This window comes from Fictibacillus phosphorivorans (assembly GCF_023715845.1).
GTDB lineage: Bacteria > Bacillota > Bacilli > Bacillales > Fictibacillaceae > Fictibacillus > Fictibacillus phosphorivorans_D.
On the sequence record NZ_JAMBOR010000013.1, the window covers coordinates 57,672 to 115,188 of the forward strand.

Sequence of the window (57,517 nt, forward strand, 5' to 3'; positions counted from 1 at the left end):
TTTTGCTCAATCATGGTTTCATTTTGTTTTCTGAATTTCGCCATATCAAACAAAAAAACAAGTAAGATGATTAAAATAAAAAATTCCATAACCCACTCCTCTCTAGGGTTTCATTTTAACATATTTATACAATTGAATTTCTTTGATTAGGTGATAATTACCTCTTCCCTTTTTCTATATCTACCCGTTATTGTAAGAGATAGAGAAAATATCTGGATGGAGCTGAACGAAACATGGAGAGGATTTATCATTTGCTTGAAAAAGAGCTAGTGATCGCTTTAGGATGTACGGAACCTGTTGCTATCGCATTAGCTACGGCTACAGCAAAAGAATATACCAAAGAGAACGTCACTTCGATCTCTGTTTCAGCGAGCGGAAATGTAATAAAAAATGCCCTGTCTGTTGGTATTCCCGGCATGAGCTTTACGGGGATTGATTTCACAGCTGCTCTTGGCGTTATCGCGGGAGATCCTTCTAAAGGGCTTCGAGTTTTAGAAGGTGTTACAAAAATAGATGAACAGGCTGCTATGCAACTCGTTCATGAAGGCAAGGTACACGTACAGACAGCCGTTACCCCTGAAAAACTGTATATTGAGGTTCATCTAGTGACCGCTTCCGATAATATCAACGTAATCATTTCAGGTGACCATACGAATGTAAGTTACATCTCTGTAAACGGTAATGTCATTCTGGATCAATCCGATACGACGAAATCCACACCGGAAAAACGAGAAAAATTCCCTGAACTTACAGTTGATGACCTTTATACGTTTATAACTGAAGTACCTGTAAATCGATTGGAACTTGTTAAGAGAAGTGTGGAGCTGAATCGTGCCATTTGTGAAGAAGGTCTTACTAATGAATATGGTCTAAAGGTGGGTAAAACCCTCTACGATCAAACCAAATCAGGCATGCTTACAAATGATCTTGCGACTTACAGTATGGCTCTTTCAGCGGCTGGTTCAGATGCCAGGATGGCTGGATCAACCATGCCTGTCATGGCTAATTCCGGAAGTGGAAATCAAGGGATCGCTGTTACGATGCCGGTTGTAGCTGCTGCGGAAAAGATCGGCACCACTGAAGAAAAAATGCTGAGAGCTGTAACGTTGAGCCACTTGCTCTCGATCTATATGAAGTCAAAGTTTGGCCGTTTATCGGCGTTATGCGGTGTGACGGTTGCGGGTGCCAGCGCTTCTGCTGCGATCACCTACCTCTTAAGTGACGATCTGAAAAAAATCAAATCAGCTATTCAAAACACATTAGGGAATGTCAGCGGAATGGTGTGTGATGGTGCAAAAGCAGGCTGTGCCATGAAGGTTGCTACTTGTTCGAGCGCTGCCGTGCAATCAGCTATTCTTGCCTCACAAGGATTATGCATTCCTTCCACGAACGGTTTTATTGAAGAAGATGTTGAACAAACGATCGAAAACTTCTGCCGTCTCGGGAATGAAACATCGAGCACAACAGATACCGTCCTCTTGGATATGATGGTGAATAAAAAAATCTCTGCAAAAAGCTAACTTATCTGATGAGTTAGCTTTTCTTTTTGTGTTAAAATTATCCATATGATTATGAAACCTTATAGCTCTTTAAAACGTTATTAATAAAATATTTATCGAAAAAAATGGAGGCTTACGTGTATGATTTACGAAATGACCGTTCAAGTTCGTGTTTCTGATATAATAGAAGGCCAGCGATTTTATGAGACGCTGCTTCAACGAAAGCCAGATTTTATTCCTCATGAAGGATTTGCGGAATGGGAGTTGATCCCGAACTGTTGGCTGCAAGTCGCTGAAGGTATACCAACAGAAGGTTCAGGTCCGATCCGACTTGGTGTTGAAGATCTTGGTGCAGAGAGAAAACGTTTGATGGATCTTTTAAACGTGGAGGCATTTGAAATTCATGAACGTCAAGAGGTCCCGGTGAAATGGGCTACCTTTTCAGACCCATGGGGTAATCAGCTAGGTTTGTTTGAATACAAAGATGAAAAGAATAAGAAAGAGAAACTTGAACTTATAGTTAGGAGATAGTCATGAGATTTATTATCGCATCTGTTATATCCGTTCTATTCGGAGCTCTTGTGTTTTTCGCACTTCCAGGCGGCGGGAACTTATCTGAGCTAAATTGGCAAGGTGTTGTATTCGGTCTATTTTTCGGCATTATTACAACCCTTCCATTTTTCTTGTTCTGCACGCTCCCGACTGCTTTTATTGTGGAAGGGCTCACAACAAAGTACTGGATTAGGCTTAGAATACGCGCTCTTTTATACATTCTTTTAACGGCATTATTTATCATTATCTATCGATTCACACTATTTTATTGGATGGACTTTGCTGAATCCAATCTCTTTGCGGTGTTTGGGTACAGCCTCGCTTGTTCCATTGCTTTTTGTTACATTTATACCCTTTTAAAAAGAAAACGAAGAATTGAGCCCGAACCAGAATTAGAACCAGAACCGAAAAAAACAAGAGGCTCCAGAAGATATAGGGGCTCTCATTAAATAAGAAAAAAATAGTAGCCCAAACCACGGTGATGGTTTGGGCTACTATTTTTTTGTGGAGGTATTAGTTTGTTAGACCCATTCAAATTCTTTTTTTCTTAAAGCCGACAATTCACTCTTTTTTGAAGGAAAGTCCTCTTTCTGAGAGGGCCGCCTTTAACTTAGCCATGGCATTTGGCCCCATGCCATGAAGAGCGGATACGGTTTTTTCACTTTTTTTCGCCAATTCTTGATAACTCGCAATACCAGCACCAGCTAATGCGCGCTGTGCCGGTTTGGCTATTTTCGGAGGAAACTGCTCCTCAGATTTCTGTGCCAACTTCCTCATCCTTTCAAAATTTAATGGTTATGTACTTTTTTCTTTATACCTTATCCGTTTCCTTTATTATCCCCAACACCATATAAAAGAAAGGACTAAATGCTTTTTGGACAGGTGGCTGACCAACGTCAGCCTTCCTTTTTGGGTCAAAAGAGATTTTACGGTACGTGTTCTTTTAATCTGTTACACGTTCGCGCAAGATGACCCACTTTTCGCTCAAAAACCTCGAGTTACGCTCAGAATCGCCGAGCTACGCTCAAAATTTCTTATCTTCGCTCAGAATGGGTGGACTTTCGATCAAACCTGCTGATTCGAGCCTATCTTACTACGACAAACAGCATGATAAACAAATAATTTTAGCTTGGAAGCTGACAAAGTCATTCTCTTATCTCGTTTTGATTCATCAAAACTTCCTTTTTCTCTCGTTTCAAATTAAAAAAGAGGCTTGAACTCAAAGTTTTCACACTTTAAGCCTGCCCCTTTGTACATGATCGTTATTGAATAGCCTTTTTAACTTTTAGAACGTTTTCTCTGATTTCACTCAATGTTCCTTTTGTCATTCCACCGCCAAGACCAATCGCTACTGCTCCTGCGTCTAGCCAATCTTTCGCATTTTGATCGGATATACCGCCAGTTGGAATAAAATTGATATCTGGAAATGGATCACGCAGTCCTTTTAAATAAGATGGCCCAAATTGACTCGCTGGGAACAGTTTCAAGAGAGTAAGTCCTTGATTATAGGCTTTGGTGACTTCACTAGGTGTCAACACGCCTGGAATGTACAGGACGTTTCGTTCTTGTGCATAGTGTACGAGTTCATCTACATATCCGGGACTAATGAGAAATTGTGCTCCAGCAGCCACCGCTAGCTGAGCCTGCTGAATATTCATCACCGTACCTGCCCCTACAATTAGATTCTCGTAAGTGGAAAAGTGACGAATCACCTTTTCAGCCTCTGGGATCGTAAACGTTAACTCCAGGCAGCTAATTCCTGATTCAACGAGTGCTTCTCCCTTTTCTATCGCTTCGTTTACTGAAGAAGCTCGTAATACAGCGATCAGCTTCGTTTGTTTCAATAAGTCCTGTTGCTGTTGATGTTCTAACTCTTTAAACGCTAATGTCGCCATCATTTCACTCCCTATTCTAGATTACTGTGACGAAGAAAGGCAGATCCGTTATCTTCAGATTGCTTTTTTGCGATATTTAAACACACGGCGTCACACAAAATATGAACACATTGATCAAACAATGACCCCAGCGGCTGAATACTTGCCGCTTCATTCTCACCTCTAAACTTTGTAGCTGCAGGAACATGCGCGATTAATGTAGCGTGTTCCGCAAGTTCTGAGCTTACGTTTGTGGTTATTGCAACGACAGGACATTGGATTTCCTTTGCCTTTTTCGCTGTATGGACAACACTCTTTGTCGTTCCTGATCCGGAAACGGCTACTAGTACATCACCGGTTTTTATAGCAGGAGTTATTGTTTCACCTACCACGTATACGTGAAGACCTAAGTGCATGAGACGCATGGCGAACGATTTGGCCATAAACCCCGATCGTCCTTCTCCAATGACAAAAATACGTTTTTCTGATAAAAGTTGATCGGAAACCTGGTTGATCACCGTTGGATCAGCTTTACTTAGTACTCCTTTGATCTCTTCAAGAATGATATTTACTTGATTCATAAGTTCAACCCCTTGACTCTAGCGTTTTCTGAAAAAAACTTCGCTGCCTTTTCAGGATCTTCCGCCTTCGTTATTCCTGACCCTATGATGACAACATGAGGATTTAATTTCATGATTTCCGAAAAGGAATCAGGTGAGATCCCGCCAGCAACAGCCCACATCACATTTTCATTGGAAGTTAGCGGTAAGGTCCATCCTGTTTTTCCGCCGTGTTCTTGCTCATCTTTGCTAATATGTGCGCATAATACCAAGTCTTCATATTCGCTTAGATAAGCGAATTGCTCATCAGTTGTATTTAAAAGGTCGATCATTACCTGTTTGTTGTAACGCTTTGCAACATCACGGCACGCCTCGATCGATACCTTTGGTGCAGCTCCCATAACGGTTGCCACATCCGCACCGTTTTTAAAGCAGAGTTCAAACTCATAGATCGCATTATCAAACGTCTTTATATCAGCCACGATGGTTTTATCTGGAAAAGCGCTTTTCATTTTCCGTACACTATCCATACCAAACTCTTTAATTAACGATGTGCCTACTTCGATCCAGTCGATGTGATGTTCAACTTTTCTAGTCACATTTATGGCTTCTTCAATCGATAGGCGGTCTAAAGCGAGTTGAATCATCATAATGCTTTCGTCTCCACTTTTTTAATAGGTTGCGCTTCCGCTGTTGGTTTAACAAGCAGCGTGAAGATGACAGCAAGAACCAAAGAACCTGCCATGAAAATGTAAGATGCGCTTGGTCCGCCAGTTACACCATTTAAATAGCCTACAAAATAGGCACCTGCAAAGGACCCTAATGCTCCCATACTGTTAATCAAGGCCATTGCTCCACCTGACACATTTCTTGGCAGGATTTCAGGAATGATGGCAAAGAAAGGTCCATACGGCGCATACATCGCACCACCAGCGATCACTAGTAAAACAAATGACAGCCAGAAGTTCGAATCTCCGATAGCATAAGATCCATAAAACGCGATCGCTCCAATTAGTAATGAGACCCATACGAAACTTTTACGGTTCAACGTTTTGTCTGAGTAATGGGAAACTAAGAGCATACCAACCACAGCAAGTACATATGGTGCAGCAGATAACCATCCCGTTGCTACGATGTCCATCTTAGACGCATTAGAGAGAATCGATGGCAGCCACATAACGAAACCATACACACCGATACTCCAAAAGAAATATTGGAAGCAAAGCAGGATGACTTTTTTCGACTTAAACGCTTCCCGGTAGTTCTTCACAGGCTTCATGCCCGTTTGTTCCTTTTCCAATTCGTTTTCGAGATTTTTCTTCTGTTCATCTGTAAGCCATTTCGCATTTTTGGGTCTGTCGTTTACAAGTTTCCACCAGATGAATGCCCATAGGATGGCTGGGACACCTTCAATAATGAACATCCAGCGCCAATCGAACGCTTTTAGCAGATAACCAGAAAGAATAGACATCCAAAGAACGGTTACTGGATTTCCTAATATTAAAAACGTATTAGCCCGGGAACGTTCTGCTTTTAAGAACCAACCACTCAAGAAAACGAGCATCGCTGGCATGACAGCGCTTTCCACAACCCCTAAAAAGAACCGGATGGGATAAAGCCAGGCTACATTCGTTGCAAGTCCGGTAGCCGTCGCAAGACCACCCCATAAAATCAATGACCAGAAGACCAGTACTTTCGCGCTCTTCTTTTCCGCATAGATCGCCCCTGGAATCTGGAAAAAGAAGTAACCTAGAAAGAACAACGCTGCCAAGAAAGATGAAACGGATGCGGTAATGCCAAGATCTTCTCCCATCCCTCCTGCAACGCCGAAACCATAGTTCGCACGATCCAGATAAGCCAAACTATACGTAATAAAAGCAATTGGAATTAATCTCAGCCAGCGTTTTCGTGTTGCTAAAGGATCTATCGTTTTCCTCATTGTAAACACTCCCTTTTAGCTATAAATGTTTGTAATGTTTCAAGATCTGGCAAACCATCACTGTCTCCAGGCGATTGAACCTGCATAGCTCCAATCGCATTTCCTCTTGTAACCGAATCAGGAATGGATGATTGATCAAGCAGTCCACTGATCAGTCCTACTGCGAATCCATCACCAGCCCCTACTGTATCTACAACTTCTCTGACAGGGAACCCAGGCACTAGTCCACTCGTTCCACCGTTTGTTTTAAAATACGCCCCTTCTTCTCCTAGCTTAATTACGACTAGTTTCACCCCCTTATTTAAATAAAAGTCAGCGATTTCTTCTGGTTTTCTAAACCCTGTTAATATTTCGCCTTCTTCTATTCCAGGCAGTACCCAATCGGCTTTGAATGCTAGTTTATTAATCTCTCTGGTCATCTCATCTTGTGATCCCCAAAGGTTCGGACGAAGATTCGGATCAAACGAAACGGTTTTTCCGTGTTCCTTCATGGTATCGATTATATAATGAGCAAACTCTCTTGCCGTCTCTGAAAGGGCAGGTGGAATGCCTGTTAAATGAAGGTGTTTCGATTTTTCAAACTCATAGTGATGAAAGTCTTGCACAGACATGGTACTAGCCGCTGAATTCTTACGGAAATAATGGACAGACGGATCACCGCTTGTAACTTTCGACTTTAACTGAAAGCCAGTAGGATGAGAATCTACTATTCTAACCGCATCCGTATCGATCTTTTCCTTTTGAAGCGAATCAAGAATATACTGGCCAAACGGATCATTGCCAACTTTACTTAAAAAACAAACCTTGTAACCTAGTCTCGCAAGACCGATTGCCACGTTAGTTTCAGCCCCTGCTAAACTTCTCGTAAAATGAGGAACCTCATGCAGCTCTCCCACTTGATCGGCGATAAACATTGTCATCGCTTCGCCGAACGTTATGATATCCATGTTTTTCATTGATGTATCTCCTCTCAACCTGATCTTTTAGAAAAACGAGTATTCTATGCTTCTTTTAAAAGTGCCGTATAGTATGAAGTGATATGTAATAGATCAGCACCTCTTAATGGGAATTCAATCGCCCTTGGAACATTTTGATCCAATGAATGTAGAATGTTCCGCCATTCAGCATGCTCTTCTTCTGGCAACGGAATCGTGACGAGCCCTTTCTCCGTCTCTTCTACTTGTTTGAAGTGAATATATTTAACGTAATCTGCAAGTTTTTCAGATGCTTTCTCTACATCTTCACCTGTGAACTTCCAATTCCCAACATCAAAGGTCATGGCGATCGGTACCTGTTGTTTTGAAGCCTCCTTCAAAAATTGTTGGATGCGCTCTAAGTTTCCGCCATGGGAGGTCTGATCGTTTTCGATTAAAACTTGCAATCTATTTTCCTCAACTTTTAAGGCGCGAAGAACTGATGTAAGCTCTTGTATTTCAGTTTGTTTCGGATCGAAATGACCGAGAGAAAATTTCACAAATCTAGAGCCGAGTGTAATCGCTTCCAAAATTACTTGTTTAATAGAATCATGATCTAAAAGGTTATCCTGCTTATAGAGTTCAACTGGTGCAGAATAGACCGAGAACAACTTCAACTGTTCGAGTGACTCACGAAGACCTTTAAGTGCTGATCGATCACAATCTGCAAATAGTTCTCTTCGTATTTCGGCTCCCCTTGCACCAGACTGTGCTATCAACGGTAAATACGCATCTTGCCCTCTTTTTACTACTTCTTCAATATCAAAAGAGTTTAATGTAACGATTATGTCTCTCATTTTGCACTCCTTACCTCCAATGGAACCGGTTTCGTTTTAATTTAAAAATTTATGGAACAGTCTTATGGGAACGGTTCCATTTTCTTTTTCAATAGAAGATCTTCAATTGATGAAGATCTTCTTACTTTTGGGTAGAGCCTCTGATGTTTAACTTTGCTGTGAATGCAATGGTTTGCGGCAGCATGTTACTTCCTTTTACTTTAGACAGAATCTTTTCCATTGCCGCAACACCAATCTCATAGGTAGGTTGAGCAATGGCCGAAATGCCTGTGCCAACGGCAATCGCCCATTCGGGATCATCAAAGCCCAAAAGCGCAATATCATCAGGAATCGATAATTTAAGATTTTGGATTGCGACCACGATTTGAAGGAGTACCACTCCATTGGCTGCGAAAATGGCTTTTGATTGATTTTTTGAGCTTTCTAGGAAGTGAGACAACTTAGTCATCAGCTCATCTTCTTTGGCGAGGTCCACTTCATAAATCTCTTCCCAGCTTGCGTGATTGTGTTTTCTCAACGATTGTTCAAACGCTGCTGATCTTTCTTTTCTTGAACTTACTCCTTCAATTGGTTCTGTAAAAAATGCAATCCTCTCAAAGTCCTGGTCGATCAGATGATGCATGGCTTCCTTAACAGCACTGTGATTATCAACACCGATCATGTCAAAATCCAGCCCTTTAACCTTTCTGTCTACCAAGACTACCGGGATATTTTCAAGCGCCAAACTTTTGAGTGCCTCATTATTTCGGCCTGTCGTATTAATGATTAACCCATCAATACGGTGTGCTTGGAGCATCGAAATATAATCGCTTTCTTTTTGCGGGTCATTATCCGTATTACACACCAGCAAGTTGTATCCGTTTTGATTACAAATATCTTCGGCACCCCGTATGATTGCAGTGGTGTAAGGATTTGTGATATCAGCGACAACCATACCGATTAAATGACTAGTATTTCTTTTTAGTCCTCTCGCCATCACATTCGGTCGGTAATTTAAAGCGGCAATCGTATCCTCGATCCTTTTTTTAGTTTTAGGAGCGAGTTCATTATAATTCCCCGCTAGATACCTTGAGACGGTTGTTTTGGATACCCCTGCCTGCAACGCTACATCTTTAATCGTTACACGTGGGATCTGTGATTTACTCATTCTAAAACTACCTGCTTTTCTAAACCTCTCAATGGAACCGGTTTCATTTTTTTATCATTGTAACAACAACCATTCAATTAAGCAAACATAATTTCAGGTTTTTTTGAAACTTTTTGAGTTTTACGTGAAAGAATACGCGACGGCAGGCAGTGCCGTCCAATAAATTCAGAGGTAAGAATAGAATAATGGGTGTTGTGTCTTTTTGCCTAAGTCCCCTTATTTTCTTAGTTTCCATGATGATTTCTAAAAGGGTGGCTGACAAACGTCAGCCTTCTTCTTTAATCTCAATAAAGTTTTCACGGTACGTGTTTTTTTATTCTGTTACACGTTCGCTCAATATGACCCACTTTTCGCTCAAAAACTTCGAGTATCGCTCCGAATCGCCGAGCTACACTCAACATTCCATAGCTTCGCTCAGAAAGGATAGACTTTCGCGCAAAGTACTTTATTCAGGCTAACTTAGCACTAAAGAAGCTTGATGAGCAGCCATTTTTGCTTGGAGTCTAACAAAGTGAGTACTTAATCTCGTTTTGATTCATCAAAACGCTCATTTTCTCATGTTTGATATAAAAAAGGGCTTGAACTCAAAAGCCTTTACACATTGAGTCAGCCCTCTTAACTATCTTATCTACCTATCTCGAACAGATGCACCTTCTATGAGACTAACATTGATCCGTTCGTGTTCATGCTGTTTTTTACTGATTAAGTTTAATAGTAATTCTGACGCTAAAGATCCCCATTTATGCTTCGAGTAATTGATAGTGGCCAGTCTAGGGTGAATATACTGTGACACTTCAATATTATCAAACCCGATCACATGAACGTCTTCTCCAATTTGCAGGTTGGTACGGCTAAAATAGTTGTATACTCCGATTGCCATTTCATCGTTTAAGCAAAATACGCCGACGGGTTCTGAGTACTCCTGGTGGATCTGTTTAGCAGCGATCTCTCCGGAAGCTTTGTTAAAGTTACCGTCGATTTCAACGTATTCGATCTGCGAGTACCGTTGAACTGCTTTTTGCACTGCCTCTAATCGCTGACGCGCATCAAACGAGATCTCAGGACCTTTCACAACATAGATTTTTCGATGACCTTTTTCTGCAAGATGATCGATAGCAAGTGTTGCACCTGCTTTATTGTCGAGAAGAACTTGCGAGATATTCGGATGATCCATTCGCCGGTCCATCACAACAAGCTTATGGCCACGCTCAGCATGACTGAGCAATTCCTCTGTCTCATACGTCGCATCGAGAATAATGGCACCGTCGATCATACGCTCCGGCAAGAAACGGTGCGATTCTTTCCCGCTGCAGACGATCAGTTCGTAGCCGTTTTTGCTGAGCGTCTCCATCATCCCTTGAAGAAGCTCCCCGTAAAATGCACCGCTGTAGTTTGTCAGATAGATTCCGATAATCTTGGTTTCTCTCTTTTTCAAAGAACGTGCCGCGGCACTTGGGATATAATTTAATTCTTTTGCGATTGCCTGTATGCGTTCAGATGTTTCCTTTGTTACTTTCGGACTTCCGTTTAAGGCATAGGAGACCGTGGATATGGAAACACCTGCTTTTTTCGCAATGTCTTTTATACTTACCAACGAAATTCTCTCCTATCTCTTTCTGTAAACGTTTTCCTTCATTATACCGAATGATTATAAATAAATCTCCACCGTATTCTCATCTTCTGCCAATTCTTTAACGAACTCGGAGCGATTCAATATAAATCCGCCATCTCGGTAAAGGTTTTGATACGATTCAGCTTTTATCTCTTTACCGTTAACAACAAGACGACTTTTTTCCATATCATTACGGTAAATAAACGTTACGGGCTTTTCATCAAGCATGTAGTTAAATTGCAATCCATCCATGTCTTTTGGAAGAACAGGGTCAATAATGAGTTGTTCGCCATGCGGACGAATTCCTAAACAATTGGATATCAGCTGGTTCATATAGATTCCAGGGCCTGATGAATAAATTCGCCATCCGCCTTTTACTTTCTCCTTGCCTTCTTTCAGTTCACCGAAACGCTCTTGTGCTTCATAACGCGTTTTAAAATCACCGTCCGAACTGCTGAAGTAGGCATTGCTTTGGCGTCTTTCTGGGTTGGGAACTGCATCTTGAATCATGACTGGATTGATCTTTTCTAGACCGCTCCAGACCTCGCCTGTTTTTCCGAGTTTCGCCATCGCTTCAACAAAACGAATGTGGGCGTGAACGTATTGAAGCCCGATCTCGCGTCCAAAGTTTGAAGCTTGTTCAGCACGTTTAAAGTGTGTGCTGACACCGCCTTTGTAGTGAGCTGGCTTATCCATTAATCTCACACCATCTGGACAATAAAACTTATCCATGATCACATCAAGATGCTGCGCTGCTTGTTCTGGTGTTAATAGTTCTGCGATCATACTGCGTGTCATTGGCAGCAAGCGATAGTTGATTCCAGTTGTGTTATCACTAGGGTGAAGCATGAGCTTAGGCTCGTCCGCATTCTCCATATACACAAATCCAGGAATCACATCGTGACTCAGCATATATTTTTGATAATCTGACTTAATGTTTTCTGCTAATTTCGCTAGTTCTTGAGACTTTTCTTCGTTCACATGGTTCACCTGTTGTGAGAACTGTGTCATCACTTGATACGTCAGCGCGACGGTCCATGAACTAACCATGAACTTTTTCAGTTGCGGGTTAGCCGGCTGAAGCGTATCATCCCAGTCTCCGTCACCATAAGACGAAAGGTGTGTATCGTGCAAGAAGTTCGCTTTCATATAGTCGATCTGCTTTTGAATATGAGCCATTAATGTCGCTTTTTCTTCGGTAAAGCCGAATGAACTACTTGTATAAGGAATCTCTTCGTTTAAGATTGAAAAATCATTTGTAGCTGCAAGATAATCCGTAACAGCTTTTAACGGCCAAACGATGATATCTCCATGTGATTCTCCCTGCTGAATCTTAAAGTATTGATCGAACATGAACCATTGCGGCCAGTTGCCAGTTTCTTCGTACTGATGAGAGTAAACCGTAAGTAAGATTTCTTTTACAGCATCATAATGCTGTGTCGCTAAGAAATATTCAGTTGGCCCCTGACATACATCACGTGTACCCCAAGCTGCACCGCCGTATTGCTCTAAACCATGCGGAACTGAGTAATGGATCAGCATGTTATGTGTGTACCAGTGTGCTAAAGCATTCATTTTTTGAAGCTCAGCTGTCTCTTTTCCGTCTTTTGATAAATGGAAGCCGCGATTGGTGTTTCGGATAAATGCACGGTAACGCTCGATCTCTTGATCTGCTTCTTTTTCTGTAAAAGGAATAGCTTTCCCATCGATAAGACCTTGAACGGTAACTGTCCATTCGCTCGTTGGAGCTAGATCAAGGACTACGAGTGAAGCTGACAAAGGATTCAGGTTATCACCGAAGATCGTCTCATCCTTCACGTGCATATCTGTTCCATTTACTTTCATTCGATACGTTAAGTTTTCATATGTTTTGGCACTGTCTGAATTCGAATCCGCTGTGAACGTAAGAATATTTTCTTCCTTTACCAGGTTAAACGGCACTTCGTATTCCTGATTGTTCATCGATATTTGATTCGTTACGACGAAGCGGTACTTCTTTCCGCTCTGTGTCTTCACTTGAAGCTCCACTTCAGGCGAATCAACCGTTGTGAAGTTTGTGATAATAAACGTTTCATCATTCGTTTTATAGAACCAGCGTGTGTAGTTGAAGCCCACCTCAAATAGAGAAGGCATCGTCAACAACTGAAGGTTGCCGTCGAGTTCCACGTAAATGCGCTGACCGGAAGTCTTCATTACATTTAGTGCATTTCGTGCATTCGTCATCATCTTATGAAACGAAGTATTCCCCACGACCAGCTGAGAGTTGAAGATTCCATACATGTAGGAAGTGGTTGTGATCGTATCTTCTTTTAGATGAACGTTGTCTCCTGTTACTAGAATGTGACCGTGCGGACGCTCAACGATTCTTTCTTTTTCTTTTAAAACGATATGTTCATATGTCGGTGTGAAGAAAGACAGCAATGTGTCTCCTTCATATTCTTCTAAAATTCTTTCCGGGAACAATTGGTCAACTTCTTCGGTCGACAGATTTGACGTTTGTAATGTCCCTGCAAACTCTTCTCTTTTGCTTACCTTCGAAAGAGAGATCGCGTCATTTGTATGAAGAGCCTGCACGTCTTTCCAAGCATCCAGCACTTCAGACGTATATTCAACAGAAGTGATCGCTTCAGGATGATCCTCTTTGAAACAGCCGTAGAACACAAACTGCTCTTTCCCATCCAGTTCTATCAATTCTGATTGAAGCGCAATGTAAGCAAATTCATATTGATAGACTTCATTTGGAAGATTCTTTTCATAAAGGGCTTCAGGTACATCCGTCTCTTTGTAAGAGCGGCCAAAGAATTGGAAACCATCCGTCGCATACCCCGTTGCTTTAGTCAGTGAACCTTGCTGCAGGTACGGAAATGCAGTACCGTTCGGCTGGTTCTGACGTGAACAAACGACATATCCTAATGTTTCTTTTTCAAAAACACGATGGTCCACATATTGAGCAATGAACGCTTCATTTGTGCGAACAGTTCCTCGATGAGCGAGTCCAACATCCTGTCCATATAGGATATCTGTCTTTACATCTGACCCCTCTAACTCTACATCCCAGAACCAGATGCCTTTTTCTGATAACGTGAAAGTTACGGTGTAAGAAACACCCTCAAAAGATCCTTTCCAAAACACTTGTGAGTCTGTATGAGAAACCGTGCTGTTGGAATGAATGCCTAATAACGGCGTTACTTTCATGCCTTCTTCTTGAAAAAGACGCAGATATAAGTTGTTTAATGCGCCGTCTACCGAATTGCTCATCCATTGATTGATCATCGTGTCATGATGAGAAACTTCATAAATATCACCGGATGGTAAAAAAGTAAAACGAATATCTCCAGCTTTAATCTCAAAGTTTCCCGTAGTCATCGTTTTCATCGATATCCCTCTATTCTCTAATTGGTAACTTCTACGAGCTTATTTCCTACCTAATCACTTGAATCATATACCGCATTATCGAAACGTTTCTATTTAATTCAAGGCGATTATACGCTTATTCTTGGAAGAGTGTCAATTTATGACTCACCTGCCACGTTCGACCTAAAATGCTTAAAACCCTAATGTTCTCAACAAAAATTGGAAGTTTTTCAACTTTTAAAAATTCTGTGTTGAAAACGATTACAAGTTGAATTATAATGTGCTTATCGAAACGTTTCAACAGTAAATTCAAAAAAATTCAGGGTATATTAAAAATGAATTGCTTACCTCTAAGTTGGTTCAATCCATCTAGATAAGCAAAATTTAGGGGGAACAAACATGAAAAAACGTTGGTTTAAGAAGTCAATGGTTACATCAATGGTTGGAGCATTAGTACTCTCTGGCGTACTTGCAGGCTGCTCAAACGATTCAAGCGGAGATAAAACAACTCTAACGGTCTGGGGTATGGGAGAAGAAGCTAAATCTCTTCCTAAGATCGCAGAAGAATTTGAAAAAGAAAATCCAAAGATCGATGTAAAAGTACAAGCTCTTCCATGGGATCAAGCACATGATAAACTGTTAACAGCTGTTGCATCTAAAAAAGGTCCCGACGTTCTTCAGATGGGAACAACATGGATTCCTGAATTCGCTTCAGCAGGAGCTTTAAAAGACTTAACACCTCACGTAAAAGATTATCCTGAACTAGACCCGAAAAACTTCTTTGAAGGTTCTGTTGAAACGACAAAATTTGAAGATAAAATGGTCGGTGTACCTTGGTATGTTGACACACGTGTACTTTACTACCGAACAGATCTCTTAAAAGAAGCTGGTTTCGATGAAGCGCCAAAGACTTGGGACGAGCTGAAAGAAGTTGCTGATAAGCTTGCTGACCGTGGTAAAGGAAAATACGGTATCTCTATCGATGCTAAGGAACAAAGTCTAGGCTTCATGTTCGCTCGCCAAAACGGAGCTGAACTTTTAGATGAAAACAACAATCCTAAATTCAACGATCCTAAGTTTGTTGAAGCGATCGATTATTTGAACAGCTTCTTCGAAAGTGGAGCTACACCTAAAGATGAACTTGGCATGGACATTATCCAAGGTTTCCGTGGTGACGGGATTCTTCCGATGTTCATCAGTGGACCATGGATGATCAAACTGATCAACGACCAGGCACCTGATCTTGAAGGAAAATGGGCAACAGCAGTACTACCCGCTAAAGAAAACAACACCTCATCTTTAGGTGGGTCTAACCTTTCTATCTTTGAACATACGAAGCATGAGAAAGAAGCATTGAAATTCGCAGCGTTCATGAGTAAACCTGAAACACAATTGAAGTGGATGGAAATGACGAACTCTCTTCCTGCAGCACAAAAATCTTGGGAAGATAACGCGCTTACTGACAACGAATATTACAAAACTTTCGGTGAACAAATGAAAAATGCACAACCGATGCCTGTTATTAAACAATGGGAAGAAATCGCTCAAACGTATTTGAAGAGCTTTGAGAAAATCTACCGTGGCGGAGCAGACGTTCAAAAAGAAATGGATGCTTTCAACAAGAAATCTGAAGAGATTTTAAAGAAATAAGTCCGGTTTAACAGAGGTATAACGAGCAGCTAATCCTGCTCGTTACCTTTTTATTGTTAGACTTTAGGAATTTTGAAGGATGTGAAAAACATGAAAAGCTATTCAAAAACAACTCCTTATCTCTTTATTGGACCGGCTCTGATTTTATTGGCCTTATTTTCTCTATTTCCGATTGTTCTTGCATTGGTGATTAGTTTTACTGATATCGACCTGGCTGGTTTAGCTGATTATGCAAACATCAGCTTTATAGGACTTGAAAATTACGTAAACATATTTAAGGACCCGATCTTCTTAAAATCCATCGGTAACACCCTCTTTTATGTTGTGTTCGGTGTTCCGCTTGTAATAGCTTGTTCTCTCGGAATTGCATTATTGATCAATTTTGGTACAGCACGCATCTTTAAAGCGTTTCGACTCGTTTTTTATATGCCTTCCATTACGAACGTTGTCGCTGTAGCTGTTGTTTGGACATACCTCTACAACCCTCAATTCGGTTTATTTAATTATTTATTGGGGCTTGTCGGTATCCCGGCTATTCCTTGGCTGCAGGATCCAACGATCGCAAAAGGTTCTTTGATCGCCCTTGCTGTTTGGCGCGCCATTGGGGTTAACATGATCATCTTCCTTGCTGCGTTACAAGGGATTCCGAAGACGTATTATGAAGCAGCACAGCTTGATGGAGCGAACAACTGGAAACAGCTTACGAAGATCACGATTCCGTTACTCCGTTATGCGATTTTCTTCGTATCCATTACGACGATGATCGGCTGGATTCAATTTTTCGAAGAACCATTTGTTATGACAAAAGGCGGACCATTAGACAGTACGACTTCAGTTGCACTATTCATCTACCGTAACGGGTTCCAGCTAAGCAACTTTGGCTATGCCGCTGCCGGATCGTTTGTCTTATTTATCGCTATTATCATCATCACGATGATTCAGTTCAGATTGCAAAAGAAAGATACCGACTTTTAAGATGTGAGGTGAGAACATGAAAACAAAAGTATCTGATGCTAAAAAAGCTTACAGAACTCAGCAATGGATCGCCGGAATCGTTTTAACACTCGGTGGATTGCTGGTTGCCATTCCGTTTATCTGGATGGTCCTTTCCGCATTCAAACCTGAAAGTGAAGTCCTTCAGCTCACTCCAACTTTGTGGCCTGAGACATTTACGACGGAAAACTTCGTTTATCTGTTTGAAAACATGAACTTTGGTGTTTATTTAAAAAATACAATCATTATTGTCCTCTGTTCTTTCGTCGGCCTTTTCTTTAATGCGATGGCTGGATATGCTTTTGCAAAATACAAATTCAAAGGCAGAGACAAACTTTTCTATCTCGTACTTGCAACCATGATGATTCCTGGACAGGTTACGATGATTCCTGTCTATTTGATACTTAACCAGATGGGATTAACGAACACGATGACAGGTGTAGTGTTGCCCGGCTTAGTCGGCGCATTCAGCATCTTCTTATTCAGACAGTTTATGTCTACAATCCCAGACGAACTGCTTGAGGCTGCTCGTCTGGATGGAGCAAGTGAGTTCCGCGTATTCATACAGCTCATCCTTCCGATCTCAAAACCAATCATGGCGGTACAGGGAATCTTAACGTTCATCGCTGGATGGAACAGCTTCCTATGGCCATTGATCATCGCGAACGATGAAAGTCTATACACGCTTTCCGTTGGCTTGAATCTACTGAAGGGACAGTACGGTGGAAACTTCGCCTTGCAGATGGCGGGTTCAACCTTCATGGTCGTTCCGATCGTAATCATCTTCATCATTTTCCAAAAGCACATTATCGAAGGCTATACCATTTCAGGGATGAAATAAGAAAGAGGCTGATGCTGATCAGCCTCTTTTTTAATCCTAAATATTTGTTTTGTACAGTCAGTCCCCTTTTTTGTAAGGTTAAGGTTATTTTTTGTACAGTCCGCTCGTTTTCTTCACTCAACCAGTACTCTTTTTCAATTCATCAAGTGCAATCTGTTGATATTCTTTAAAAAACGAGTCAGAGAACGCATCCCACTCTTCAGCTGCCATAATAGATTCCTCTGAAATTTCACCGCATACAGGTTTCTGCAACAAATCTGTTAATCTTTCCGCGTAGTGTTCTACTTTTTCCTGTGGAGCTCCACTCAGTACACTTCCGACAAACTCAATCGGAGAGTACCAATCTGCCACTCTTTGAATGTCCCGGTAAATCTGCGTTAATAAAAGGTTTCTTGGCCCTTCCCACTGTTCGTTCACAACAACATCACGGAAGATACGCGGCAATGATGAGAACTCCTCCATTACACCGTGTCCTCCAAAAATAGAAATCGCATCCCGTAGCACTTCTGCCCCTTCATTTGTGGCACAGATCTTTTGTAACAAAACGAGTTCCCTTAAGTTGAACAGCTGTTTTCTTAACTCAAGCGGCTGATCCTTAGGTATGCCTGGATTTAATGGACGGTCCAGCCTCAGGAATAGATCGTATATTTTAAAAGCTCCTGCTGTCGTCCGTTCAGCAGCATTCTCGATTCGTTTCAACGTCCTTGCCGAAAGTGGATAATCCTTTACCTTCTTACCAAAAACCGTTCTGAAATCGCTATATAACTTCGTTTCTCGTGCTGCCCGAAGCATGAAACCTGCACATGCGATTCCAATTTCAAGTCTCGATAGAGTAAGAACAATGCCAACTGCTACGGCAATTCCTTTACCTACTGGCCCTATCGGGTAAGCCAAAGCCCCATCGTATTGGATCTCCCCTGTCGGAAGCTCTGCTGTTCCCATCTTCCATTTGATCCGGTTAATTTGATAGCCGTTTCTTTTTTCACTCTCTTTATCACCAGGCATCCAGGATGGAACAATAAACGTTGAAACTTTATCTGAACCCGTGATCTTAGCCGTAACCACCGAATAATCCGCATGAGCCACTGAACAAAAAAACTTGTTTCCGTACAGGCGATAATTCTTTCCGTCAGGCACTGCCTCTAGAACGTTAGCTGGGAGATCGGAACCTCCCTGCATCTCACTCATGAACTGAGCACCGATCGCATAATCTCCTTCTAATCCCTCTTTTGTGTGCTGTAAAATCTCTTGAAGCTCAGGATGGTTCTCATCTGGATATTCCTCAAGTAGGGCAATTAGTCCAATCGTACAAGTCAGCGGACAAGCTACTCCCGCTTCTCCGAGCTGATGGATCAGCATTCTTTTCACGAAGCTTTCCCAAGGTCTCATTTTATTAGAAAAAAGTCCTTCACCAAATACTTCTTTTTCAAGCTGTTGCATTTCCATTGGACGTACAATCCGATCGATCCGATTATTGAATGCATCATAATGAACCATATAAGGACGAACTTCTGGCCTGGCGTTCTGCTCAGCCAATCGGTTCCATCGTGAAGAAACTTTAGGTGAAAATGAGAGAACTGCACGATGCAAAGATATGAATTCCGATCCTGTAAAGTGTTTCACAGCTTGCTGCAAGAACAACTCATCCCGGTACCAATCGAGATTTTTTCGTTTTTCTACAAACTCTTCAAATGTATAAGAATTCTTCCCTTTTGTTGTTGGTTCGTGTGAGGTTGTGTTCATAAAAGTCACTCCTTTTTCACAAGTAGGATTTATAACTTAGTTCGCTTAAATGACCTTAATCCCTGTTGCTTACGGTACGTGATCTTTTATTTATTACACGTTCGCTCAAACTTTCCGACCTACGCTCAGAATCATGAACCTACGCTCAGAAGTAGTCTCGTTTCGCTCAAAATGACTCACGTACGCTCAAAACATATCCCTTTTCGCTCAAACCCTAAAAAAAGGAAAATACATCCAACACGTCAAGTGGGTTTAAAATGAAAAAGCACCCTCTTCCATCCTGGAATGGGGTGCTCTCTATTTATTGAATCGAAAACACTTCTTTTTCAAGCAAGCCTTCAGGTTTTTTACCGATTGGATCTTGGTGGAAGTAATCACGGATTACGCCATCTTTTAAATAGTTAGCGATCGAAACCATGATCATCCCTTGATCCAATGCAAGGTAGGCTTTCGCGATCTCACCCGTTTCTACATTTACTGAATCGTAAAAACCATAGGTGCTGTATGTGTTTAATTCTTTTAGTGCTTTGATGTTTTTACGAACGGCTTCCGGATCATAATCGAGTGCTAGAAAAGAAGCATGAGCCGTTACAGTCGCACCATCTTTGTATCCTGACGTACCAAGCGGTGTTGCTGCGAATTCACTGTATCCGTCAGGTGTTGCTGAAGGCGAGAAGCCCCATGCCGGATATCCTTTTTCCTTTGCATACGCTTGCTGAAGTTCAACGTGGCGTGCATTGTTCAAACCTAGAGCGTTCTTCCCTAAGTCTTTTTCTTTTAAAACGATTCCAGGCATCAAGCTTTCGAACATGCTTCCGCCCCAACTCGGTACAAATTTTACTCCGTTGTATTCATAATTCCCTTCAAAAACCGTGACTCCATCATATACTTCTTCATGTCCATCTGGTATTTGAGCCTGCCAATCCCACTCTTTTGGCATCGTACGGTACATCTTCCACCAGTGTTCGCTTGGAACATCCCCTTTTCCGATAGAGATATAGCTCGCAACACGAGGCTCGGTATTGAACAATCCGTAATGATGATCCGTCAATTTCCCTTCAGCCGCATCATATCCTCCGCGGAACTGCCCTACTTCTGGGTCATATAGCGTTGTGTAGTTCATGTTCTCAACCAGTTTGCTCGTTTGAGGATTAAGTTCATCATAGGCTTGTCCGGCAACAATTAATCCAGCTGATAGCCAGCCGTTATCGACTTGAGAGATGAACTGTCCCCAGTCTGTTTTTAACGATCCGTCTTTCGTGTTGTACCAGTTATAGTATAGCCCATTCCATTTCTCCAGTTTTTCAACCGTATTTAACGTTTTTTGGATTCTTTTCACTGCCTCACTCTTCGTAATGATTCCTAACTGCTGAGCAGATACCGTACTCATCATATACATCCCTATATTTGTTGGAGATGTGTGAGTCGCATTTTTCTTACCCTCTGCTGTATAACGTGTTTCATCATACGTCAATCCAGTAACCGGATCAGTATGGTCTTGATAGTACTTATACGTTTTCTTTGCAATCGCTTTCAATTCTGCCTTAAAAGCAAGGTCGTTCCCCACATCAGCCGCTGTGGCTTTCGGTGTAACTAACAAACCTGCAAAAAGACTAAACACTAAAAGAAAACTTATAACCTTTTGGGGTTTCATAAAGTGCTGCTCCTTTCTCTCTTTAAAATCACAATCGAAACGTTTCACCAATATTTTATCACTTACAGAGAGACAAGATAAGTAGTTAACCCAAGAATCGGCCATTTGGGTTATATGAATGATAGGATTAGAGGTAAAAAAGAATGATTTAAATGGAAATATAAGAAAAAATCTTTCACAATCATCTAACTAAAGGAAAATAAAGAATTTTTATAGAAGAGGGTTTAACCAACGACCAAAAGCGCTTTAAAAATTAGGTAGCTAAATGGATGTTCCAAAAACGAATGGGGACAACCGATTGTAGATGAATTCTACTAGAAAGGAGATTACCTATGCATTTTAAAATCAACGAAGCGATCGAGCTATTAGAACGCACACCTAAAACACTTTCCTCCCTCTTAACCGGCCTCTCTCCTGAATGGCTAACTTGCAGCGAAGGTGAGGACACATGGAATACTATCGAGGTTGTCGCTCATCTGATAGAAGGAGAAAAGGTGAACTGGTTCCCGCGTATGAATATGATCCTAACGCAAGGGGACGATTATACCTTTCCATCCTTCGATCGTTTTGCACATCTCACCAGAAATGAAACCAACATTGAGCAGCTATTGCTAGAGTTTAAACACTGCCGGGAAGAAAGTCTTGATAAACTACGAAACCAGCTTAAGGGCTTGAAAGATTTTGAACAAACGGCGAGACACCCAGAGTTCGGACCTGTTCGGTTAAGGGAATTACTCTCAACGTGGGTCGTTCATGACTTAACCCATCTCTCTCAGATTACAAGAGTCATGGCAAAACGGTATAAAGATGACGTTGGTCCGTGGAAAAATTATTTAGGAATACTGAGATGAAAAACACCCCTTTTCGTTCTAAAAAGATAAAGCCAGTTTCGGTAAATAAAATGACTCGCGAACAATTCGAGTATATTATGAAGACGGTGACGGATCACTAAATTGATGGACTTCATGTGTAGCCTTTCGTGCTCAAGCGGTGGATGGCACAATCATCGAGATCTTTGAGTGGGAATCCGGGCAGGCAAAAGATGCCCTCACGTATCTCCAGTGGTTATGAAAGTTTGGAATAAGATTAAGGAAGTTGCTGAGATCAAAAGGATCTCCTCTTTAGAAGAATTCAATCATCCTTTCCCAAATTTTCACCCTTATTCTTTATAAAAAAATGAAAAAAAGGGCATCCTCATGATGACCTTTTTTTCATGCTTCATCCGGTTAGATGTGATCCTCTTTCCTATCCTCAAACACGCCACCTTTGTCTTACAAATCCCTTATCTAAATAAAACAAAGGAATGTGTTCTGCTCTAGTGGAATAAATAGAATATAAAAGGAGTGATTTTTTGCTCAGTGAAGCTGATTTAAACATTATTTTCTATATTATATTCTTACTGTCAGGACTGCCTCTCAGCTACAAATATGCAGTGTTTATGGTAAAGCATACGGGTATGGTTATCCCCCACTTTTTTATAAGCTTGATGATGAACCTATGTGTTGGAACTCTTGGCATCATTGGATGGATTTTTTACGCACCGAAGATCAGCCTCTATTTTACTCTCGGCGGCATTTATCTTGGTGCTTGGATAACGGCGATCAGCTTGATCCTCTTATTCACTGTGCTGTTAGTTAAAAGAAAAGCCTTATTAAAAAGCTTTGAACACTGAATCTCTACGTAAGAAAACACCTTCCCTATATTTCATGGGAAGGTGTTCGTTCGTTAGGCATTAACTTTTTCTTTTTCTAGATCACTAGCAGGTCCAAAGAATTCAAAATGAATTTGTTCCTTCTTTATGTTCAATTCTTGAAGTGCATGATAAATCGCCTTCATAAATGGAACCGGGCCGCAAAAGTAATATTCCGCTTCTTTTTCTAATGGCAGAACTTTACAAAGCCATGCAACATCAATATATCCTGTCTGGTCATACCCAAAATCTTCTTCTAATGGTTTTTCATAAACAAAGTAAGTTGAGATATTCTTAGCATCTTCTGCTACTTTCTTTACTTCATTCTTTAATGCATGCGTCTTACCGTTAATTGCTGCATGAATGAATGTCACTTCACGCTCAGGCTGTTTTTCTGCTGCTGTTTTCAACATACTCACCAGTGGAGTCAAACCAACACCGCCACTGATCAACACCGCTGGCTTCTCACTTTCAGTGTCTAAGTAAAAATCTCCTGCAGGTGCACTTAGATAGAGTACATCTCCTGCTTTAACCCCTTCATGCAGGTACACAGATACGATGCCATCTGGTGAATCTGTGCCTTTTTCTTTTTTAACAGAGATTCTGTAATGCTCTTTTCCTGGTGCATCAGATAGACTGTACTGGCGGATATGTGTATTTGTTTCACCCGGGATTTCCAATCTTACACTTACATATTGGCCAGGTTTAAATTCTGCGATTGGTCCACCATCTTGTGGTTTTAAGTAGAATGAAGTGATCACACTGCTCTCTTCCACTTTGTCTGCAACAACAAATGCTCTGAATCCATCCCAACCGCCTTTTTGTTGTTCTGCTGCTTCATACATGTCACGCTCTACACCGATAAATACATCAGCGATCACGCCGTATGCTTCGGCCCACGCATTAATAATGTCATCCGTTGCCGCGTCACCTAGTACATCCTTTATCGCTTGCAGCAAGTTTTCCCCTACGATTGGATAATGCTCTGGTTTTACCCCTAAACTTCTATGTTTATGTGCAATCTGTTTTACAACCGGGATGATTGTTTCAAGCTTCTCAATATTAGCAGCTGCAGCATAAACAGCATTTGCAAGGGCTGCTTGCTGGCGTCCTTTTTTCTGATTCGCGTGGTTAAAAATATTCAAAAGTTCCGGATGCTTCGTAAAGAGCAGTTGATAAAAACGGGAAGTAATAGCCTTTCCGTGGACTTCTAATACAGGTACAGTTGACTTAATGATTTCAATCGTTCTTGCTTGTAACATGTCAATTCCCCCTTCGTTCTTTTTACATCTCTATCGTAAAAGAATTCGAGGAAAAAGATTGTGATTCAAATCACATTTCCTTTGGACGTTTTGTGAACAAAAAATGAAATGTAAGCGGAACCAATTTATATGTTAGAATTGGAAAAAGTCATCATTCCCTTGAAAGGATTCCTTTTTCTATGGAAATCATTCAAATGCAAGATTATGAATTAGTAGCCACACTTAATAAAAACGTTCAAGATGTACACGTTGAACTTTTTCCTGAGTCCTTTACTCCTTATAAGTATGAACCGATCCGAGATTACTTTAAGGAAATCATGATGGATTCGAATCAACTTTTTTTAGTTGTAAAAGAAGATACAACCCCAATTGGTTATGTATGGTTGACCCTGCGTCATTCAGCAGAAACACCGTTTAAAAAAGCGTCTAAATCCTTGTACATCCACCAGATTAGCATTGATAAAAATCACAGCAACAAAGGAGCTGGTTCACAAGTTATCGCTTATATCGAAAAACTTGGAAAACAACTTGGTGTCACCAAGATTGAACTCGATTATTGGATCGAGAATAAAATTGCGAAAAACTTTTATAAAAAAATAGGGTTTATGATTACTCGCGAAGTCGTACATAAAGAAATTAACTAATGTAGGAGGTTTCATAATATGCCGCATCTACTCGTTTATCTTTATAAGATTAAACCGGAGGCAAAAGAAAAGTTTCTAGAGATATCAGCGGAAACGAATAAAAAATTTCAGGAATATGGAGGTGTGACAGAGCAAATCTTTAAGTTATCCCCTTCTTCAAAAAAATATGGAGCGTCCTTAATTCCAGAGAAACTCGATTTACAAAAAGAAGAGGAACTTTGGATTGGACTTCTCCAATTTCAGTCAGAGGAACATGCCCGAATTACAATGGCGGACTTTGATTCTGACGAAGAAGTGAACGAGCTATTAAACGAGTTTGTAGCCCACGTCGCCCCACTTGATCATATTTTGTTTGGAGAGTTTGTTTCACAGCACAGAACAAACAATCCCTAATATACCTCTAAATAAGTAGAGGTGTTTATCCAAACTCTTTTTGATGTGCTTTTTTCATCTTTAAATACTCTTCATCTTCTCTAGCAAGTTTCCATTTCTCTTTGAAGATTTCAGCAGACTTTGCTTTTACAGGATCGATCTGCCTTTCATTGATTTCGCCATTTTTATCATATTTTCGGCCACCCTTGTAGTTGGTGTATCTCCTTGCACGGGTATATCCCATCTGCAGAAACTTCCTGGCCATATCAGCGCCAACGAAATCTTTGTTCTTTTTGTACTCCAAAAATTGTTCGTAGATTTTTTCTGAGGATTTTTTGGCTTCGTCTGGCGTTTTAAAACGCCAATGAGGAAGGATTTCACTTTTATATGGTTCTACCAGAAGCACGCCTTGTTCTCCGCGGCCCACTCTATATAATTCTGGCTTCTTTCGAAAATCAATATTATCAAAATCAAGGTCATAATCAAATGGCACAGATCTCCCTCCTTCTTTCTTATCCTTACCCATTTTCAAGTTATTCAAAAAGGGGGGATGCCGATTCAATGTGGTTTTTGAAAAGTTCTAAGGTAGTTGATTTCCGCTCCAGGCGCTCCAAACAACCTGCAAACCATCTATTTTTCCATATATTACAATTTATTATTTGCTAGTAAAAACGTTCAAAAATAATAAATCCGCTGCATTAGAACAGCGGATTTTTGATGGGTTAGTTTATTTTGTAAAAAGTTTTTGGCGCTTCTTTAATAAATGGACAAGGTAAGCCTTTGTAGAACACGGTCAATTCATGCATAGCACGTGTACAGACCGTATAAAAGAGTTTTCGCTCTCGTTCTTCCTGATAGCCCGAAGCGTCGTAAATGGCTGCAGCATCAAACTCTATCCCTTTGGCCAAGTAAGAAGGAATGATTATGATCCCTTTTTGGAAAGCTGCATCCTCATTAATCATTAGTCTTAGGTCTACTTTTGACTTTAGTTTTTCATACACTTCTAAACTTTCTTTAGCTGTTCTGCAGATAACAGCGAGGGTTTCATGACCTTGATTCTGCCAGGACTGGATAAGGCTTTCTAATTCCTCGTGAATCTCCTCTTCTGTATTTACCTTCAAAACAGATGGTTTTGCGCCAGGTCTGTTGAACGGAATAATTCCGCTATCATCTTTTAATAGACTTTTTGTGAATTCAACAATCTCTTTTGTAGAACGATAGCTTCTCGTAAGCGTAATGGCTTCTGTGTGTTTTTTGTTTAACAGCTTCTCTAGCATACGAAAGGATTGATCTGAAGCATGGACATAGATGGACTGATTTAGATCACCGAGTACCGTTAAGTTAGCTCTTGGAAAAATACGCTGGATGAACGCGAATTGGAACGGTGAAAAGTCCTGCGCTTCATCAATAAACACATGTCTCACGGCTGCATTTGTTTGGAACCCAACCAATAATTCTTTTACATAAAGAAATGGTGTGGCATCTTCATTTGCCAGATGGTTCTGCTTCAGGTTGAAGAGCGTATGATTGCAGATCTCACTCCACACATCATATTCAGGAACCAATTTATTATTTTTTTGAAACAGTTTAGCATACAAACTCTTCATATCTAAAAAATTACACGCTTCAACAGAATCTCGAAGTGGCTTAAACGCAAGTCTTGTAACGTACGCAGACAGGACCTTCTGTTCGCTCGCCAGATCATTAAAGGAATCTGCACTATATTTATCTCGTTTTTGCAGTTGTTCATAAAGTTTCGTATAGACTGACTTATCTAGAAATTGAATTTCTTTTTCAACCCATGGTTTCTTACGTTCTTTTTTCTCAGCTCGTTTCAGTTCGTTCAAAATCCATTGAGAAGTCTTTTTCATGCGATAAGGAATTGTTTCGCGTGAATCCAAAGAGTAGAAATACTCACTGATCTGTTTCGCTCTGATCATGGTTTTGTCCCGAAACTTCACATCTAAAAATTGCATGCCGGATTCACTTAACGATTCAACATATCGATGGATTGCTTCTAAGAAATCAACGGACGCTTTAAATTTGATTCCTGCTACCCGTGACGATTCCCCATCACCTGAAAGGATAGCTTCCATTTGTTTAAACGGCGTTTCCACAGAGAATTCCTTCGCTAAGTGATGATCGATATAAGCTTGAAAAGTGGTCTGCTCCATATTTTCTTCGCCAAGTTCAGGAAGAACATTTGCAACATAGCTATTGAACATGTTGTTCGGAGAGAACAATACAATATGATGGGATTGTAAGGTCTCCCGGTCTCTGTATAAAAGATACGCTACACGCTGCAAGGCAGCTGATGTCTTCCCGCAGCCTGCTGCTCCTTGAACAATAAGCAGATCACTATCCGTGTTTCGAATAATGGCATTTTGTTCTTTCTGAATGGTCGCTACTATGCTTTTCATTTGAGTATTCGCCTGATTGCCAAGGACCTGCTGAAGAAGCTCATCGCCAATTGCTTCCCCAGTATCAAACATCCCCTGGATTTGGCCGTTTTTTATGATGAACTGTCGTTTCAGATCTAAATTTCCTTCTATTGTTCCACTCGGCGCTCTGAATCTTGCCTTACCGAGGGAGTGATCATAATACAAGCTTGAGATCGGCGCACGCCAGTCATGAACTAAAAATTCACTTGTCTCTTCATCATAATAAGATGCGATTCCGATATAGACTTTTTCCGCTTCACTTTCACCCTTTTCGGTAAAATCAATTCTTCCAAAGTAAGGTGAATACTTTAGTTTTTCGTATGTCTTTAAGCGGCTTTCTGCTGAAATATGACTTCTCTCTATCTCAGATAACAGTTCAGACTGCTGTTTTATGCTTGCTGCCGTTTCAATGGCATCATCCGGATCATCCAGGTTTACGGTTACGTCTGACCAGAAGTTTTTTCGGATTTGGACCACATCAGATCGTTTTCCGCCTAGATGCTCTTGAAGTTTAGAAGTAGCTTGAGAAAGTTCCTTTATTACTTCATTTACTCGTTCTTGTTCATTACGCTGCTCCCGATTCCATGTCGTCATCCGATCTCTCCCTATCATTAATTTTTCTGTTGACACACTTTATCCTTTTGGTTTATAATATAATTAAGGGATATTATAAACGTTAAATTGGAATAATGCGCGTCTTTTATATAATAGCACATTCGGGTGCAAAAAGTACATTATTATTTACATAAAAAAGTGACTTCCTGTTCAGGAAGTCACTCTTTTCTTTATCCTTGTTGAACCTTGGATTGTTCAATCACTTTTTTCATGGCATGCATCTGACCGAGGTGATACGTTTCATGGAATACAGCGAAATTCATCAATTCACCAAATGTTGTGAAGTTGAAAAGTGGTTTTTCTAACTTTTCCTGTAAGCGTTCTTCAGGAATCTCTTTTATCCGAGCCATTTGATCCTTCAATTGTTCTGTTAGTTCTGAGAGTGAGGGTACTTCACCTTTCCAGTCAGCTGGACTTGTTCCTCTGTTAAATAGTTCAATGTAGTTTAATGGAAGGTGTTTTGTTTTTTCAGGATATCCAAACATAAAATATTCAGCTATTGTTAAGACATGTCCAACGTGCCAATGGATATTGTTGTTGAATCCCTCTGGCTGAACTTGAGCAACTTCCTTATCTAGTTCTCCTAGATGCTTCAGAAAAAAACTTCGTGCCAATTCAAAGTTTTTAAATGTTAACTCGTTCATTCATACGCCTCCCCAGGAATTTTGTAATCACTATTAAACTAATTATACTCCCTTTTGAATTATCTGACTATTAATGACTACCGATATTGATCATGGATCGGACTAAAAAGGTCTTCACCCGTTTTCCTAACTACCGAGAAGTTGTTAACATTATAATGGCCATGAAGAATTTTATTATGATGTTCGATGATCTGTTGAGCTTTTAATATTGTAGAGTCTGTCGTTGAATGGGCATCGCCTACTAATGTTACATCCAACCCGTTTACCGTCGCCATTCTTACAGCCGTATCGATGCAATGCTCTGTTTTACAACCCATAATGACCACATGTGTAATTTCTTTTTCTTTTAAATGATTCAGTAGAGAAGTATCATAGAATGCATTTGTAGCTTTTTTATCAAAAAATGCTGCGCCTTCAGGTACATGAATCTCTGAATGAACTTCAAAGCCTCCGCCTTTACCCTCAGCAACATCTAGATCTCTTACAAATAAACTTTCCGCTCCTGCTTCCAGGCCTTGTTCGATTACTACGTTAATATTTTTCAATAGAGTTTCTTTGTTGAAAACAGCTTGTTCTTCTTTATTCCCATCGATTAGTTCCTGCTGTGCATCGATGACTAATAGTGCGTTTTTCATTTTAATATCTCCTTTAGCAAAAACAGATTATTTTTTTCTAGGAATCGTTAATGTTTTCCATTCTTCTGACTTAAGCATTTTTGCAATATAAATAATTTGGCCGATGTGATTCGAATAGTGATACATCTGGTTGTTGATGGCATCCATTACAGAGTGAGGCTCATTACGGATATAGATGGTCCGAAGGAGATCTTCTTCTTTCAAACCGTCTAGTGTATCAAAGAATACTCCCCATCCTTTGTCCCACACTGCTTTCATTTCTTCTCGGTTAGACATCGTGTTTTCGAACTCACCATCACGGTTTCGATCTGGTTTTTCTCCATCCGTGTTAAACATGTCTGTCCATCTGGAGATCATATTACCGCTTATGTGCTTAACGATTATAGCAACACTGTTGGAATCTTCATTTGGATACCAAAATAATTGTTCTTCCGAAAGCTGATCAAACGTCCTTTCTGCATAGTCTTTTGCATCTAGAAAACGTTTTTTTATAGAACGCAAGTATTCAGTAGCAACATCTGTTTTCGCAAGACTCATATTACACAGCTCCTTTACAGTTCATCACCTCTTACTCTATTTCTCTTCTTTTCTTATATTTCCTATGAGACCTTATCAAAAGTTAGCAGATTTATTTAATATAAACTTATCGATACATAAAAAAACTGCTGCCTCAAGTGAGACAGCAGTTTAGTTACTTCTATTATTGAAGTTCGTTGATGAACTTTCCAGGAATTAATTTTAGATCTTCATGGATTGTGTTTAATTTCTCTTCAAAAGCTGTAAACAACTTATTAGCTTCTGTTGCTTTTGCTTCATCTTCTAAGCCGGCAACTTTTGCTTCATAGGACTTCTTCAGCTCTTCTAAAGCAGCTTTAATCTTTGTTTGGTGATCTTCTGATAGGTCAGAAGGAACTTCAACTGACGGAATCTCAGATACTGCTTTTTCTCCAGCTGCTTTCGCATCAGCTTTAAGCTTATCTAGCTCTTCTTTAGGAGGTGCTTCTTCGCCTTCTTTGGCTGCACCTGCAGCATATGCATTGAATGGTGCATGATACTCTCTAAGCTGTCCGATCAGTTCTCCTTCAAAGTTAAGAAGGGTGATCTTCTGTGTATTATCATCTTCCTTTTTTTCTGTAGCTGCCGCAGGTTTTCCTTCTTCTTTCGGCTTTTCTTCCTTGCCGCAGCCTACGCTAAGCGCAAGAATGGCAGCTGCTGTTAGTGCTAAGAATTTTTTCATTGAGAATGCCCCCGTTATCTTTTTCTACTTTTTGGAACTTTCTCATTCTAAACCTTTTTCTTAATATTGTAAATTAAAATATTATAATATTCTTTAAATATGATAAAACAACCCTTAAAGCCTTTATAAGACTGAATTATCGTATTATTTTAAATAATCTTTAATTATACTTAAAAGTTATATTATAATAATTTTTTGAGTTCCTTTTCATGATTCAATAACCATTCTTTTCTCCAAAGTCCACCTGCGTATCCGGTTAATGTTCCATTGGAGCCTATAATTCTATGACAAGGTATGATAATACTTAATCTATTTTTTCCGTTTGCACTGCCGACTGCTCTGATCGCTTTCTCATTTTGAAGGGAGCAGGCGATGTCACGGTATGACACCGTCTCTGCAAACGGAATTTTAATAAGCTCATTCCAGACAGATTGTTGAAATAAAGTTCCTTTCTGTTCATAAGGAAGTATGAATTGTTGCCGCTCCCCTTTAAAATATTCGTCGAGCTGGTTATAGCAATCTCTTAAAAGCTTTGGAATGTCAGGCTGATGTTCCATAACGTTTCTATCAACAAACATAATAGATTGTATTCGTTCTTCGCTGCTTATGATCTCAATGACTCCGATTGGAGATTGATAGTCTAGCTTAAAAGCCTGATTCATACAACGACCTCCAAAGATAGAACGTAGCATACGCTTCCCAGCCGCTCCATTTCTTTGATTTCTACATTCATCTGTTTCTTTAGTTCATTATGCAGGCCAACATCAGCAACAGGAAAAGCAGTTGGTTCTAACAGGCACTTCATCATAACGTAGTCTGCCGTCCATGCTCCAACTCCTTTTAATGTTAAAAGGGTCTCATGTTGTTTCTGTGGATTTTGGGTATCGAACAGTATCCTTTTTGTTAATCTTCCTGATGTTATTTCTTTTGCTGCACCCATCACAGAATCCGATTTGCGACTTGTAAATGGAAGTTTTCTTAAATCATCTATATGAAGATTTGCAATTTTTTCAGGTGTGGGATAAAGCCAGTATGTTGTGTTCTCATATTCCCGTTTTACTCCAAAGTGTTCGATAAAGTGTTTTTTTAAGGTGTAAGCAAACTTCAGATTGATCTGCTGACCCATAATCGCCCACGTAACCGCCTCAAATAAGTCAGGAATGCCGATCATGCGTAAACCGTAATATTTTTTAGCGATTGTCTGTAAAACCCCATCCCTATTCGCCATCTGATAAAAGCCTAAAAAGGTCTCGCTCAAGGTCAAACCATTCAGACATATACTGGACCACTTGCTGCTTTACGGCATAAGTTGGTTCTCCAAGACAAAACTCCACTATGAGACTATTATCATCACTACAAATCTTCAGAAGGAACTCTTCCTCATTCATTCTAACCAGCTTCAATAGGCGTTTGTCCTGAATAGTGTGCAAAAGCTCGAGACATTCGTTAAAGTTGAACGCCTCTGGAAGCCGTATGTTAAGATATTGGCCATGATCGCTCCACTGCATCCTATGACTCCTTAACTCTAAAAGATTTCCGGTAATCGCTTGGCGAACAATCTTCCACTCTGCGAAAAGCTTTATAAAAATTAGACGGACTTCCAAATCCAACCTCATAACAAATCTCTAAGTTTGTTCTTGTTGAATGCTTCAGAAGAAAAGCTGCTTTATGGATGCGGATTTTCTCTAAATATTCACGCGGTGTTTCTTTCATCTCTTCTTTAAATAGCCGTTCCAGATAAAACGGACTGACTCCGACATGGCCAGCAATATCTTGTAGAACAACCTTTTCGTTAAGATGGTTCACCATGTATCCAGTCGCTTTCCTTACGAGATCAATCTGTGGGCAGTGTTCAATTTCAGGCTGGCATCTCTTGCATGCTCTATAACCTGCCTCGATGCATTCAGATATCGTCTCATAAAATGTTACATTGACCTTTTTGGGTTTACGCGATCGACAGGATGGCCGGCAAAAGATCTTGGTTGTTTTAACAGCCGTATAGAACAATCCATCATAAGACCTGTCACATTCCATGATCTTATTCCACATTTCTTCAAAAGACATTTTCACAAGCGTCATACCTCATCCCTCCATCCCTGCTTTTTTTCTTTATTTTATCAATTCCCAAATGGAAAATCGTCCTCAATCTTGCTGTTATGGTCTGATTTATCTCCAAACAAAAAGAGAGTGGTACAAAGGCACTCTCTTGAAGGAATCAATATTTTAAATCATTTTTATTTCGTAACAGCTACAGGTCTCGATTTTTTACGGTTCTCTTTAGTCTTGTATTGAAACAGAATGACGATTGCGATAATGAAGGATGTGATTCCAAAACCGATCACCATATGGAAGAAGCCGATCGTGTCCAGGAACAGTCCTGTTAAAAGCATCAATGCTTGGAAGATAATATTATCGACCATCCCTTTAATCGAGAAGAACCTTCCATGATACTCAGATGGTACATCCGTTTGGAAGATTGTTGTTACTACCGGGAAAAGCGTTCCCGCTGCAAGGCCGAACAGTCCGAATGAAAGAACCGACATGACCGGGTGATCCGCTAAATACAAGGATGTATGTGCTGTCGCGATGATAAACGTTATCGCAAACATATAGGAAAGCTTCGGATTATCACGGAAGAACCTTTTAGACAAGAACGTTCCAATGAATACACAGACTCCTTCTGTCGTATATAGAATCCCTTTTATCCCTGGATTGTCCTGCAAGTCACTGATCTCGATAACCATGAGATTGAATCCTGATAAAAACAAATAAGCTGGAAGCAATAAAAAGATTCCATAAACCACTTTTGGCTGCTTCTTTACGATTGGATACAATTCGCCAAGCGTTCTAAAGAAGTTTTCCCTACGTCCTTTCTTATTCGTTTCTTTTGGCTTCTCCTCTACATTCAGAAAAAACGTTAAAATTAAAAGGATCACGTAGGATGCTAGCGTTACCGTGTATAAGGAAAACAAAGACATCCCAACGAGCATAACTCCGCCGAGTGCGGTTCCTACGATTCTGGAAGCCGTGAAAATATTCATGTTTACGCCATTCGCATCTAATAGCTCTTCTTTTTTTACGATTAAAGGAAGCAACGTCTGCATCGCAGGCTGCGAAAACGTACCTGATATTCCGATCACAAGCATATACACAACCATCCACCAAACATTGTTATAAGCGATCGCTAGGTACATAAAGAAGATTGCGGCACACCTCGCAAAACCCGCATAGATGAGGATCTTCTTTTTAATGCTGCGGTCGATTATCCTTCCCGCCATTGGAGCAAGGAAGATTCCCACAAGAAATCCTGCTAAAATAATGAGTGCTTGTAAAAACGAAGACTCTACATTCATCTGTAAAAATTCAAGATTGCCGATAATTCCGACCCATAATCCTGTACTTGATACAGCTAGACCAAACATCAAGATTAAAAAATTCCGGTTTCTCCACATTGCGTTCTTACCCCTCTCAGCCCCACCGAAACAGTGATCCAACCTCAGTACTCAATCAAGTGAAATATTATTGTTTTAGTATACCAGTATTTTGAAAAAGTAGCGTAAAAATTTTGCTCATTTCTTTCCTCTTTTTACACTCTGTTATAATGACTAAAGAGATGTTAGAAAGGGGTACGTTATGAAACAACTAATTCTTGCTGAAAAGCCAAGTGTTGCACGTGATCTCGCCCGTGTACTCGGCTGCAAGCAACAAAATAAAAGCTATATCGAAGGGCCGAAACACATTGTAACGTGGGCACTCGGACACTTGGTAGAGTTAAAGATGCCAGAAGACTATGATAAACAATACAAACAATGGCGACTCGAAGATTTGCCAATTATTCCGAAACACATGGGATTGAAGATTATCCGCCAGGTCAGCCATCAGTTCCGGGCCATTGAACAGCTTGCGAAAAGAAAAGATTTAAATGAGCTTGTTATCGCAACAGATGCCGGACGTGAAGGTGAACTTGTCGCACGCTGGATCATGGAAAAGATTCGATGGCAGAAGCCTGTGAAGCGTCTTTGGATCTCTTCACAGACAGATAAAGCCATTCGTGATGGTTTTAACCATCTAAAACCTGCTAAGCAATACGATAACTTGTATCAATCAGCTGTCTGCCGATCTGAAGCGGATTGGCTGATCGGACTCAACGTAACACGTGCACTGACGACAAAATATAATGATCCTCTTTCAGCAGGACGTGTTCAAACACCGACCCTTGCGATGATATTAGAACGTGAACAAGAAATTAATTCGTTTGTGCCGAAAGATTATTGGACAATCGATGCAACCATCGGCTTATTAAAAGCATCTTGGGAGCGAAACGGAGAAAAACGTTTATTCGATAAGAAAAGAGCTGAAGAAATCACAAACAAAGTGAAGGGGCAAACAGCAACCGTCGAGTCTTTGCAAAAGAAAGAAAAAACAGAATCACATCCGATGCCGTATGATCTGACGGAGCTGCAACGAGACGCGAACCGCCGATTTGGTTTCTCGGCAAAGAAGACTTCTTCCGTTCTGCAGAAACTTTACGAGCAATATAAGCTAGTTACGTATCCACGAACAGACTCGCGCTATTTAACGAAAGATATGGAAAATACAATGTACGACCGGCTTCAAGGAATGTCAGGCGGATATCGTGATGAAGTTCAGCCTCTTTTAAAACACAAAGGGAAAGTAGTGGCGAAAAAAGTCTTTAACGATGCAAAAGTTACAGATCACCATGCGATCATTCCGACAGATGAACCGCTGCACCTTGGTGACCTTGATAATGATGAACGGAAATTATACGATCTGATCGCACGCCGATTCCTTGCCCTCTTTTACCCGGCTTATAAGTCTGAAACATTAACGGCTACATTAAAAGTGGCTGGAGAATCATTCATGGCAAGAGAAACATTGGTATTGGATGCAGGATTTAAAGTTTTATCAGGAAAAGAGGCAGAAGCACCACAAGATCTAGCTCGTTTAAAAGAAGGCCAGACACTCTCTGTAAAAGATGTAAACCTAGAGAAGAAACTAACCGAACCGCCAGCACGCTTTACGGAAGCCGATCTTTTATCCCGTATGGAGAAATACAGCCTGGGGACGCCAGCTACACGTGCGGATATTATTGAACGATTGCTAGGTTCTGAGGTGTTGGATCGTAAAAACAATAAGCTGATTCCTACTCCAAAAGGAAAACAACTCATTGAACTTGTGAATGATGAATTAAAATCACCTGAGTTGACGGCTAAGTGGGAACAAGAACTCGAATCCATTGCACGTGGAAAAGGCAACCCGAAAGAGTTTCTTGAAAATATTCGTAAACAGACGAAGCAGCTCGTAATGGAGATTAAAACAAGTTCACAAGAATACCGCGCTCATAACTTAACAGGTTCAAAGTGTCCGGAATGCGGCAAGCTTTTAAAAGAAGTAAAAGGACGTGACGGTAAGGTACTCGTATGTTCGGACCGCGAATGTTCTTATCGCCGCCGTAAAGATCCGAAGCTTTCTAACCGACGCTGTCCACAGTGTAAGAAAAAGATGGAGATGCATAACGGAAAAGCCGGTACGTACTTCCAATGTAAGCCTTGTAATGTCGTTGAAAAAGCGGATGAACGCAAAAAGAAAGTATCAAAACGCGAAGAACGGCAGCTCTTGAAAAAATACAGTGCCAACAACAAAAAAGAAGACGAAGGTTTTGGCAACAGTTTAGCTGATGCTTTAAAAGCCGCGATGAAAGATAAAGAATAATAAGATGGTCGGCTCACCCTTAAAGGTAGCCGGCCTTTTTTGGTTTCACGGTACGTGTTCTTATATTTATTACACGTTCGCTCAAAACGTTTAATCTTCGCTCATAAAACTCATCGTACGCTCAAAACTGCTGATCTTCGCTCAAACGGCATGCCGTTTCGCTCAGAATCTTAATTTTTCGCTCAACATCATTAAAAATACTAGGATGAAGTTTATCACATTCATAAATTCAGCAAAAAAAGAACCGAATCTCAAAAGAGATTCGGTTCTTCCTTATTTTTCGCTGATTTCATCGCGCCATTGCTGCTTCCACGCCTCAACTTTGCTGTCAATCTCTTGTTGTAAACGTTCGGCTTCATCCATTTTTTCTTCTTTTATTTTTTTAAAATGTTCATTTCTTAAATTTGTGCTGGCCTCTGCTTGTTCGATCACTTCATTCCCTTTATCCCTTGGAATGAGGTTATTCTGCTGAAGATAATATACAGCATTCCTTATACGGTTTCCTTCGTTGGTCGAGATATGAAATAACGGATTATAGATATCACTCATCCGCTTCTGCGCATCAATGTAATCCTGTGCGCTTACACCTTGTGTCCAAACAAGTTCCCCAATCGAGGGGCGCCATTTTTTCAGAACTTGCTCTTCGAGAGAGGCTTGATCACGGACAGAAGCGTATTTTCCTTTACCCGCGTTCGCTACTTTCATTAATTGCTGCTGCCCCTTATCATCTACATCAAAACCGATAATGTTCAACTTCGCTTCAATGTTCTTATCTGTAAGCTTTTTCGCTGCAGCTACTGGATCGCCACCGCATGTTTCCATCCCATCACTTACGATGTATACGATATTTTCGTACTCACTTTCAGGAAACTGACTTAACAAGTCATTCGCTTTATTTATAGCCCCTGCAAGAGGTGTCCAACCACTCGCATCAAAAGACTCCAGCGATTCATCAAACGCTGCTTCTTCATAACTAGTTAACGGATAGACTTCCTCAATCCCCTCACATGATCTCGCTTTGTCTGAGTCATCACCAGATCCTTGATGACCATAAGCAAATAGGGAAACATTTGTATCGTCAGGAAGATCACTCGTGAACTTTTTGATCGTTTCTTTGGCAAGGTCCATTTTCACCCCGCCATCCACTTCCGCCTTCATACTTCCGCTCGCATCTACTAGAATGACCACATTTGGTTTCTTATGTTTCTTTTCTTCTTCAATCTCTTCCGGACTGGTTGGGAGCTCAGGCATTTCGTAGCCGTGTCCATATGACAACAATTGCTCATAATAAGAGGCGTACTGTCCAGAACCCAATTGATAGACTAAATAATCATAGATTTCCTGGCTAGATAGATCTTTATTTTTTTGAAAGTAACTCTTGATCTCTTTTTCGGCAATGGGTTTAAACTCATCTCTGTAGTAATTAATATAGTCATAGCCAGCCCAGCCATATAATCCTTCCAGCTTGGGATCCATGTATTTTTCAATCAAGACACCTGGTTTTTGTTTAATCATATCTTCCAGCTCTCTTGGTGCTTTAGGTACTTTTTCTGGTTGTATCTTTTCTTGTGTTTTTTCTGTTTTCTTATTTATCTCTTTTTCTAGAGCTTTGTCTTTCTTTTCAGAACATCCAGCAAGCATGGCTATGGATAAAAACAAGAGCACGACAACCATCTTTATATTGTTGTTCATATAGACCCCCTACTATAGACAAAAAATGATACCGTTTCAAAGATTCTTTGAACAGGAAAATCGTAACATAATGTGGAAGACTTTTAAAATAATAAATAGAATGGATTGGGTGTGATTGTGATGGAACTTCAAGATGTAATGAGTAAACTAGAGGAAATGGGCAATGAACAGACTCGCAGTACTTGGGTAAGGTTAGAAAAGTAAAGCGGGTGTAATCATTATGATCACACCCGCTTGTTATCCTTTACATTTTTTAACGTGACGGCTACAGTCGTACCTTGTCCAGGAATGCTTTCTACTTTTAGACTGCCATTATGATCAGTAATAATCTTATTACTAACCGTAAGACCAAGACCGATTCCCTTTTCTTTATTTGTAAAGAACGGAACCCCAATTGTTTTCAGGCGATCCTCTGGTATACCGACTCCCGTATCAGCAAAGATCAGTTTTACTGTTTCACCCATCTCCTCTTCGATACCAATCGTTAAGACTCCCCCATTGCTCATAGCTTCGATCGCGTTTTTAATAATGTTTATGAAAACTTGCTTCATTTGATTCTTTTCACACGTAACAAACAATTTCTTCTCTTTGAACAAAAGGCGGATCTCCACATTATTTAGATTAGCTTCCGTTGCTAGAAGCATAACCGTATCCTGAAGGAGCTGGACTAGATTGACTTCTTTCTCGATTTGAAGAGCATCTGGTTTTGCCAGTGCCATAAACTCATTAACGATATGCTCTATTCTGTTCAGTTCCTCATAAATGACTTCATAATAAAAATGCTGTTTTTCCTTATCCATCTCATTTTGTTTTAATAAAGAGAACAACCCTTTAATAGAAGTAAGCGGATTGCGGATCTCGTGGGCTACACCTGCTGCAAGCTCACCTAACACAGCCAGTTTTTCGCTATTGTTTATAAATTCTTCCGCCTTTTTCTTTTCCGTGATGTCTCTGGAAATGAATACAAGACCATCCACTTTTCCGTCTCCAGATAACATTGGCATTCCTTTACCTTCAAGAAGAACTTCTTTTCCAGACACATGTATTTTTCGATATTCAACCGGCTCTGGGTCCTCTGAAGCAGCAAGAAGCTCAATATACTTTTGAACAGACGCGTGATCTTCCCTATGAATAAACTTGAAGGCATCTTGCCCCAGTAAGGTTTGAGGGTCGATACCTATTATGTCTTTATACGAACGGGATACAAACAAGTACTTCCCTTCCAAATCAACCACGCAGATTAAATCGTTACTATGTTCAAGAATGATGCGGTGAGTATGTTCACTTTTTTTCAAAGCGAATTCTGCTTCTTTCCGCTTCGTAATATCCCTAGTAGCTACAGCGGCATAACGGCTAGAGTTTTCCTTTTGAATTGGCATCCCTTGTGATTCGAGCCAAATATATGAGCCGTCCTTTTTCGTGTAGCGGTATTCTACAGATAAAGGGATTTGCTCGGTAATCATTCTCATAAACTCATCCATTACAAATGAACGGTCTTCATCATGTACTAAACTAAACGGAGAAGTCCCAATCGCATCTGTATGTGAGTGGCCAGTAATCCATTCATAAGAAGGAGTCAGATACGTTAATATACCTTTATCATTAACAAGGCCTATGATATCTATCATATTCTCTGTAATGAGATTCAAATGTTCTAACGTTTCTTTTTTCTCCATTTTTTGTTTCGTGATATCCTTGATAATAATCTGTGTTGCATCTGATGAAAAAAACATGAGCGGTAATCCAATCACTTCTAAATTAATACGGTTTCCTTTTTGGGTGATCCATGTCTGTTCGACAGGCATCGGTGAAACGCCACTTTTACAAGACTGAATTCTTTCTTCGACTAAACCATGTATGTTCGGCGGGAGGTTGTCCCAGATTGGTTTACCGATGATATCTTCTTCTGCTTCTAAAATCTTTCTTGCTGCGAGATTTACATAAATCCACTTACGGTCTTTCTGAATGAGAAAAGGGGTCTCAGAGTGCTCCAATTTCTTTGCATATCTAATAATATGGCTAACAAGTTTATCTGCTGCTGAATGACCATCTGGAACCTTCATATTACCCTCCATCAAAAAAACGCCTTTTCCAAGAGACATTTTTTTAATCTAAATTATAAACACATTTTCTTTTATATACAAAGTATTTTTTTATGAACAACTTTTATATTGAATTCACTTAAAAATAGGTAGTGGAAGGTTAGTTGAGTATAGGTGGAGTTTTAAATTTCTTTTCAAGCTGGGCTTTACTCTGAAGAAAGGAAAAGTTTGCATTTCGTAATGCGGTACCACGGTCTGGACTTGTTTTAGAAACCATGAGGGTGTGTTCTTGTTTATAAAAGAGCATGCTGAACACGACGGTTGTTTTATGGGGAAATTGAAAAATATCGATATCTACTACGTCACCTCCTAAAATCACTCGAAAAAAACGATACCGCGGGGAACTTTTCATCTTCTTCCACCCCTTTTCAATTTTTCAAGTTAAATGGCTAGTGTTCGTATGTGTTTAATTAATTTAATAATAGAGTCAGTTAGTATATTTGTCAATATATTCTGTCAATTATAGTCGATTTCCTGGGAAATTAGTAGTGTTATATTGTTTTTATTTCGACAAAAGAAAAAAGACGGCAGCTTGACCGTCTTATTAATTCTCATTCGGTGCCTTTTCATATGGCGGTGTTGTTTGTCCACCAGCACCAGATGCGTCTCGATCTTCTTTAATCGGCGGGTCCTGACGTTCTTTGTTAGAAGAATTATGTTCAACCGATACAACTTGGAAACCCGTTCCTTGTAGCTGTTCGTTAAGTTTTGACTCAACTTCACGTCCTTCATGTACTACACTTTCATCATATTCAAGCTCGACAGTAATTGATTTCATGATATCTCCTCCTTTATACATTCGTACCCGTCTCTGAAATTTATAAAACAAAAAGACCAGCCATTTTCTGACTGGTCTAATAGGATCACGCTTCTTTTTCAAGGAGAGTTTGCTCAGCATCCATTATCGATGCATCACTTTCTTCGTGAACTTCCCTTTTAGAAACTTCTATTTTCTTAACTTGATGGCCATCAAGTTCGATTACTTTAAAATCATAACCCTCATAGATGATGACTTGCTGTTCTTGGATCTCAGAGTTTTGTGACAATACCCATCCACCGATTGTGTCCAGTTCACTATCATCTATATCGAGTCCGTAAATATCATTCACTTCTGATATAAGAACCTTGCCATCAAAATGTTTAACGTTCGGACTGATCGCTTGGATCATAGGAGACTCATCTTCGTCAAATTCGTCTCGAATTTCACCAACAAGTTCTTCTAAAATATCTTCAATGGTTACGATACCTGCTGTTCCTCCATACTCATCAACAAGCACAGCCATATGAAATCCTTTTTTCTGAAGCTTTAATAAGGTTTCTTTAATAGGTGTATTTTCAAAAACGCTCAGTGTAGGCCGAATATAGTGTTCCAGAGGAAATTCCTTACCTTTGATCAGATCAAAGAATATTTCTTTCGCATTCACCATACCAAGCACATGATCTTTATCTTCTCCCACTACGGGGTAACGTGTATATTTTTCTTCAGCAATGATATTAATATTTTCCTGCATAGTATTATCCAAATACATACATACCATTTCTGTACGAGGGACCATGATCTCTTTTGCAGTTCTATCATCAAATTCAAATACTTTTTCTACATAGCTGAATTCTGACTTGTTGATCTCCCCACTTTTGTAACTCTCACTTAAGATTAAACGGAGTTCTTCTTCTGTATGCGCCATGTCGTGTTCTGAAGCAGGCTTCAAGCCAAGCAATCTTACTAGAAGCTGTGCACTTCCATTTAAGAACCAAATAAATGGGTACATGACTCTATAAAAACTAATCAATGCTGGTGATAGCATCAAGCTGATCGATTCAGCCTTTTGAATCGCTATCGTTTTTGGTGCAAGTTCACCAAGAACCACATGCAGAAAAGTAATAGATGAAAAGGCAATAGCAAATGACAGCGTATGAACAACTGCCGCACTTAATTCCATGCTTTTAAATACCGGACCTAGAATAGCTTCTACGGTTGGTTCTCCCAGCCAACCAAGTCCTAAAGCTGTGATTGTAATCCCTAGCTGACATGCAGATAATGATCCATCCAGGTTTTCGATAACCTTTTGGGCGGAAATCGCACGTTTGTTTCCTTCTTCTGCTAGTTGATCGATTCGTGATTTCCGAATCTTTACGATCGCAAACTCTGCTGCTACGAAAAAAGCGGTTAGTAGAATTAAAATGGCTACTGCAAATAACTTCAATAAGGTCAAACTGTCCAAAAAGACTCCTTATACCCCAATACTGCTGGAATATAAGTTGTCACCTCCTAGGGTTTATAAATTTTATTTATTTAGAAAAGTATATCACAAATTACAAGAAGAGACTGAGAAAACGATTTTCCAAATTTTTAGTTGAAATATTACAGACCTGTTTTCCGACCCCGAATTTTCATTTCTTTATCCGAAATGATATATTTACGATAATTTCTATGAGTGAAAGGTGAACTTACAAATGGATTTAAAAGAATTATTGATTTACATCTTTTTCGGCATGGTTCAAGGATTCACAGAACCTATCCCCGTTTCTTCAAGCGGACACCTTGTAATCGTTCAATACTTTATGGGTATTGAAGTAAAGGATTTAAACTTTGAGATACTTGTTAATACCGCTTCTCTTCTAGCCGTAATACTTGTTTACAAAAAAGATCTGTACGAACTAATTAAGAATGCTGTTAGTTATTTATCCACTCGTAAACCAGAGTATAAATCTGATTTTATGTTCTCTGTTTATCTGGTCCTTGCGACGATACCGGTCGCTGTACTCGGCATTCTTTTCGAGGATTTTATTGGAGGACATCTAAAAGGTATTCAGCAAGTAGGGTTTTCACTACTTGCGACGGCCGTTGCTTTGTACTTGATCAGAAATCTAAAGGGATATAAAGGAGACAAAAGTCTCACTGTAAAAGATGCTGTCATCGTTGGTTTCGCACAAGCTGTTGCGCTTATTCCAGGTATCAGCCGTTCAGGTGCCACGATTGTAGCTTGTATGGCACTCGGTATGAAACAGGATACAGCTCTTCGATTTTCGTTCTTTTTATATATTCCAGTAAGCGCAGGAACCTTTTTGATGTCTATTGGTGACATTGCTGAATCCTCTAATTTTAATGAAATGGTGTTGCCATACACCGGTGCATTTTTGGCGTCTCTTATCTTCTCCTATTATTCATTGAAATGGTTTATGGGGATTATGAAGCGCGGCAACCTTGGTTATTTTGCATTGTATTGTCTGGTAGCTGGATTATTTATTGTACTTTATTTCTAACAAGAAAGAGCTTGAGAAATTTTTCTCAAGCTCTTTTGTTATTCTTCAGCCAATTCTACAGTATCCAGATCGACTTCTCTCTTGAGTACCATCTTATTTTGTTTTTCGTCATAGAAAAAGATTTTCATCTGATTGTCATCCATCAGCTCCATATCACCGGTAAGTAACCCAAAATATCCATTTCCAAGCGGAACAAGGTTTTTATGGAATTCAGCCTGGTTTGACATATCGTTAAGGTTGTGGTCAACGGTCACTTTGTTCCCAAAAGGCATCATTACCATAATAATGGCGATCACGATTAGCGTAATTCGAATCCTGCGAAGTTCAGCACGAAAATCTGAGTCCATAAGTTCCCCTCTTTCTTTTTATCCCTTACATTTTACCATAAAAAGGAATATAAAATTATATATAATAAAAAATGGGGCCTTTGTTGGGAGACTTCATTAATTATTAATGTTAATCTAATAATTGGAAAATAATACCCAATTAGAAAGGAGTAACTTCAATTGGAATTTATTTTAGATCATAAGTGGACTTTTCTTATCATAGCGGAGGTCATTTTTTGGGTATCAACCCTTTCTTTCTTGATCGTCAGATACTGGTTCAATCTAAAAAAATTAAGCACCGTCTTTTTTGTACTATTTATTTTAAACGACCTATGGATTGCCACTATGGGATATTTTGATTATTTGAGAACGGGTGAGTTTGCGACATATCAAACAATCATCACAATTGCACTCGTATACGCACTTCTTTTTGGTAAGAGCGATTTTAAAAAACTCGACCATTTTATCCAGCGAAAAGTCGCTAAGTGGCGTGGACTGCCAGAACCTGAAGTCGAGACCATTAAACCGCTTTATGGAAAAGAACATGCCAAACAGGAAAGAAAGAATTTTTTGGGACACATACTCCTCTTTTCAGCGGTTCAAGTATTGTTCTATTTCTTGTTTGGTTTATCTGATGCGGTCTCCTCTACTTCGCTCGATACTATGTTTGAGGAATGGTATGATCAGGAAGAATCCAACCTTTTTTATAACAATGATACGGCCAATAAGATTACCCGTGTTTGGGCTCTTATTCTAGCCATTGATTTCATTATTTCTATGTCCTACACCCTCTTCCCAAAAAAGGAAAAACAACATACACGTTCTGCTTAAGCCCTTGTCATCTTATAAAAAAAGCCACTTGCATTCGTGCAAGCGGCTTTTTTGTAACTATTCAGCTTTACCTTCTACTTTTTCAGAGGATATGACTCGCTCATTTCCCATCATAAAAACAACAACAGCAGAGATCCCAATTGGAATGAGGGCATACATGAAAACAGTACTGATCGAATCTGATACCGAAGCTGTAATGCTTTCAAGAATCTCATTAGGTATTTTCGCTCTTTCTTCCGGCTGGAATACCTTTTGAGGGTCTATGTTGGTGAAAGCACCTTTGGCTGCTTCCCCTTTTCCTTGAAGGTTCTCGCTTAATCTGTCATAAAAAATCCGGTTTTGCAGTGCGCCAAAAATCGTTACACCGATCGTCATCCCTAAAGAACGAAGAAAGGCGTTCGTTGAGTTGGCTGATCCGCGATAACGGAATTCCATACCATTGATCGTTGCGGTTGGCAGTAAGGAAAACGAAAAGCCCATTCCAAAGCCCACTAGGATCATAAACAAGGTAAGCGTTAGTCTTGTCGTATCTGGAGTGATACCACTAAGCAAATACATTCCGATGAAATACGTAATAACAGAAACGATCATCAGATTTCGGAAGGTTGTTTTGGTCTGAAAGATACCTCCAACCATACTTCCTGCTACAGAACCAAGCATCATAGGCGTTAAAATCATGCCCGCACTTGTTGCGGAACCGCCATAAACAGCCTGAACAAAGATGGGGATAAATACCGCCAATATGATAAATGTTCCGCCATATAAGAAACCTAAAATTTGAGAAGTGGCAAATAGACGGCGTTTAAACATCCAAAAAGAGATGATCGGCTCGGCCGCTTTTTGCTCCACTACAAAGAACACTATGAAAAAGACAGTAAAGGTCGTGAACAAAGCGACGATCGGGGTAGAGTCCCATGGGTAGGTCTTCCCGCCGAGTTCAAGGGCAATCATAAGACTAACAACGGCCGCAACCAGCGTAATCGCACCCCACCAGTCAATTTTTTGCTCACGGTGTTCCAGTGTTTCACTGTAATAACGGTAGATGAGATAAAGGGATGCTGCACCAATTGGCACATTAATATAAAATACCCAATGCCAGCTGATTGCGTCTGTAATGAATGCACCTAATAAAGGACCAAGAACACTTGAAGTACCAAAAACAGCTCCGAGAAGCCCTGTCATCTTCCCTCTTTTTTCAGGAGGAAAGATGTCAAAAACAATCGTGAACGCGATCGGCATCAATGCCCCGCCGCCTATACCCTGAATCGCACGGAATGCGATAAGCTGCTCCATACTTTGTGCGAGTCCGCAAAGCATGGATCCTACGAGGAATAGGATTAGACCGAAGATAAAGAACCGTTTTCTTCCATACATATCTGAGAGCTTGCCGTAGATCGGCATCCCTGCCATAACCGCAACCATATAAGCTCCTGTCACCCAAACAAATTTATCAAAGCCTCCAAGGTCTGCAACAATCGTTCCCATAGCTGTCGCAACGATCGTATTGTCCATGGCAGCCATTAAGATACCGAGTAATAAACCAGCCACAACTAATTTTATATTACTTTCCTTATGTACCATTCTTGCCATCTCCTAAATTATGCTTAATAAACTTAAGTATACATGAGGGACTGACCCCCAACAATTTATTTCCCTTCCTGATTTTAAGTTTTTCTGTTCAGGTGTTTGCTCTATTTTATTCCTATTTCTAAATCCATTTTATTTATTAGATCTACGTTCTGTACATATCTCGACAAGTATTTCCCTTTAAACAAGAAATGTGACGTTCTCCTCCCTATCCTTTACACTATAGGTAAGTTAAAAGAGGGGGATATGAGATGGCTCAACATGTATTTCATTTAAAAGCACACTGGCCTGGTGGTCGCAACGACACCGGATCGATTGCCATGAAAAATCTTAAAACAATGGTTTCAATTCCGCCAGAGATGGACGGACCTGGAATCGGAACAAACCCAGACGAAATGCTCCTTGGAGCAGCTGCAACATGCTATATCATTACGTTGGCTGCTATGATGGAGCGAAGCAACGTGAATAACATAGATTTAACCATGGAATCAGAAGGAATTGTTGATGTTACGAATGGTGTTATCACTTATAAAAAAATCATCCATCGCCCAACTGTCATAATCAAACAAGAACAGCTAAAAAACATTTCGGCACTTCTGCACAAACTCGCCATAAAGGCTGAAAATTCGTGTATGATTTCAAGAGCTTTGAAAGGTAATGTCGAAATAGAGGCAAATCTGACGATAAAAACTCAGTAAATGGTCTAAAATCGCCTTGTGTTACCTGTACTTTCCAAATTTATTATGATAATATAAAAGTTAATTAAGGTAAATATTTTATTATTTGGGTTCTTAGGTAATCCCCCAAATAGAAAGGGGCCGATGTATCATATGAACCAACAAGATGTGAAAGCCATACTAATAAACTTGCAGAACAAACAATATATCGAATCTGATATTACACATACATTTAGTTCAAATAACAATGCCGTTTTTTCTGTAAAGTACTCCAAGAGTGAGAATACTTATGAGGTTATTCAAATTGAGACGAACTCTCTAGAGAAATTTTCAGACGTTGAATCCGCTGTTGAATCCATCAGCACCAAGATGATTAAATAAATAAGCTGTTCCTTTTATATGGAAAGAGGTTCCCATTAAAGTGGGGGAACCTCTTTTTTGATTATTTTTGAAGGTTGATCCAGTCATTACTTTTTATTCTTTTAAAATGGTCTCTTTTTGAAGTCATTACATAAACAATAGCATCTTTTTCTCCGTCTTCCGTTGTTACTTTAACGGTGATGCGTTCATACAAATTATGAGTACCATCTTCTTCGTACTCTTCCAGCTTATCGAGTTCTTTTAACTGGTCTGCCGTAATTTTATAAAGCTCACCTTTCACAGGGATTTTACTATTTTCGCATAATAACGCCGGGTAGCCCCCTCCTGTATCATACAAAGTTCCTTCAATCGTACAATTTTCGCCCAAACACTCCGCTTTATTCAAATAATAGGCATATTTCTCACCTTTTCGTAAAGTACCATAAACAAATACAAGATGACTTTTCACTTTTATTGGCCACCCCCGCTATTCGATCTCCTCACAGTCGCTCTTTCATCAAGAATACCCTGCACATATAAAAACCTCAAACACCTTTCATGTTTGAGGTTCATCAACATCATTCTTATTACGTTTATTCCACATCAATTATGTGTTCGTTCTTCTTACGCCCACCTCTTGCAGCATCAACAAACAACACAAGAGCAGTCACGATATGCATGATCATGCCGAGAATCGGTACGAAACCAACAACAGATGTGATAAGTCCTAGAACACTACCGTGGAACCTTTCTTTTTGCACGACACATATAATCAATGTAACCAAATGAAGCACAAACATAAATTGAAGCGGTGCCCATCCAGAGCCTAGAATGATAAGACCACCTAGGAAGGGAATTCCAAGAAAGGCTTCAATACCCCCTGTTACCCACTTTAAAAGTCTCGATAAATTCATGAGACGACCTCCTCGATTATTTCTATCCTATTTTACGACTCATGAGCGGGAAAGTTCCCTTTTTCATCATTTTTTGTAGCCCCTTTATATAGAATCATTCCTATAAGTGTTCCAAATGTGTTCAATATCAGGTCATCTACATCAAAGGAACGGAATCCGATCTTAAGTTGGGATAACTCTATAATGAGTGAGACCAAAAAACCGATTATTAACGCTCTCCAAAACGTAAAGGCAGGAAACCTATATAATAGAGCAAAACCAAACGGCATAAATAAAAGTATGTTACCGCCTATATTTCGAAGGGGAACCATGTAATAAAAATGGTCCAAGGATTCGAACATACTTTTAAACGGGATTACATTATATTGCCGTTCCACTCCTGGTCCAACAAATTCATACGGATTATAAAAAGGAAAAGGAAATAAGGTTGCCAAATAAATGAACATTAACCCAAAAGGTATAGCAGCAGTCCTGATTTCTCTTTTAAATGAAAACTCTTTTCTCCATGTAAATCTAATTCCTCTGCCAATTAGCCAAATCACCATAAAAATCATCATTAATAACAGTACATTATACAAATTATCCACCACGACTTCGTTTTCTTTTAATCGTAACAAAAAACCCCCAACATTTGGAGGTTTTGTCATTTATTTATTAACCTTCTTTGCACTTTCAACAAAATTCGTGATGATTGCCATCATATTTTTATTTTCATGTCTTAACTCTTCTGGATGCCATTGTGTTCCAAGTAAGAATTTTGAATCCTTGTCTTCTAGCTCCAGCGCTTCAATAATTCCGTCTGAGGCTCTTGCAGCTATTCTCAAACCTTTTCCTACTTCACCGATCGCTTGGTGATGGAAACTGTTAACCGCTACTTCCTTCTCACCAACGATTTTATAAAGTTTACTATCCTCATCGATCGTTACAGTGTGAGTAGGCTCCGTTCTTGTAGCAGATGTTTGGAAGTGATTGATACTGTCATCGTGTTCACTTGTAATATCTTGTACAATTGTCCCACCAAATGAAACATTCAACAAATGATAACCACGGCACATCGCCAAAATGGCACGATCATGTTCTCGAGCTTTTTTAACGAGTTCAATCTCAAAATCATCACGGTTCTTATTTACTTTTTTAGCTTGTGGATGAGGCTCTTCTCCATACGTGATAGAACTGATATCCTCTCCGCCTGTAAAGATGATTCCGTCACACAATTTTGCGTAATAATTAGCTTCCTCAGGCTTACCCATCGGAATTACAACGGGAATTCCACCAGCATCTCTTACTGTTTCTGCAAATTTATTATAGACAATAATCGATTCCACGCTCTCATGTTGAGTTTCAATTGTATTAATAGACATGATAGTACTAGTTAGGCCGATCAATGGTTTTTCGCTCATAGTTTTTTCTTCCTTTCATTTGTCTTTCTCCTTCTTATGTATCACTTTTAACATAGAACTAAACTCCCAATATTTATCATTCCTATAACCTGCGTGAGTTTATTCCTGAAAAATAATCCTATGGAACCATTCTTTCCATCATCCAATTAACTATAATTGCAAAAGAAAAACAGCTCACCTGCGCGAACTGTTTTGTTTGGCCGTAACAGTTCTTCTTATTGCATGGGAGTCTGTTGTTTATTTGGAGAATATACTAATTCAATGTCACCATTCTCTTTAACACTTTTAACGATATATGTCTTTTCGACACCTTGCTCAGTATTATAAAAAGTTATTTTATCTCCTTCTTCAAAATCCGATGTTCCTGTGTCCCAGATTTTTTCATCATCCGGTTTTCTCATAACATTCACCTCTCGATATCCGACTAAACTGCTTATAAATAGGTAAGATCGTACTCTTTTTGCTATTTTCCCTTAAAGAAGAGAAAATAATCACAAATCATAAGTATGCGTAATCTTTAGATATTGAGAAACGAGTGAACCCTACAAAAAATGTATGTATATCTCATCATTATTCGAAGAAACAAGAATCATGTAAAAATATAGGGGCTTTATGGTTATAGTTCTCTTAAAGGTATTAAAACCCTTTAATACTACTTAAAATCTATAATTATTTGTAAAAGAATGATTTTACGACAAATAATCAGTAGAATTTAAAAAGCCATGAGTTAGCTTTTAAATCTTTTTGAAGGTGGAGCATCAGCGATTACACTGTTGTTTTCCGTTTAGCATATTGCTTTTTCAAAAAATCCATAACCACATCTTTAATCATGATGTTTTCACCAAGTTGTATAAGTTTACTGCCTACAACGCTTGGATATCCGCAGACCTCTTCATACAAAAGCGGTGTCCCCGTCGCGACCTGATATGTTATTGAAAAATTGATCTCTTCCCCGTTCACACGGATATCTGACACTTCTTCTCTCTCACCGGTCCAGCTTATTCCTGAAAACTGAAGCTTCCCGATCGGAATCCCATGTGGCCGAAAGCCGCCTCCGTAAATCGGTTTATTCGTCACGTCTTCAAGATACGTCTCTTTGATGAGGCCGGCGATCTGTTTTCCTGTCAGTTCCATCACAATAGGTGTGTGCATACTTTTACAGATGTCTAACATGTTTCTTTTTGTAATCGTTCCACTCTTCAAACCTTCTGTAAGTCCTCCGCCGTACATGATTCCGATCTCAGTATGCCAATATTCTTTTAAACTATCAGCTGTCAACTTTACAAGCTGTTCATGCGAAATGTCTTCTGGTGATTCTGTAAGAACTTCTGATAAATATTGTTCTGCTTGAAGTCTTCCGTTCATCAGCACTTCTTCTAAGTCCGGATCTTGTTCATCTGCCAAAGTCATTTCTGTTAATCGCCCGGTATAATCGATCACGTTTATTGTTGTAAGATCGACCGTGACCGTAAGCTCCCCAACATACTGACCGTAACTCCCGGCTTGGACGATGATCACATTAGAAACGTTTTCTGGCTTAGGCAAGACATTATGCGTGTGTGCACCAATGATTATGTCTATGAAGCTAGATAGTTCTTTTGCTAGCTTTCTGTCAGCTTCTAGCCCTAAATGTGAAAGAAAAACAATCAGATTTGCTCCTTCACTTTTAAGAGAAGACACTTCCTTTTTTATCTCACTCACAGTATCAAGGTTTTTAAATCCATGCTTTCTTTCATATAGGTCTTCAAAAAGATCCGTTGCACCAAACAAGCCAATTTTCAGATATTCCCCAGCTTGTAAAATCAATGACTTTTTTGTGCCGCCAATTTGAGAACCGTCCGCCTCTGTCAGGTTCAGCAGAAGCCATGGCACTTTTGAATCTATGCTTAGCTGTCTGATCTTTTCCTTGGGAAGACGAAGCAACTCGTTATTCCCAACTGACATCGCGTCATAGCCCGTAGCTGACATCATATCAAGATGGATGTATCCGTTAGTTGCCAGGCACTCGTTCATGCTCATGTCCATATGATCTCCGCCATCAACCACAATGACATTATGATTTTCCTTCATGAGCTCCTGTTTTCTTTTCTTAATAAAAGCAGACTGTCTCGAAGCTAGGTCGTATTGACCGTGAAGATCATTTGTATGAAGAAACGTCAGTTTTTCTTTCATAAGGCTACCCCCGTTTTGTTAACAGTTACAAACCATAACAGCATTCCCATCCGGATCCTCCACATTGAACCAGGCGACTTCACCATGCCACTCGATCTCACGAGTGATCTTAAAGTTCTTTTCTCTTAAGTCTTTGTATGCTTCATCTATGTCTGGTGCAAAAAGGTTAAACATCGGACCTGTCCCCGGAGCCCGGTGAAACGTTGGATCGAACGTATGGTCATCCAGGGTTAAGCCTGTTTGGCCAGTGACTGGAATGTTATATACAGGTGATTCCACTTGATCCAATTCAACTGTGATTCCTAGGAGCTTTGCATACCACTCTGCAGATTTTTTCAGGTCTGACACATGAACAAAAACATTATTAATATGACTTTGGATTGGAGCAATACTCGTTACTTTTTCACTCATACCAAACGCCTCCGTCTATTATTCTAAATAGGTTTTGCGGAAACCATAAAAGGACCTGAAATTTTTAGAACCATAGAAAAGTCTCCTTATAAAAGGGCCTTTAAATTCCGAACCCCTTTTTCAACTTCAGAAAGCGGATCTTCTTCAAAGTACTCCTGCTCGATGACGCAATAATCAACTTGCTCTTCATCCGCAAGCTTTATAAACCCTTTCATATCCAGAATACCTGATCCCACGATCGTACTTACCTTCTTATCGTCTTTTGTTGCCATATCTTTTAAATGAAGAGAAACACAGCGGCCTTTATATGTTTTCAATAGATTTTCTGGTTCAAAGCCTGCATACTTCACCCAATATGTATCAAGCTCCATCTTTACCAGTTCGGCGTCCGTTTCTTGAAAGATCACATCAAACGGAAGTTTTCCTTCCACCTCATAAAACTCGAAATCATGATTGTGATAGGCCACACGAATTCCGTATTCTTTGCTTCTAAACGCTGCTTCGTTCAATGTTTCCGCTACTCGTTTATAATCGTCGATCGATTGCCTTTGTTCTTCTGTTAAATACGGCATGACCATCAGATCGTTCCCCAGCGTCATCTGATCATCCATTTGCTTTTTGAGTGCGTCACCTGAAAAATGTTCGACTGGGATATGTGCACCCGCAACCGTAAGTCCAGTAGCGTCGAGTACTTTTTTCACTTCTTTCGCCGCTATTCCAAAAAGCCCGGCAAACTGAACACTGTCATAACCCATGTCACTCACTTTTTCTAATGTTCCAAGCAGATTCTTTTCAGCCTCTGAATGTATGGAGTATAGCTGCAATCCAATTTTACGCATGTTGATCCTCTCCTCATTTTTTCGTTTATATGATTTTGTTCATTGACACCGATGCTTGTTTAAAGCCTAGTTTTCTATAAAGCTTAATCGCATTTTCATTGCTCCCAAAAACATGTAGTCCAAGTGAAGCAGCACCATGTTTTTTCACTTCTTTCTCAAAAAACCTTAAAGCTTCACTGGCAATCCCTTGATTTCTATACGCTTCAAGGATGTAAATATGGTAAAGGAATGCTTTTTCATCCTCTTTCTTAACATGAAACCAAAGATAGCCCGCTAATTTTTCATCACTTTTTATGTGGTAAAAGTAATGTCCCTCTGTATCCTCTTGATCAGGCAGTAAACTTTCAATTTGAGTTTCTGCATCCTTGTTTGCCTCTTCGATCGATACTAGGTAGTGCTCTGCAATATCTCCTGCATAATCCGGAAGCATAAACGCTATGTAGCTTTTAAACTCTTTATTGTTCATCTTTTCAAAAGTGATCAATATTCTTCACCTCTTCTCTTTTACCTGATCCATATAACTTGTTCTGAAAAGAGGTTGTAATGTCCTGCATTAATTTTTGAGGCACCTCCTTCTACACCACTTAAGTCTCTCTCATCTATAAATCTTTCAATCATTAAAAAAGTTATCGATATAACTCATAGCCGTTCACAAAATATTGAATGGTATCCATTTCATCTTCATTCAGCTCTCTGCCTACCGACTTTCTATATGCATCTGTAATAGCTTCTTTTTTCCCTTTACAAGATTCAGTAAGGTCAGCCAACCTCCTTAATGTATTGGCCTCTTGTCTGTACTCTGTCTTTGAAATGGGTCCCCCATGAGACAGAATATACGTTTCTGCATCAAAGGAATCGATCACATCTAAAAGCTTGATCGCGTTCGAAACCGTGTAGTTATTTTGCGGTGCATACATGTTCGCGTATAGGCTATCAGCTAAAAACAAGATTTTTTCTTCTTTTATGTAGATGACGATCGAATCTGTCGTATGGTCCCCACCAACATGTTGTAAGACACACGTCACACCACCGAGATCAATCTCCATTTTTTCATCAAACGTGACGGTAGGAAGTTTAATATGAATATCTCGGTTTTCTTTAAATTCTTTCTTGATAGCGTTTGCACAAAATTCAATTTCAATCCCTTGTTTCACTCTTTCATCTAATGCATCATCATTCCATGAAAAAGGGATCAATTCTTTCATCTTCTCTTTTGTTTGGCAGGAGGCAATGGTCGGAAAATCCAATGCTGACATGCCAAAGATATGATCCCAGTGCCAATGCGTAATCACAGCTAAGCTAGGCTTCTTTATACCGTTCTTGTTTAATTCCTCTAAAAAGTATGTTGCGTGATTCTCTGAGTTTCCAGCATCAATCATCAAGGTTAGTTCATTTCCAATTACTGCACTTAGAATCGGCCGGTCTGTTTCAGAAACAGGCGTTTGATACCAAAATCGATCACTTAATTTTTCTAATGTCTGCACCCTTCTTCTCCCCAAATAAAATTTATATTTTCTTTATTGTAACTCTTCATTATCTCTCAGGGTTAGAAAGATGCACATTTTGTTCGACATGAATTTCTTTTGGCAATGAGGTCGGTGCGTTTGGGACTTTTCGTTTTTTCATATTGATCACATCAGAAGAAAAGAGCTTTACCATCATACTTCCCCCATACCTTTTTGCTCTGATAAGAATAGGCTGATTATATTGATTCTTAAATTGAAAATCTGGTCCGTACCAGCTGACTGTTGCATCTCGGCCAGGTGGAACATACGGAACTCTCTTGCTGTGGGAATAGCGCTGTACAATTGTCAAACCTGCTCGGTCGACCGCATTAAAAAGAGTAGAGGAAACTTGGCATATCCCCCCGCCAACACCTTCTGATAACTCTCCTCTTACAATTATAGGTGCACGCATATAGCCTTTTGCTATTGTTCGATTTCCGACAACTTGATTAAAAGAAAAAGTTTCGCCTGGAAAAACTACATGGCTGTCCAATGCTTTCGCAGCAAGCTCAATATTATTGGAACGGCTTCTGTTATTGGAATTAAAATACGTTATGTATTGCCCGACCTGCTGCGTTTTAATGTGTGCAAGCAGTTCAGTATCCACTCTCGGATAAAGGTTAACTTCAGGAACATCAATCTTTACGGAACCTTCTCCAAAGAAATACGAATAAAAATTTTCTTTAAACATATGACGATTTAATTTATAACCGACTTCTCCGGGAACGATTCCGCCATGATCATTGATCTTTGCGTTTACCGGCGCCTTATAGGTTTGTGTTTCTAACTTCTTAATAAATCTTTCGTATTTTTCGCTGTCGATCATGGGTATGCCTGGGATTGGTACTGAAAATTGGGGACGATTCACTTCAGCAATCGTTTTTCCTTGCTGGTTTACCGTTAAGCTATCAGGCATATTTAAGGGCTGTGCAATTAATAACAATCCAGTTAACCATTTTAGGAACATTTCGTACCCCTCCACAATAAATAAGTCATACCTCGCGTTTTTTACTTTTTCCTAATTTATCGTTTTTATTACAGCTTTTAATAAATAACCATGTCAGTATAGTTCTTAAGTAAAAAAACGCCTGAATCTATTGTGATTCAAGCGTCTTTCTCATTATGCTTTTGTATTCAACGGTTTAAGTCGTGCTTCTATTTCTTCACGTTGAGGCTCTAAGAATGGCGGGAGAGCCAGTGATTCTCCAAGGTGCTCCAATTCCTCATCTGTATCAAAACCTGGACCGTCCGTGGCAAGCTCGAAGAGAATACGGTTAGGCTCCCTGAAATACAGGGATTTAAAATAGAAACGATCGACGAACCCCGAATTCGGGAATCTGGCTGTTTTTACTTTTTCAATCCAATCCCGAAGCTCTTCTTCATTATCTACACGAAACGCCACATGATGGACACCACCTCGGCCAAGTCGCTCGGGTGGAAGATCTGTACGTTCTTCAATATGAACTTCTGCTCCGGAACCGCCTTCTCCTGTTTCAAGCACAACGATATCAGGCTGACCCGAAACTTCAGCTGAGTAAGATCCTTTTTTGCGGAATCCTAATAGTTCTGTTAGTACTTGTATTGTGGGTTCAGCTACAGGAACAGTCAGCCGGACTGGGCCGAGACCGATGATTGCGGTTTCTTCTGGAGTGGTACTTTTGCTCCAAGGTTTTCCGCCTGCTACTCCCTTATTGTTTTCGTCAGAAACTAAGATGAGACGCTGCCCTTCAAAATCTCGGAACGCAAGGGTCTGGCGCCCGGCGCGGTCTTTAATCCCTTCTGTTTCTATTCCATGCTCTTTTAATCGATCCTCCCAAAATTTTAATGCGGCATCATTTTTTACACGAAGGGAAATCGCAGAGATTGAATGATTTCCGTCATGATTACGGCCCGCCATGGGAATCTCAAAAAACGTGAGCTCTGTTCCCGGATTTCCTTTTTCATCTCCGTAAAACAAATGATAAACACTCGTGTCGTCTTGGTTCACGGTTTTCTTGATCAGTCTGAGCCCCATCACTTCTGTATAAAACTTGAAATTTTCAGGGGCTTTTGCGGTAAGTGCAGAAACGTGGTGAATTCCTTTGAGTTTCATTATAAAAACCTTCTTTCCCACTTTTTATTTATTATCTGCTTAATTATGAAAAATGCCCAATATTTAGCTTCTAGGTGCCCAGAGCATGACAGAAACACCGACTAGGCATATAGCAGCTCCTAGCCAGTCATAGAGATCTGGTGTTTTCTTGTCCACAAGCCAACCCCATAGTACCGCTAGTATAATAAAAACTCCCCCATATGCGGCATATACCCTTCCGAACGTTGGGAAGTTCTGCAAAGTTGGAATCACGCCATAAGCGATTAATATAAGGCTCCCGGCTAATCCATATGTAAAGGGCTTAGATTCCCTCAGCCAAAGCCAAACGAGATATCCTCCGCCAATCTCGGCAAGTCCAGCTATAAGGAATAAAAAAATGGCAGCAAGCATGTTGACCTCCTCTTTCACACATCCTTCTTTTATTGTAAAAGAAAAAAGACCGAAAACAAAATTCGGTCTCCTATCTGACTTCAAGAAAATGCATGCTGAACCATTCTTTTTCATCACACCAAACTTTCCTGGGGATAAACCCGCACAAAACGGCGATCTTATAAACAAAGTTTCCGATTGTCGAACCTGGAAAAAAGACAACTTTTCGTTTGGAATGAAGGATTGGGAGCTTAAATTCTGCTGTATAATCTGCTGAAACGGCGTAGACGTTTAAACTTGGATAGTCATTGGATAAGGTTCTTGCAGATTGATAGAGAAAATCCTTTGAGATTATTTAAGATAAACAGTTCTGTCCGATAGCTTCGTGATCGATTCAAACAGCTCTGAACCTTTTTTATCATAAAGATATTTAGGTGAGGTTGATTTTGGCATCGATCGGAGGCCGTTCATGATTTCATTCTACATATCCGTCTCGATTTCGTTACCGACATAA

At 39.9% G+C, this 57,517-nt stretch carries 61 protein-coding genes (1 of these 61 running past the window's edge); 15 read left to right on the forward strand and 46 right to left on the reverse strand.

Features of this window, described 5'->3' with window-relative positions:
• Positions 1-89, reverse strand: the 5' portion of a protein-coding gene (locus M3206_RS19010; protein WP_285876931.1) for a hypothetical protein. The gene continues 43 nt to the left of window position 1, outside the view; only the first 89 of its 132 coding nucleotides appear in the window; it begins with the start codon at positions 87-89; the stop codon falls past the left edge of the window.
• 144 nt (positions 90-233) lie between these two features.
• Here M3206_RS19010 and M3206_RS11390 point away from each other — a divergent pair, with 144 nt between their 5' ends.
• From M3206_RS11390 to M3206_RS11400, 3 genes are all read left to right on the forward strand, one after another.
• Positions 234-1,520 carry a serine dehydratase subunit alpha family protein gene (locus M3206_RS11390; RefSeq protein ID WP_251312645.1) on the forward strand — a complete coding sequence of 429 codons (1,287 nt, stop codon included), beginning with the start codon at positions 234-236 and terminating at the stop codon, positions 1,518-1,520.
• Positions 1,521-1,640: 120 nt separating this feature from the next.
• Positions 1,641-2,030, forward strand: a complete 390-nt coding sequence (locus M3206_RS11395) for a VOC family protein (protein ID WP_251312646.1) — start codon at positions 1,641-1,643, stop codon at positions 2,028-2,030.
• A gap of 2 nt (positions 2,031-2,032) precedes the next feature.
• On the forward strand, positions 2,033-2,500 hold the full coding sequence (locus tag M3206_RS11400) for a hypothetical protein (protein ID WP_251312647.1): 468 nt from the start codon (positions 2,033-2,035) through the stop codon (positions 2,498-2,500).
• Between the two features lie 112 nt (positions 2,501-2,612).
• Here M3206_RS11400 and M3206_RS11405 read toward each other — a convergent pair whose 3' ends face one another.
• The 10 genes from M3206_RS11405 to M3206_RS11450 form a co-directional block, all read right to left on the reverse strand.
• Positions 2,613-2,819: a DNA-binding protein gene (locus tag M3206_RS11405; RefSeq protein WP_251312648.1), complete on the reverse strand. Its 207-nt coding sequence runs from the start codon at positions 2,817-2,819 to the stop codon at positions 2,613-2,615.
• 494 nt (positions 2,820-3,313) lie between these two features.
• Positions 3,314-3,946, reverse strand: a complete 633-nt coding sequence (locus tag M3206_RS11410) for a bifunctional 4-hydroxy-2-oxoglutarate aldolase/2-dehydro-3-deoxy-phosphogluconate aldolase (RefSeq protein ID WP_251312649.1) — start codon at positions 3,944-3,946, stop codon at positions 3,314-3,316.
• A gap of 11 nt (positions 3,947-3,957) precedes the next feature.
• Positions 3,958-4,506, reverse strand: a complete 549-nt coding sequence (gene hxlB, locus M3206_RS11415; RefSeq protein WP_251312650.1) for a 6-phospho-3-hexuloisomerase — start codon at positions 4,504-4,506, stop codon at positions 3,958-3,960.
• Positions 4,503-5,135, reverse strand: coding sequence for a 3-hexulose-6-phosphate synthase (gene hxlA, locus M3206_RS11420; protein ID WP_251312651.1), 633 nt, complete (start codon positions 5,133-5,135; stop codon positions 4,503-4,505). The genes hxlB and hxlA overlap by 4 nt, the downstream gene beginning before the upstream one ends.
• Entirely contained in the window at positions 5,132-6,424 is a 1,293-nt protein-coding gene (locus tag M3206_RS11425) for an MFS transporter (RefSeq protein ID WP_251312652.1), read from the reverse strand. Before M3206_RS11425 ends, hxlA begins: the two co-directional genes overlap by 4 nt.
• Positions 6,421-7,380 carry a sugar kinase gene (locus M3206_RS11430; protein ID WP_251312653.1) on the reverse strand — a complete coding sequence of 320 codons (960 nt, stop codon included), beginning with the start codon at positions 7,378-7,380 and terminating at the stop codon, positions 6,421-6,423. Before M3206_RS11430 ends, M3206_RS11425 begins: the two co-directional genes overlap by 4 nt.
• 44 nt (positions 7,381-7,424) lie before the next feature.
• A complete protein-coding gene (locus M3206_RS11435) occupies positions 7,425-8,195 on the reverse strand; it encodes a sugar phosphate isomerase/epimerase family protein (protein ID WP_251312654.1) in 771 nt (256 codons plus the stop codon).
• 121 nt (positions 8,196-8,316) lie between these two features.
• Positions 8,317-9,342, reverse strand: a complete 1,026-nt coding sequence (locus M3206_RS11440; RefSeq protein ID WP_251312655.1) for a LacI family DNA-binding transcriptional regulator — start codon at positions 9,340-9,342, stop codon at positions 8,317-8,319.
• Positions 9,343-9,970: 628 nt separating this feature from the next.
• Positions 9,971-10,936, reverse strand: a complete 966-nt coding sequence (locus tag M3206_RS11445) for a LacI family DNA-binding transcriptional regulator (RefSeq protein WP_251312656.1) — start codon at positions 10,934-10,936, stop codon at positions 9,971-9,973.
• 54 nt (positions 10,937-10,990) lie between these two features.
• Positions 10,991-14,329, reverse strand: a complete 3,339-nt coding sequence (locus M3206_RS11450; protein WP_251312657.1) for a GH36-type glycosyl hydrolase domain-containing protein — start codon at positions 14,327-14,329, stop codon at positions 10,991-10,993.
• 378 nt (positions 14,330-14,707) lie between these two features.
• Between M3206_RS11450 and M3206_RS11455 the strand changes: the two genes are divergently transcribed.
• The 3 genes from M3206_RS11455 (at position 14,708) to M3206_RS11465 (ending at position 17,792) form a co-directional block, all read left to right on the forward strand.
• Positions 14,708-15,958 carry a sugar ABC transporter substrate-binding protein gene (locus tag M3206_RS11455; RefSeq protein ID WP_251312658.1) on the forward strand — a complete coding sequence of 417 codons (1,251 nt, stop codon included), beginning with the start codon at positions 14,708-14,710 and terminating at the stop codon, positions 15,956-15,958.
• 90 nt (positions 15,959-16,048) lie between these two features.
• On the forward strand, positions 16,049-16,933 hold the full coding sequence (locus M3206_RS11460; RefSeq protein WP_251312659.1) for a carbohydrate ABC transporter permease: 885 nt from the start codon (positions 16,049-16,051) through the stop codon (positions 16,931-16,933).
• 16 nt (positions 16,934-16,949) lie between these two features.
• On the forward strand, positions 16,950-17,792 hold the full coding sequence (locus tag M3206_RS11465; protein WP_251312660.1) for a carbohydrate ABC transporter permease: 843 nt from the start codon (positions 16,950-16,952) through the stop codon (positions 17,790-17,792).
• Positions 17,793-17,909: 117 nt separating this feature from the next.
• Here the strand turns inward: M3206_RS11465 and M3206_RS11470 are convergent, their stop codons facing one another.
• The gene (locus M3206_RS11470) at positions 17,910-19,535 is read right to left on the reverse strand and encodes an acyl-CoA dehydrogenase family protein (RefSeq protein WP_251312661.1); all 1,626 of its coding nucleotides are present in this window, start codon (positions 19,533-19,535) and stop codon (positions 17,910-17,912) included.
• 301 nt (positions 19,536-19,836) lie between these two features.
• A complete protein-coding gene (locus tag M3206_RS11475; protein WP_251312662.1) occupies positions 19,837-21,189 on the reverse strand; it encodes a glucoamylase family protein in 1,353 nt (450 codons plus the stop codon).
• A 332-nt stretch (positions 21,190-21,521) separates the two neighbouring features.
• On the opposite strand from M3206_RS11475, the gene M3206_RS11480 reads away from it, so the two are divergent.
• Entirely contained in the window at positions 21,522-22,040 is a 519-nt protein-coding gene (locus M3206_RS11480; protein WP_251312663.1) for a DinB family protein, read from the forward strand.
• A 500-nt stretch (positions 22,041-22,540) separates the two neighbouring features.
• A complete protein-coding gene (locus M3206_RS11485; protein ID WP_251312664.1) occupies positions 22,541-22,861 on the forward strand; it encodes a hypothetical protein in 321 nt (106 codons plus the stop codon).
• A gap of 53 nt (positions 22,862-22,914) precedes the next feature.
• Here M3206_RS11485 and hmpA read toward each other — a convergent pair whose 3' ends face one another.
• A complete protein-coding gene (gene hmpA, locus M3206_RS11490; protein ID WP_251312665.1) occupies positions 22,915-24,141 on the reverse strand; it encodes an NO-inducible flavohemoprotein in 1,227 nt (408 codons plus the stop codon).
• A gap of 179 nt (positions 24,142-24,320) precedes the next feature.
• Between hmpA and M3206_RS11495 the strand changes: the two genes are divergently transcribed.
• Together M3206_RS11495 and M3206_RS11500 are read left to right on the forward strand one after the other, a co-directional pair.
• Positions 24,321-24,785 carry a GNAT family N-acetyltransferase gene (locus tag M3206_RS11495; RefSeq protein WP_251312666.1) on the forward strand — a complete coding sequence of 155 codons (465 nt, stop codon included), beginning with the start codon at positions 24,321-24,323 and terminating at the stop codon, positions 24,783-24,785.
• An 18-nt stretch (positions 24,786-24,803) separates the two neighbouring features.
• A complete protein-coding gene (locus M3206_RS11500; protein ID WP_251312667.1) occupies positions 24,804-25,178 on the forward strand; it encodes a hypothetical protein in 375 nt (124 codons plus the stop codon).
• A 25-nt stretch (positions 25,179-25,203) separates the two neighbouring features.
• Here the strand turns inward: M3206_RS11500 and M3206_RS11505 are convergent, their stop codons facing one another.
• The 10 genes from M3206_RS11505 to M3206_RS11550 all read right to left on the reverse strand — a co-directional run bounded on the left by M3206_RS11505 (position 25,204) and on the right by M3206_RS11550 (position 34,181).
• Positions 25,204-25,650 (reverse strand): DUF4385 domain-containing protein, encoded by a 447-nt coding sequence (locus M3206_RS11505; protein ID WP_251312668.1) that lies wholly within the window; start codon positions 25,648-25,650, stop codon positions 25,204-25,206.
• A 229-nt stretch (positions 25,651-25,879) separates the two neighbouring features.
• Positions 25,880-28,192: an RNA polymerase recycling motor HelD gene (helD, locus tag M3206_RS11510; RefSeq protein ID WP_251312669.1), complete on the reverse strand. Its 2,313-nt coding sequence runs from the start codon at positions 28,190-28,192 to the stop codon at positions 25,880-25,882.
• A 191-nt stretch (positions 28,193-28,383) separates the two neighbouring features.
• Entirely contained in the window at positions 28,384-28,857 is a 474-nt protein-coding gene (locus tag M3206_RS11515; RefSeq protein WP_251312670.1) for a DinB family protein, read from the reverse strand.
• Between the two features lie 77 nt (positions 28,858-28,934).
• Positions 28,935-29,492 (reverse strand): cysteine hydrolase family protein, encoded by a 558-nt coding sequence (locus tag M3206_RS11520; protein WP_251312671.1) that lies wholly within the window; start codon positions 29,490-29,492, stop codon positions 28,935-28,937.
• Positions 29,493-29,519: 27 nt separating this feature from the next.
• Positions 29,520-30,029, reverse strand: a complete 510-nt coding sequence (locus M3206_RS11525; RefSeq protein ID WP_251312672.1) for a DUF1572 family protein — start codon at positions 30,027-30,029, stop codon at positions 29,520-29,522.
• Positions 30,030-30,192: 163 nt separating this feature from the next.
• Positions 30,193-30,729, reverse strand: coding sequence for a hypothetical protein (locus tag M3206_RS11530; protein WP_251312673.1), 537 nt, complete (start codon positions 30,727-30,729; stop codon positions 30,193-30,195).
• Positions 30,730-30,911: 182 nt separating this feature from the next.
• Entirely contained in the window at positions 30,912-31,391 is a 480-nt protein-coding gene (locus tag M3206_RS11535; RefSeq protein ID WP_251312674.1) for a methylated-DNA--[protein]-cysteine S-methyltransferase, read from the reverse strand.
• Positions 31,388-31,957, reverse strand: a complete 570-nt coding sequence (locus M3206_RS11540; protein ID WP_349774010.1) for a DNA-3-methyladenine glycosylase — start codon at positions 31,955-31,957, stop codon at positions 31,388-31,390. Before M3206_RS11540 ends, M3206_RS11535 begins: the two co-directional genes overlap by 4 nt.
• 281 nt (positions 31,958-32,238) lie before the next feature.
• A complete protein-coding gene (locus M3206_RS11545) occupies positions 32,239-32,808 on the reverse strand; it encodes a bifunctional transcriptional activator/DNA repair enzyme AdaA (protein WP_251312675.1) in 570 nt (189 codons plus the stop codon).
• Between the two features lie 155 nt (positions 32,809-32,963).
• A complete protein-coding gene (locus M3206_RS11550; protein WP_251312676.1) occupies positions 32,964-34,181 on the reverse strand; it encodes an MFS transporter in 1,218 nt (405 codons plus the stop codon).
• Between the two features lie 181 nt (positions 34,182-34,362).
• Here M3206_RS11550 and M3206_RS11555 point away from each other — a divergent pair, with 181 nt between their 5' ends.
• Positions 34,363-36,462 carry a DNA topoisomerase III gene (locus M3206_RS11555; RefSeq protein ID WP_251312677.1) on the forward strand — a complete coding sequence of 700 codons (2,100 nt, stop codon included), beginning with the start codon at positions 34,363-34,365 and terminating at the stop codon, positions 36,460-36,462.
• Between the two features lie 273 nt (positions 36,463-36,735).
• Here the strand turns inward: M3206_RS11555 and M3206_RS11560 are convergent, their stop codons facing one another.
• The 5 genes from M3206_RS11560 to M3206_RS11580 form a co-directional block, all read right to left on the reverse strand.
• The gene (locus M3206_RS11560) at positions 36,736-38,154 is read right to left on the reverse strand and encodes a VWA domain-containing protein (RefSeq protein ID WP_251312678.1); all 1,419 of its coding nucleotides are present in this window, start codon (positions 38,152-38,154) and stop codon (positions 36,736-36,738) included.
• A gap of 224 nt (positions 38,155-38,378) precedes the next feature.
• Positions 38,379-40,217 carry a PAS domain S-box protein gene (locus M3206_RS11565; RefSeq protein ID WP_251312679.1) on the reverse strand — a complete coding sequence of 613 codons (1,839 nt, stop codon included), beginning with the start codon at positions 40,215-40,217 and terminating at the stop codon, positions 38,379-38,381.
• A 139-nt stretch (positions 40,218-40,356) separates the two neighbouring features.
• Entirely contained in the window at positions 40,357-40,608 is a 252-nt protein-coding gene (locus tag M3206_RS11570; RefSeq protein ID WP_251312680.1) for a hypothetical protein, read from the reverse strand.
• 192 nt (positions 40,609-40,800) lie between these two features.
• A complete protein-coding gene (locus M3206_RS11575; RefSeq protein WP_251312681.1) occupies positions 40,801-41,034 on the reverse strand; it encodes a hypothetical protein in 234 nt (77 codons plus the stop codon).
• Positions 41,035-41,119: 85 nt separating this feature from the next.
• Positions 41,120-42,469 carry a hemolysin family protein gene (locus M3206_RS11580; protein ID WP_251312710.1) on the reverse strand — a complete coding sequence of 450 codons (1,350 nt, stop codon included), beginning with the start codon at positions 42,467-42,469 and terminating at the stop codon, positions 41,120-41,122.
• 241 nt (positions 42,470-42,710) lie between these two features.
• Here M3206_RS11580 and M3206_RS11585 point away from each other — a divergent pair, with 241 nt between their 5' ends.
• Positions 42,711-43,520, forward strand: a complete 810-nt coding sequence (locus tag M3206_RS11585; RefSeq protein ID WP_251312682.1) for an undecaprenyl-diphosphate phosphatase — start codon at positions 42,711-42,713, stop codon at positions 43,518-43,520.
• A 38-nt stretch (positions 43,521-43,558) separates the two neighbouring features.
• On the opposite strand, the gene M3206_RS11590 is transcribed toward M3206_RS11585, so the two are convergent.
• Positions 43,559-43,867 carry a hypothetical protein gene (locus M3206_RS11590; RefSeq protein WP_251312683.1) on the reverse strand — a complete coding sequence of 103 codons (309 nt, stop codon included), beginning with the start codon at positions 43,865-43,867 and terminating at the stop codon, positions 43,559-43,561.
• 159 nt (positions 43,868-44,026) lie between these two features.
• Between M3206_RS11590 and M3206_RS11595 the strand changes: the two genes are divergently transcribed.
• Positions 44,027-44,677 carry a hypothetical protein gene (locus M3206_RS11595; protein ID WP_251312684.1) on the forward strand — a complete coding sequence of 217 codons (651 nt, stop codon included), beginning with the start codon at positions 44,027-44,029 and terminating at the stop codon, positions 44,675-44,677.
• 57 nt (positions 44,678-44,734) lie between these two features.
• On the opposite strand, the gene M3206_RS11600 is transcribed toward M3206_RS11595, so the two are convergent.
• Positions 44,735-46,258 carry an MDR family MFS transporter gene (locus M3206_RS11600; RefSeq protein WP_251312685.1) on the reverse strand — a complete coding sequence of 508 codons (1,524 nt, stop codon included), beginning with the start codon at positions 46,256-46,258 and terminating at the stop codon, positions 44,735-44,737.
• A gap of 257 nt (positions 46,259-46,515) precedes the next feature.
• Between M3206_RS11600 and M3206_RS11605 the strand changes: the two genes are divergently transcribed.
• Positions 46,516-46,962, forward strand: a complete 447-nt coding sequence (locus M3206_RS11605; RefSeq protein WP_251312686.1) for an OsmC family protein — start codon at positions 46,516-46,518, stop codon at positions 46,960-46,962.
• A gap of 132 nt (positions 46,963-47,094) precedes the next feature.
• Positions 47,095-47,322 (forward strand): hypothetical protein, encoded by a 228-nt coding sequence (locus M3206_RS11610; protein ID WP_251312687.1) that lies wholly within the window; start codon positions 47,095-47,097, stop codon positions 47,320-47,322.
• Between the two features lie 61 nt (positions 47,323-47,383).
• Here the strand turns inward: M3206_RS11610 and M3206_RS11615 are convergent, their stop codons facing one another.
• The 15 genes from M3206_RS11615 to M3206_RS19220 form a co-directional block, all read right to left on the reverse strand.
• Positions 47,384-47,770, reverse strand: coding sequence for a gamma-glutamylcyclotransferase family protein (locus M3206_RS11615; protein WP_251312688.1), 387 nt, complete (start codon positions 47,768-47,770; stop codon positions 47,384-47,386).
• Between the two features lie 124 nt (positions 47,771-47,894).
• Positions 47,895-48,215, reverse strand: a complete 321-nt coding sequence (locus M3206_RS11620; protein WP_251312689.1) for a hypothetical protein — start codon at positions 48,213-48,215, stop codon at positions 47,895-47,897.
• A 32-nt stretch (positions 48,216-48,247) separates the two neighbouring features.
• The gene (locus M3206_RS11625; protein ID WP_251312690.1) at positions 48,248-48,832 is read right to left on the reverse strand and encodes a VanZ family protein; all 585 of its coding nucleotides are present in this window, start codon (positions 48,830-48,832) and stop codon (positions 48,248-48,250) included.
• Between the two features lie 30 nt (positions 48,833-48,862).
• Positions 48,863-49,615 carry a gamma-glutamyl-gamma-aminobutyrate hydrolase family protein gene (locus M3206_RS11630; RefSeq protein ID WP_251312691.1) on the reverse strand — a complete coding sequence of 251 codons (753 nt, stop codon included), beginning with the start codon at positions 49,613-49,615 and terminating at the stop codon, positions 48,863-48,865.
• Positions 49,616-49,830: 215 nt separating this feature from the next.
• A complete protein-coding gene (locus tag M3206_RS11635; protein WP_251312692.1) occupies positions 49,831-50,016 on the reverse strand; it encodes a hypothetical protein in 186 nt (61 codons plus the stop codon).
• 364 nt (positions 50,017-50,380) lie between these two features.
• Positions 50,381-51,787: a bifunctional metallophosphatase/5'-nucleotidase gene (locus M3206_RS11640; RefSeq protein WP_251312693.1), complete on the reverse strand. Its 1,407-nt coding sequence runs from the start codon at positions 51,785-51,787 to the stop codon at positions 50,381-50,383.
• An 18-nt stretch (positions 51,788-51,805) separates the two neighbouring features.
• Positions 51,806-52,198 (reverse strand): VOC family protein, encoded by a 393-nt coding sequence (locus M3206_RS11645; protein WP_251312694.1) that lies wholly within the window; start codon positions 52,196-52,198, stop codon positions 51,806-51,808.
• Positions 52,199-52,284: 86 nt separating this feature from the next.
• Entirely contained in the window at positions 52,285-53,037 is a 753-nt protein-coding gene (locus M3206_RS11650; protein ID WP_251312695.1) for a sugar phosphate isomerase/epimerase family protein, read from the reverse strand.
• Positions 53,038-53,062: 25 nt separating this feature from the next.
• Positions 53,063-53,521 (reverse strand): GNAT family N-acetyltransferase, encoded by a 459-nt coding sequence (locus tag M3206_RS11655; protein ID WP_251312696.1) that lies wholly within the window; start codon positions 53,519-53,521, stop codon positions 53,063-53,065.
• A 142-nt stretch (positions 53,522-53,663) separates the two neighbouring features.
• On the reverse strand, positions 53,664-54,521 hold the full coding sequence (locus M3206_RS11660) for an MBL fold metallo-hydrolase (protein ID WP_251312697.1): 858 nt from the start codon (positions 54,519-54,521) through the stop codon (positions 53,664-53,666).
• 49 nt (positions 54,522-54,570) lie between these two features.
• The gene (locus tag M3206_RS11665) at positions 54,571-55,509 is read right to left on the reverse strand and encodes a VanW family protein (RefSeq protein WP_251312698.1); all 939 of its coding nucleotides are present in this window, start codon (positions 55,507-55,509) and stop codon (positions 54,571-54,573) included.
• Between the two features lie 153 nt (positions 55,510-55,662).
• Positions 55,663-56,634, reverse strand: coding sequence for a ring-cleaving dioxygenase (locus tag M3206_RS11670; RefSeq protein WP_251312699.1), 972 nt, complete (start codon positions 56,632-56,634; stop codon positions 55,663-55,665).
• A 63-nt stretch (positions 56,635-56,697) separates the two neighbouring features.
• Positions 56,698-57,024: a YnfA family protein gene (locus M3206_RS11675; protein ID WP_251312700.1), complete on the reverse strand. Its 327-nt coding sequence runs from the start codon at positions 57,022-57,024 to the stop codon at positions 56,698-56,700.
• 70 nt (positions 57,025-57,094) lie between these two features.
• Positions 57,095-57,358: an L-histidine N(alpha)-methyltransferase gene (locus M3206_RS19215; RefSeq protein WP_425590734.1), complete on the reverse strand. Its 264-nt coding sequence runs from the start codon at positions 57,356-57,358 to the stop codon at positions 57,095-57,097.
• Positions 57,355-57,474, reverse strand: a complete 120-nt coding sequence (locus tag M3206_RS19220) for an L-histidine N(alpha)-methyltransferase (RefSeq protein WP_425590732.1) — start codon at positions 57,472-57,474, stop codon at positions 57,355-57,357. Before M3206_RS19220 ends, M3206_RS19215 begins: the two co-directional genes overlap by 4 nt.
• Between the last annotated feature and the right edge of the window lie 43 nt (positions 57,475-57,517).

What these genes read in the sequence shown, in the direction of transcription:
- M3206_RS11390 (WP_251312645.1), top strand. Translation starts at nt 234, where the DNA reads ATGGAGAGGATTTATCATTTGCTTGAAAAAGAGCTAGTGATCGCTTTA.
- M3206_RS11395 (WP_251312646.1), top strand. Translation starts at nt 1,641, where the DNA reads ATGATTTACGAAATGACCGTTCAAGTTCGTGTTTCTGATATAATAGAA.
- M3206_RS11400 (WP_251312647.1), top strand. Translation starts at nt 2,033, where the DNA reads ATGAGATTTATTATCGCATCTGTTATATCCGTTCTATTCGGAGCTCTT.
- M3206_RS11410 (WP_251312649.1), bottom strand. Translation starts at nt 3,946, where the DNA reads ATGGCGACATTAGCGTTTAAAGAGTTAGAACATCAACAGCAACAGGAC.
- hxlB (WP_251312650.1), bottom strand. Translation starts at nt 4,506, where the DNA reads ATGAATCAAGTAAATATCATTCTTGAAGAGATCAAAGGAGTACTAAGT.
- hxlA (WP_251312651.1), bottom strand. Translation starts at nt 5,135, where the DNA reads ATGATGATTCAACTCGCTTTAGACCGCCTATCGATTGAAGAAGCCATA.
- M3206_RS11425 (WP_251312652.1), bottom strand. Translation starts at nt 6,424, where the DNA reads ATGAGGAAAACGATAGATCCTTTAGCAACACGAAAACGCTGGCTGAGA.
- M3206_RS11430 (WP_251312653.1), bottom strand. Translation starts at nt 7,380, where the DNA reads ATGAAAAACATGGATATCATAACGTTCGGCGAAGCGATGACAATGTTT.
- M3206_RS11435 (WP_251312654.1), bottom strand. Translation starts at nt 8,195, where the DNA reads ATGAGAGACATAATCGTTACATTAAACTCTTTTGATATTGAAGAAGTA.
- M3206_RS11440 (WP_251312655.1), bottom strand. Translation starts at nt 9,342, where the DNA reads ATGAGTAAATCACAGATCCCACGTGTAACGATTAAAGATGTAGCGTTG.
- M3206_RS11450 (WP_251312657.1), bottom strand. Translation starts at nt 14,329, where the DNA reads ATGAAAACGATGACTACGGGAAACTTTGAGATTAAAGCTGGAGATATT.
- M3206_RS11455 (WP_251312658.1), top strand. Translation starts at nt 14,708, where the DNA reads ATGAAAAAACGTTGGTTTAAGAAGTCAATGGTTACATCAATGGTTGGA.
- M3206_RS11460 (WP_251312659.1), top strand. Translation starts at nt 16,049, where the DNA reads ATGAAAAGCTATTCAAAAACAACTCCTTATCTCTTTATTGGACCGGCT.
- M3206_RS11465 (WP_251312660.1), top strand. Translation starts at nt 16,950, where the DNA reads ATGAAAACAAAAGTATCTGATGCTAAAAAAGCTTACAGAACTCAGCAA.
- M3206_RS11470 (WP_251312661.1), bottom strand. Translation starts at nt 19,535, where the DNA reads ATGAACACAACCTCACACGAACCAACAACAAAAGGGAAGAATTCTTAT.
- M3206_RS11475 (WP_251312662.1), bottom strand. Translation starts at nt 21,189, where the DNA reads ATGAAACCCCAAAAGGTTATAAGTTTTCTTTTAGTGTTTAGTCTTTTT.
- M3206_RS11480 (WP_251312663.1), top strand. Translation starts at nt 21,522, where the DNA reads ATGCATTTTAAAATCAACGAAGCGATCGAGCTATTAGAACGCACACCT.
- hmpA (WP_251312665.1), bottom strand. Translation starts at nt 24,141, where the DNA reads ATGTTACAAGCAAGAACGATTGAAATCATTAAGTCAACTGTACCTGTA.
- M3206_RS11495 (WP_251312666.1), top strand. Translation starts at nt 24,321, where the DNA reads ATGGAAATCATTCAAATGCAAGATTATGAATTAGTAGCCACACTTAAT.
- M3206_RS11500 (WP_251312667.1), top strand. Translation starts at nt 24,804, where the DNA reads ATGCCGCATCTACTCGTTTATCTTTATAAGATTAAACCGGAGGCAAAA.
- helD (WP_251312669.1), bottom strand. Translation starts at nt 28,192, where the DNA reads ATGACGACATGGAATCGGGAGCAGCGTAATGAACAAGAACGAGTAAAT.
- M3206_RS11515 (WP_251312670.1), bottom strand. Translation starts at nt 28,857, where the DNA reads ATGAACGAGTTAACATTTAAAAACTTTGAATTGGCACGAAGTTTTTTT.
- M3206_RS11520 (WP_251312671.1), bottom strand. Translation starts at nt 29,492, where the DNA reads ATGAAAAACGCACTATTAGTCATCGATGCACAGCAGGAACTAATCGAT.
- M3206_RS11525 (WP_251312672.1), bottom strand. Translation starts at nt 30,029, where the DNA reads ATGAGTCTTGCGAAAACAGATGTTGCTACTGAATACTTGCGTTCTATA.
- M3206_RS11530 (WP_251312673.1), bottom strand. Translation starts at nt 30,729, where the DNA reads ATGAAAAAATTCTTAGCACTAACAGCAGCTGCCATTCTTGCGCTTAGC.
- M3206_RS11535 (WP_251312674.1), bottom strand. Translation starts at nt 31,391, where the DNA reads ATGAATCAGGCTTTTAAGCTAGACTATCAATCTCCAATCGGAGTCATT.
- M3206_RS11540 (WP_349774010.1), bottom strand. Translation starts at nt 31,957, where the DNA reads ATGGCGAATAGGGATGGGGTTTTACAGACAATCGCTAAAAAATATTAC.
- M3206_RS11545 (WP_251312675.1), bottom strand. Translation starts at nt 32,808, where the DNA reads ATGACGCTTGTGAAAATGTCTTTTGAAGAAATGTGGAATAAGATCATG.
- M3206_RS11550 (WP_251312676.1), bottom strand. Translation starts at nt 34,181, where the DNA reads ATGTGGAGAAACCGGAATTTTTTAATCTTGATGTTTGGTCTAGCTGTA.
- M3206_RS11555 (WP_251312677.1), top strand. Translation starts at nt 34,363, where the DNA reads ATGAAACAACTAATTCTTGCTGAAAAGCCAAGTGTTGCACGTGATCTC.
- M3206_RS11560 (WP_251312678.1), bottom strand. Translation starts at nt 38,154, where the DNA reads ATGAACAACAATATAAAGATGGTTGTCGTGCTCTTGTTTTTATCCATA.
- M3206_RS11565 (WP_251312679.1), bottom strand. Translation starts at nt 40,217, where the DNA reads ATGAAGGTTCCAGATGGTCATTCAGCAGCAGATAAACTTGTTAGCCAT.
- M3206_RS11570 (WP_251312680.1), bottom strand. Translation starts at nt 40,608, where the DNA reads ATGAAAAGTTCCCCGCGGTATCGTTTTTTTCGAGTGATTTTAGGAGGT.
- M3206_RS11575 (WP_251312681.1), bottom strand. Translation starts at nt 41,034, where the DNA reads ATGAAATCAATTACTGTCGAGCTTGAATATGATGAAAGTGTAGTACAT.
- M3206_RS11585 (WP_251312682.1), top strand. Translation starts at nt 42,711, where the DNA reads ATGGATTTAAAAGAATTATTGATTTACATCTTTTTCGGCATGGTTCAA.
- M3206_RS11590 (WP_251312683.1), bottom strand. Translation starts at nt 43,867, where the DNA reads ATGGACTCAGATTTTCGTGCTGAACTTCGCAGGATTCGAATTACGCTA.
- M3206_RS11600 (WP_251312685.1), bottom strand. Translation starts at nt 46,258, where the DNA reads ATGGTACATAAGGAAAGTAATATAAAATTAGTTGTGGCTGGTTTATTA.
- M3206_RS11605 (WP_251312686.1), top strand. Translation starts at nt 46,516, where the DNA reads ATGGCTCAACATGTATTTCATTTAAAAGCACACTGGCCTGGTGGTCGC.
- M3206_RS11610 (WP_251312687.1), top strand. Translation starts at nt 47,095, where the DNA reads ATGAACCAACAAGATGTGAAAGCCATACTAATAAACTTGCAGAACAAA.
- M3206_RS11620 (WP_251312689.1), bottom strand. Translation starts at nt 48,215, where the DNA reads ATGAATTTATCGAGACTTTTAAAGTGGGTAACAGGGGGTATTGAAGCC.
- M3206_RS11630 (WP_251312691.1), bottom strand. Translation starts at nt 49,615, where the DNA reads ATGAGCGAAAAACCATTGATCGGCCTAACTAGTACTATCATGTCTATT.
- M3206_RS11635 (WP_251312692.1), bottom strand. Translation starts at nt 50,016, where the DNA reads ATGAGAAAACCGGATGATGAAAAAATCTGGGACACAGGAACATCGGAT.
- M3206_RS11640 (WP_251312693.1), bottom strand. Translation starts at nt 51,787, where the DNA reads ATGAAAGAAAAACTGACGTTTCTTCATACAAATGATCTTCACGGTCAA.
- M3206_RS11645 (WP_251312694.1), bottom strand. Translation starts at nt 52,198, where the DNA reads ATGAGTGAAAAAGTAACGAGTATTGCTCCAATCCAAAGTCATATTAAT.
- M3206_RS11650 (WP_251312695.1), bottom strand. Translation starts at nt 53,037, where the DNA reads ATGCGTAAAATTGGATTGCAGCTATACTCCATACATTCAGAGGCTGAA.
- M3206_RS11665 (WP_251312698.1), bottom strand. Translation starts at nt 55,509, where the DNA reads ATGTTCCTAAAATGGTTAACTGGATTGTTATTAATTGCACAGCCCTTA.
- M3206_RS11670 (WP_251312699.1), bottom strand. Translation starts at nt 56,634, where the DNA reads ATGAAACTCAAAGGAATTCACCACGTTTCTGCACTTACCGCAAAAGCC.
- M3206_RS11675 (WP_251312700.1), bottom strand. Translation starts at nt 57,024, where the DNA reads ATGCTTGCTGCCATTTTTTTATTCCTTATAGCTGGACTTGCCGAGATT.
- M3206_RS19220 (WP_425590732.1), bottom strand. Translation starts at nt 57,474, where the DNA reads ATGAACGGCCTCCGATCGATGCCAAAATCAACCTCACCTAAATATCTT.